This window comes from Kribbella sp. NPDC026611 (genome assembly GCF_040638345.1).
Lineage (GTDB): Bacteria > Actinomycetota > Actinomycetes > Propionibacteriales > Kribbellaceae > Kribbella.
On sequence record NZ_JBEZYC010000006.1, the window covers coordinates 399,790 to 452,496 of the forward strand.

Annotated in this window: 63 protein-coding genes and 1 pseudogene (1 of these 64 only partly in view); 35 read left to right on the forward strand and 29 right to left on the reverse strand. The window is 67.8% G+C overall.

The genetic code is table 11. The features are described 5' to 3' along the window. The coding region (locus AB0E69_RS26205; RefSeq protein ID WP_360151255.1) for a hemopexin repeat-containing protein at nucleotides 1-370 on the reverse strand (370 nt) is incomplete at its 3' end. A gap of 322 nt (nucleotides 371-692) precedes the next feature. On the opposite strand from AB0E69_RS26205, the gene AB0E69_RS26210 reads away from it, so the two are divergent. The 3 genes from AB0E69_RS26210 to AB0E69_RS26220 all read left to right on the forward strand — a co-directional run bounded on the left by AB0E69_RS26210 (nucleotide 693) and on the right by AB0E69_RS26220 (nucleotide 4,904). Beyond that, nucleotides 693-878 (forward strand): hypothetical protein, encoded by a 186-nt coding sequence (locus AB0E69_RS26210; RefSeq protein ID WP_360151258.1) that lies wholly within the window; start codon nucleotides 693-695, stop codon nucleotides 876-878. 163 nt (nucleotides 879-1,041) lie between these two features. Then, nucleotides 1,042-1,344, forward strand: coding sequence for a hypothetical protein (locus AB0E69_RS26215; RefSeq protein ID WP_360151261.1), 303 nt, complete (start codon nucleotides 1,042-1,044; stop codon nucleotides 1,342-1,344). Beyond that, entirely contained in the window at nucleotides 1,341-4,904 is a 3,564-nt protein-coding gene (locus AB0E69_RS26220) for a choice-of-anchor D domain-containing protein (RefSeq protein WP_360151264.1), read from the forward strand. Before AB0E69_RS26215 ends, AB0E69_RS26220 begins: the two co-directional genes overlap by 4 nt. Here the strand turns inward: AB0E69_RS26220 and AB0E69_RS26225 are convergent. Further along, nucleotides 4,825-5,469, reverse strand: coding sequence for a hypothetical protein (locus AB0E69_RS26225; protein ID WP_360151267.1), 645 nt, complete (start codon nucleotides 5,467-5,469; stop codon nucleotides 4,825-4,827). The genes AB0E69_RS26220 and AB0E69_RS26225 overlap by 80 nt on opposite strands. A gap of 81 nt (nucleotides 5,470-5,550) precedes the next feature. Between AB0E69_RS26225 and AB0E69_RS26230 the strand changes: the two genes are divergently transcribed. Continuing rightward, the gene (locus AB0E69_RS26230) at nucleotides 5,551-5,997 is read left to right on the forward strand and encodes an Lrp/AsnC family transcriptional regulator (protein ID WP_360151270.1); all 447 of its coding nucleotides are present in this window, start codon (nucleotides 5,551-5,553) and stop codon (nucleotides 5,995-5,997) included. Here AB0E69_RS26230 and AB0E69_RS26235 read toward each other — a convergent pair whose 3' ends face one another. Further along, on the reverse strand, nucleotides 5,998-6,357 hold the full coding sequence (locus tag AB0E69_RS26235; protein WP_360151273.1) for a cupin domain-containing protein: 360 nt from the start codon (nucleotides 6,355-6,357) through the stop codon (nucleotides 5,998-6,000). Between the two features lie 102 nt (nucleotides 6,358-6,459). On the opposite strand from AB0E69_RS26235, the gene AB0E69_RS26240 reads away from it, so the two are divergent. Beyond that, on the forward strand, nucleotides 6,460-7,341 hold the full coding sequence (locus AB0E69_RS26240) for an MBL fold metallo-hydrolase (protein ID WP_360151276.1): 882 nt from the start codon (nucleotides 6,460-6,462) through the stop codon (nucleotides 7,339-7,341). A 121-nt stretch (nucleotides 7,342-7,462) separates the two neighbouring features. Further along, on the forward strand, nucleotides 7,463-8,083 hold the full coding sequence (locus AB0E69_RS26245) for a LysE family translocator (RefSeq protein WP_360151278.1): 621 nt from the start codon (nucleotides 7,463-7,465) through the stop codon (nucleotides 8,081-8,083). On the opposite strand, the gene AB0E69_RS26250 is transcribed toward AB0E69_RS26245, so the two are convergent. Together AB0E69_RS26250 and AB0E69_RS26255 are read right to left on the reverse strand one after the other, a co-directional pair. After that, nucleotides 8,063-8,875: an alpha/beta hydrolase gene (locus AB0E69_RS26250; protein ID WP_360151281.1), complete on the reverse strand. Its 813-nt coding sequence runs from the start codon at nucleotides 8,873-8,875 to the stop codon at nucleotides 8,063-8,065. The genes AB0E69_RS26245 and AB0E69_RS26250 overlap by 21 nt on opposite strands. A gap of 127 nt (nucleotides 8,876-9,002) precedes the next feature. Beyond that, complete coding sequence (locus AB0E69_RS26255) at nucleotides 9,003-10,334, reverse strand: hypothetical protein (RefSeq protein ID WP_360151284.1); 1,332 nt, start codon at nucleotides 10,332-10,334, stop codon at nucleotides 9,003-9,005. 243 nt (nucleotides 10,335-10,577) lie between these two features. On the opposite strand from AB0E69_RS26255, the gene AB0E69_RS26260 reads away from it, so the two are divergent. Together AB0E69_RS26260 and AB0E69_RS26265 are read left to right on the forward strand one after the other, a co-directional pair. After that, nucleotides 10,578-11,072, forward strand: a complete 495-nt coding sequence (locus AB0E69_RS26260) for a SigE family RNA polymerase sigma factor (RefSeq protein WP_360151287.1) — start codon at nucleotides 10,578-10,580, stop codon at nucleotides 11,070-11,072. Next, nucleotides 11,069-11,947: a hypothetical protein gene (locus AB0E69_RS26265; RefSeq protein ID WP_360151290.1), complete on the forward strand. Its 879-nt coding sequence runs from the start codon at nucleotides 11,069-11,071 to the stop codon at nucleotides 11,945-11,947. The genes AB0E69_RS26260 and AB0E69_RS26265 overlap by 4 nt, the downstream gene beginning before the upstream one ends. A gap of 50 nt (nucleotides 11,948-11,997) precedes the next feature. Here AB0E69_RS26265 and AB0E69_RS26270 read toward each other — a convergent pair whose 3' ends face one another. Continuing rightward, nucleotides 11,998-12,513, reverse strand: a complete 516-nt coding sequence (locus tag AB0E69_RS26270) for an ATP-binding protein (protein WP_360151293.1) — start codon at nucleotides 12,511-12,513, stop codon at nucleotides 11,998-12,000. 71 nt (nucleotides 12,514-12,584) lie between these two features. Here AB0E69_RS26270 and AB0E69_RS26275 point away from each other — a divergent pair, with 71 nt between their 5' ends. Continuing rightward, nucleotides 12,585-13,166 (forward strand): helix-turn-helix domain-containing protein, encoded by a 582-nt coding sequence (locus tag AB0E69_RS26275; RefSeq protein WP_360151296.1) that lies wholly within the window; start codon nucleotides 12,585-12,587, stop codon nucleotides 13,164-13,166. Here the strand turns inward: AB0E69_RS26275 and AB0E69_RS26280 are convergent. Next, nucleotides 13,163-13,792 carry a flavin reductase family protein gene (locus tag AB0E69_RS26280; RefSeq protein WP_360151299.1) on the reverse strand — a complete coding sequence of 210 codons (630 nt, stop codon included), beginning with the start codon at nucleotides 13,790-13,792 and terminating at the stop codon, nucleotides 13,163-13,165. The genes AB0E69_RS26275 and AB0E69_RS26280 overlap by 4 nt on opposite strands. A 179-nt stretch (nucleotides 13,793-13,971) precedes the next feature. Here AB0E69_RS26280 and AB0E69_RS26285 point away from each other — a divergent pair, with 179 nt between their 5' ends. Continuing rightward, complete coding sequence (locus AB0E69_RS26285) at nucleotides 13,972-14,559, forward strand: hypothetical protein (RefSeq protein WP_360151302.1); 588 nt, start codon at nucleotides 13,972-13,974, stop codon at nucleotides 14,557-14,559. A gap of 51 nt (nucleotides 14,560-14,610) precedes the next feature. Here AB0E69_RS26285 and AB0E69_RS26290 read toward each other — a convergent pair whose 3' ends face one another. Continuing rightward, nucleotides 14,611-15,252, reverse strand: a complete 642-nt coding sequence (locus tag AB0E69_RS26290) for a helix-turn-helix domain-containing protein (protein WP_360151305.1) — start codon at nucleotides 15,250-15,252, stop codon at nucleotides 14,611-14,613. Nucleotides 15,253-15,363: 111 nt separating this feature from the next. Between AB0E69_RS26290 and AB0E69_RS26295 the strand changes: the two genes are divergently transcribed. The 6 genes from AB0E69_RS26295 (at nucleotide 15,364) to AB0E69_RS26320 (ending at nucleotide 20,981) form a co-directional block, all read left to right on the forward strand. Further along, nucleotides 15,364-16,809, forward strand: a complete 1,446-nt coding sequence (locus AB0E69_RS26295; protein ID WP_360151308.1) for an MDR family MFS transporter — start codon at nucleotides 15,364-15,366, stop codon at nucleotides 16,807-16,809. A gap of 52 nt (nucleotides 16,810-16,861) precedes the next feature. Further along, complete coding sequence (locus AB0E69_RS26300; protein WP_360151311.1) at nucleotides 16,862-17,737, forward strand: alpha/beta fold hydrolase; 876 nt, start codon at nucleotides 16,862-16,864, stop codon at nucleotides 17,735-17,737. Between the two features lie 120 nt (nucleotides 17,738-17,857). Beyond that, entirely contained in the window at nucleotides 17,858-18,358 is a 501-nt protein-coding gene (locus AB0E69_RS26305; RefSeq protein WP_360151314.1) for a hypothetical protein, read from the forward strand. Between the two features lie 17 nt (nucleotides 18,359-18,375). Then, nucleotides 18,376-19,179: an MBL fold metallo-hydrolase gene (locus AB0E69_RS26310; protein ID WP_360151317.1), complete on the forward strand. Its 804-nt coding sequence runs from the start codon at nucleotides 18,376-18,378 to the stop codon at nucleotides 19,177-19,179. A gap of 143 nt (nucleotides 19,180-19,322) precedes the next feature. After that, nucleotides 19,323-20,030: a helix-turn-helix transcriptional regulator gene (locus tag AB0E69_RS26315; RefSeq protein WP_360151320.1), complete on the forward strand. Its 708-nt coding sequence runs from the start codon at nucleotides 19,323-19,325 to the stop codon at nucleotides 20,028-20,030. A gap of 9 nt (nucleotides 20,031-20,039) precedes the next feature. Continuing rightward, on the forward strand, nucleotides 20,040-20,981 hold the full coding sequence (locus AB0E69_RS26320) for an MBL fold metallo-hydrolase (protein ID WP_360151323.1): 942 nt from the start codon (nucleotides 20,040-20,042) through the stop codon (nucleotides 20,979-20,981). A gap of 10 nt (nucleotides 20,982-20,991) precedes the next feature. Here the strand turns inward: AB0E69_RS26320 and AB0E69_RS26325 are convergent, their stop codons facing one another. After that, nucleotides 20,992-21,615, reverse strand: coding sequence for a helix-turn-helix domain-containing protein (locus AB0E69_RS26325; RefSeq protein WP_360151326.1), 624 nt, complete (start codon nucleotides 21,613-21,615; stop codon nucleotides 20,992-20,994). 81 nt (nucleotides 21,616-21,696) lie between these two features. Between AB0E69_RS26325 and AB0E69_RS26330 the strand changes: the two genes are divergently transcribed. Continuing rightward, nucleotides 21,697-22,152, forward strand: coding sequence for an SRPBCC domain-containing protein (locus AB0E69_RS26330; protein WP_360151329.1), 456 nt, complete (start codon nucleotides 21,697-21,699; stop codon nucleotides 22,150-22,152). Here the strand turns inward: AB0E69_RS26330 and AB0E69_RS26335 are convergent. Beyond that, nucleotides 22,149-22,922, reverse strand: coding sequence for an NTP transferase domain-containing protein (locus tag AB0E69_RS26335; protein WP_360151332.1), 774 nt, complete (start codon nucleotides 22,920-22,922; stop codon nucleotides 22,149-22,151). The genes AB0E69_RS26330 and AB0E69_RS26335 overlap by 4 nt on opposite strands. Next, nucleotides 22,919-24,298, reverse strand: a complete 1,380-nt coding sequence (locus AB0E69_RS26340; protein WP_360151335.1) for an MFS transporter — start codon at nucleotides 24,296-24,298, stop codon at nucleotides 22,919-22,921. Before AB0E69_RS26340 ends, AB0E69_RS26335 begins: the two co-directional genes overlap by 4 nt. A 44-nt stretch (nucleotides 24,299-24,342) precedes the next feature. Between AB0E69_RS26340 and AB0E69_RS26345 the strand changes: the two genes are divergently transcribed. The 4 genes and pseudogenes from AB0E69_RS26345 (at nucleotide 24,343) to AB0E69_RS26360 (ending at nucleotide 26,161) form a co-directional block, all read left to right on the forward strand. After that, nucleotides 24,343-24,930 (forward strand): CGNR zinc finger domain-containing protein, encoded by a 588-nt coding sequence (locus AB0E69_RS26345; RefSeq protein ID WP_360151338.1) that lies wholly within the window; start codon nucleotides 24,343-24,345, stop codon nucleotides 24,928-24,930. Nucleotides 24,931-25,032: 102 nt separating this feature from the next. Further along, nucleotides 25,033-25,767: a manganese catalase family protein gene (locus AB0E69_RS26350; protein WP_360151341.1), complete on the forward strand. Its 735-nt coding sequence runs from the start codon at nucleotides 25,033-25,035 to the stop codon at nucleotides 25,765-25,767. 19 nt (nucleotides 25,768-25,786) lie between these two features. Continuing rightward, nucleotides 25,787-25,942, forward strand: a pseudogene (locus AB0E69_RS26355) (hemerythrin domain-containing protein); the annotation flags it as partial. 15 nt (nucleotides 25,943-25,957) lie between these two features. Then, complete coding sequence (locus AB0E69_RS26360; RefSeq protein WP_360151344.1) at nucleotides 25,958-26,161, forward strand: hypothetical protein; 204 nt, start codon at nucleotides 25,958-25,960, stop codon at nucleotides 26,159-26,161. A 147-nt stretch (nucleotides 26,162-26,308) separates the two neighbouring features. Here the strand turns inward: AB0E69_RS26360 and AB0E69_RS26365 are convergent, their stop codons facing one another. The 6 genes from AB0E69_RS26365 to AB0E69_RS26390 form a co-directional block, all read right to left on the reverse strand. After that, entirely contained in the window at nucleotides 26,309-26,788 is a 480-nt protein-coding gene (locus AB0E69_RS26365; protein ID WP_360151347.1) for a DUF6328 family protein, read from the reverse strand. 9 nt (nucleotides 26,789-26,797) lie between these two features. Continuing rightward, a complete protein-coding gene (locus tag AB0E69_RS26370) occupies nucleotides 26,798-27,676 on the reverse strand; it encodes an SDR family oxidoreductase (RefSeq protein ID WP_360151350.1) in 879 nt (292 codons plus the stop codon). A gap of 74 nt (nucleotides 27,677-27,750) precedes the next feature. Further along, a complete protein-coding gene (locus AB0E69_RS26375) occupies nucleotides 27,751-27,996 on the reverse strand; it encodes a hypothetical protein (protein ID WP_360151353.1) in 246 nt (81 codons plus the stop codon). A gap of 104 nt (nucleotides 27,997-28,100) precedes the next feature. Next, entirely contained in the window at nucleotides 28,101-28,322 is a 222-nt protein-coding gene (locus tag AB0E69_RS26380) for a hypothetical protein (RefSeq protein WP_360151356.1), read from the reverse strand. Nucleotides 28,323-28,381: 59 nt separating this feature from the next. Then, a complete protein-coding gene (locus tag AB0E69_RS26385; RefSeq protein ID WP_360151359.1) occupies nucleotides 28,382-29,005 on the reverse strand; it encodes an NAD(P)-binding domain-containing protein in 624 nt (207 codons plus the stop codon). 31 nt (nucleotides 29,006-29,036) lie between these two features. After that, a complete protein-coding gene (locus AB0E69_RS26390; protein WP_360151362.1) occupies nucleotides 29,037-29,771 on the reverse strand; it encodes an SDR family oxidoreductase in 735 nt (244 codons plus the stop codon). Nucleotides 29,772-29,893: 122 nt separating this feature from the next. Here AB0E69_RS26390 and AB0E69_RS26395 point away from each other — a divergent pair, with 122 nt between their 5' ends. Beyond that, complete coding sequence (locus tag AB0E69_RS26395; RefSeq protein ID WP_360151365.1) at nucleotides 29,894-30,466, forward strand: helix-turn-helix domain-containing protein; 573 nt, start codon at nucleotides 29,894-29,896, stop codon at nucleotides 30,464-30,466. A 29-nt stretch (nucleotides 30,467-30,495) separates the two neighbouring features. On the opposite strand, the gene AB0E69_RS26400 is transcribed toward AB0E69_RS26395, so the two are convergent. The 3 genes from AB0E69_RS26400 to AB0E69_RS26410 form a co-directional block, all read right to left on the reverse strand. Continuing rightward, nucleotides 30,496-30,861: a DUF2255 family protein gene (locus AB0E69_RS26400; protein ID WP_360151368.1), complete on the reverse strand. Its 366-nt coding sequence runs from the start codon at nucleotides 30,859-30,861 to the stop codon at nucleotides 30,496-30,498. A gap of 34 nt (nucleotides 30,862-30,895) precedes the next feature. Beyond that, nucleotides 30,896-31,915 carry an aldo/keto reductase gene (locus AB0E69_RS26405; protein ID WP_360151371.1) on the reverse strand — a complete coding sequence of 340 codons (1,020 nt, stop codon included), beginning with the start codon at nucleotides 31,913-31,915 and terminating at the stop codon, nucleotides 30,896-30,898. 63 nt (nucleotides 31,916-31,978) lie between these two features. Then, a complete protein-coding gene (locus tag AB0E69_RS26410; protein ID WP_360151374.1) occupies nucleotides 31,979-32,824 on the reverse strand; it encodes a helix-turn-helix transcriptional regulator in 846 nt (281 codons plus the stop codon). Nucleotides 32,825-32,964: 140 nt separating this feature from the next. On the opposite strand from AB0E69_RS26410, the gene AB0E69_RS26415 reads away from it, so the two are divergent. From AB0E69_RS26415 to AB0E69_RS26430, 4 genes are all read left to right on the forward strand, one after another. Further along, on the forward strand, nucleotides 32,965-33,381 hold the full coding sequence (locus AB0E69_RS26415; RefSeq protein ID WP_360151377.1) for a cupin domain-containing protein: 417 nt from the start codon (nucleotides 32,965-32,967) through the stop codon (nucleotides 33,379-33,381). Continuing rightward, complete coding sequence (locus AB0E69_RS26420; protein ID WP_360151380.1) at nucleotides 33,378-33,713, forward strand: carboxymuconolactone decarboxylase family protein; 336 nt, start codon at nucleotides 33,378-33,380, stop codon at nucleotides 33,711-33,713. The genes AB0E69_RS26415 and AB0E69_RS26420 overlap by 4 nt, the downstream gene beginning before the upstream one ends. A 64-nt stretch (nucleotides 33,714-33,777) precedes the next feature. Beyond that, nucleotides 33,778-34,695, forward strand: a complete 918-nt coding sequence (locus tag AB0E69_RS26425; protein ID WP_360151383.1) for a hypothetical protein — start codon at nucleotides 33,778-33,780, stop codon at nucleotides 34,693-34,695. 143 nt (nucleotides 34,696-34,838) lie between these two features. Beyond that, a complete protein-coding gene (locus AB0E69_RS26430; RefSeq protein ID WP_360151386.1) occupies nucleotides 34,839-35,588 on the forward strand; it encodes a GAF and ANTAR domain-containing protein in 750 nt (249 codons plus the stop codon). A gap of 1 nt (nucleotide 35,589) precedes the next feature. Here the strand turns inward: AB0E69_RS26430 and AB0E69_RS26435 are convergent, their stop codons facing one another. The 3 genes from AB0E69_RS26435 to AB0E69_RS26445 all read right to left on the reverse strand — a co-directional run bounded on the left by AB0E69_RS26435 (nucleotide 35,590) and on the right by AB0E69_RS26445 (nucleotide 37,376). After that, nucleotides 35,590-36,330, reverse strand: a complete 741-nt coding sequence (locus AB0E69_RS26435) for a GAF and ANTAR domain-containing protein (RefSeq protein ID WP_360151389.1) — start codon at nucleotides 36,328-36,330, stop codon at nucleotides 35,590-35,592. Further along, nucleotides 36,327-37,028 carry a GAF and ANTAR domain-containing protein gene (locus tag AB0E69_RS26440; RefSeq protein ID WP_360151392.1) on the reverse strand — a complete coding sequence of 234 codons (702 nt, stop codon included), beginning with the start codon at nucleotides 37,026-37,028 and terminating at the stop codon, nucleotides 36,327-36,329. Before AB0E69_RS26440 ends, AB0E69_RS26435 begins: the two co-directional genes overlap by 4 nt. 135 nt (nucleotides 37,029-37,163) lie before the next feature. Beyond that, nucleotides 37,164-37,376 (reverse strand): ANTAR domain-containing protein, encoded by a 213-nt coding sequence (locus AB0E69_RS26445; protein WP_360151395.1) that lies wholly within the window; start codon nucleotides 37,374-37,376, stop codon nucleotides 37,164-37,166. A 241-nt stretch (nucleotides 37,377-37,617) separates the two neighbouring features. Between AB0E69_RS26445 and AB0E69_RS26450 the strand changes: the two genes are divergently transcribed. The 3 genes from AB0E69_RS26450 to AB0E69_RS26460 all read left to right on the forward strand — a co-directional run bounded on the left by AB0E69_RS26450 (nucleotide 37,618) and on the right by AB0E69_RS26460 (nucleotide 39,086). After that, a complete protein-coding gene (locus AB0E69_RS26450) occupies nucleotides 37,618-38,334 on the forward strand; it encodes a HemK2/MTQ2 family protein methyltransferase (RefSeq protein ID WP_360151398.1) in 717 nt (238 codons plus the stop codon). Nucleotides 38,335-38,336: 2 nt separating this feature from the next. Beyond that, entirely contained in the window at nucleotides 38,337-38,561 is a 225-nt protein-coding gene (locus AB0E69_RS26455; RefSeq protein WP_360151401.1) for a hypothetical protein, read from the forward strand. 108 nt (nucleotides 38,562-38,669) lie between these two features. Beyond that, entirely contained in the window at nucleotides 38,670-39,086 is a 417-nt protein-coding gene (locus AB0E69_RS26460; RefSeq protein WP_360151404.1) for a CBS domain-containing protein, read from the forward strand. 30 nt (nucleotides 39,087-39,116) lie between these two features. On the opposite strand, the gene AB0E69_RS26465 is transcribed toward AB0E69_RS26460, so the two are convergent. After that, on the reverse strand, nucleotides 39,117-40,412 hold the full coding sequence (locus AB0E69_RS26465) for a DUF1479 domain-containing protein (protein ID WP_360151407.1): 1,296 nt from the start codon (nucleotides 40,410-40,412) through the stop codon (nucleotides 39,117-39,119). 90 nt (nucleotides 40,413-40,502) lie between these two features. On the opposite strand from AB0E69_RS26465, the gene AB0E69_RS26470 reads away from it, so the two are divergent. The 3 genes from AB0E69_RS26470 to AB0E69_RS26480 all read left to right on the forward strand — a co-directional run bounded on the left by AB0E69_RS26470 (nucleotide 40,503) and on the right by AB0E69_RS26480 (nucleotide 43,263). Continuing rightward, on the forward strand, nucleotides 40,503-41,633 hold the full coding sequence (locus AB0E69_RS26470; protein ID WP_360151410.1) for an ROK family transcriptional regulator: 1,131 nt from the start codon (nucleotides 40,503-40,505) through the stop codon (nucleotides 41,631-41,633). A gap of 179 nt (nucleotides 41,634-41,812) precedes the next feature. Beyond that, nucleotides 41,813-42,379, forward strand: a complete 567-nt coding sequence (locus AB0E69_RS26475) for a sigma-70 family RNA polymerase sigma factor (protein WP_360151413.1) — start codon at nucleotides 41,813-41,815, stop codon at nucleotides 42,377-42,379. Between the two features lie 2 nt (nucleotides 42,380-42,381). Further along, on the forward strand, nucleotides 42,382-43,263 hold the full coding sequence (locus AB0E69_RS26480; RefSeq protein WP_360151416.1) for a hypothetical protein: 882 nt from the start codon (nucleotides 42,382-42,384) through the stop codon (nucleotides 43,261-43,263). A gap of 11 nt (nucleotides 43,264-43,274) precedes the next feature. Here the strand turns inward: AB0E69_RS26480 and AB0E69_RS26485 are convergent, their stop codons facing one another. Further along, entirely contained in the window at nucleotides 43,275-44,732 is a 1,458-nt protein-coding gene (locus AB0E69_RS26485) for an MFS transporter (RefSeq protein ID WP_360151419.1), read from the reverse strand. Next, nucleotides 44,729-45,295, reverse strand: coding sequence for a dihydrofolate reductase family protein (locus AB0E69_RS26490; protein WP_360151422.1), 567 nt, complete (start codon nucleotides 45,293-45,295; stop codon nucleotides 44,729-44,731). Before AB0E69_RS26490 ends, AB0E69_RS26485 begins: the two co-directional genes overlap by 4 nt. A gap of 49 nt (nucleotides 45,296-45,344) precedes the next feature. Here AB0E69_RS26490 and AB0E69_RS26495 point away from each other — a divergent pair, with 49 nt between their 5' ends. Then, nucleotides 45,345-45,629, forward strand: a complete 285-nt coding sequence (locus AB0E69_RS26495) for a hypothetical protein (protein WP_360151425.1) — start codon at nucleotides 45,345-45,347, stop codon at nucleotides 45,627-45,629. 11 nt (nucleotides 45,630-45,640) lie between these two features. Here AB0E69_RS26495 and AB0E69_RS26500 read toward each other — a convergent pair whose 3' ends face one another. Further along, entirely contained in the window at nucleotides 45,641-49,057 is a 3,417-nt protein-coding gene (locus AB0E69_RS26500) for a glycoside hydrolase domain-containing protein (protein WP_360151428.1), read from the reverse strand. Nucleotides 49,058-49,152: 95 nt separating this feature from the next. Next, nucleotides 49,153-49,710, reverse strand: coding sequence for a GNAT family N-acetyltransferase (locus AB0E69_RS26505; protein WP_360151431.1), 558 nt, complete (start codon nucleotides 49,708-49,710; stop codon nucleotides 49,153-49,155). A 109-nt stretch (nucleotides 49,711-49,819) separates the two neighbouring features. Between AB0E69_RS26505 and AB0E69_RS26510 the strand changes: the two genes are divergently transcribed. After that, nucleotides 49,820-51,229, forward strand: a complete 1,410-nt coding sequence (locus AB0E69_RS26510) for a M1 family metallopeptidase (RefSeq protein ID WP_360151434.1) — start codon at nucleotides 49,820-49,822, stop codon at nucleotides 51,227-51,229. Between the two features lie 55 nt (nucleotides 51,230-51,284). Here AB0E69_RS26510 and AB0E69_RS26515 read toward each other — a convergent pair whose 3' ends face one another. After that, nucleotides 51,285-52,241 carry a hypothetical protein gene (locus tag AB0E69_RS26515; RefSeq protein WP_360151437.1) on the reverse strand — a complete coding sequence of 319 codons (957 nt, stop codon included), beginning with the start codon at nucleotides 52,239-52,241 and terminating at the stop codon, nucleotides 51,285-51,287. A gap of 423 nt (nucleotides 52,242-52,664) precedes the next feature. On the opposite strand from AB0E69_RS26515, the gene AB0E69_RS26520 reads away from it, so the two are divergent. Beyond that, nucleotides 52,665-52,707: the 5' portion of a hypothetical protein gene (locus AB0E69_RS26520; RefSeq protein WP_360151440.1), read on the forward strand. 1,037 nt of this gene lie beyond the right edge of the window; only the first 43 of its 1,080 coding nucleotides appear in the window; it begins with the start codon at nucleotides 52,665-52,667; its stop codon lies beyond the right edge, outside the window.

Consider the following 52,707-nt stretch of genomic DNA (forward strand, 5'->3'; position numbering starts at 1 on the left):
CTTTGAAGAAGTAGCACTTCGTGTGTGAATAGAGCGCGGCGTCGATACCGTTGGCGCCGAATCCGGCGGGCCATCCCCAGTTGGAGATCGGGGCCGGGTATCCGGGGTCGACTGTTCCGGGACCGGTGTCGCCGCGGGTGACGCGGATGTATTCGTTGCCTTTGAAAAAGTAGCACTTCGTGTGTGAATAGAGCGCGGCGTCGATACCGTTCGCACCAAATCCGGCCGGCCAACCCCAATTGGAGATCGGTCCTGGGTATCCCGGATCCACTGTTCCGGGACCGGTGTCGCCACGTGTGACGCGGATATAGCGACTGCCTTTGAAGAAGTAACACCGGGTACGAGAGAACAACGCCGCGTCGATTGCCATACTGGTGCCCCCCACTCATTGGGGGCGGGAGTAGCGAGATCAGACGTTTGATGTCGGTTGCTTCCCTGCAGGCACACGTACGTGCCTCCCCCTGGGGGCAGTCTCTGCTCGCTAAATATGCCTGTCAATGCCTTATGGTGGTTATTTCAGAGGCGGCCACGAACAAGTTGCTGCTGTCAATCACGAAACGACTGACTCAATGCACGGAAAGCGCGTTGCCAGGGCATTGACTGGTGGGACGGCGCAGAGGATTCTGCAAAGAGGAGGGTGGGATCGGGGGTGGGTTGTGGGGCGGTTCTGGGGTGTGACGGTGCTCGGGGTGGTGAGTGCTGTTCTGGGCGGGATCACCTTGATCTGGCAGGAGTGGATCGAGTTCGTTTTCGGGGTGGATCCCGATCGGGGTGACGGGTCGCTGGAGTGGGTGATCGTGGCGGTGCTGGCCGTGGTGGCGGTTGGCTCTGGTCTGGTGGCGCGGTGGGAGTGGCGGCGTACTCAGGCTGCGTCCTGAACCGTGCGGTGTTTGCCGGTTGGTGGGGGAGGAGGCGGCTATGCCGCCGAGGAAGCGGACAGGTCCAGGGCAGGGTTCGGCCGGTCGCGGTGGTCGGCGTGGTCGCGGTTCCGGCGGAGAAGGCGGCGAGCCTGAGCTGACCCGCAATCCAGACGCTGATCCGGTGCAGGTGCATCGGGAGTATGTCGAGCGCAGGATCGGTGGTGGGGCGCCGCCGACGAGCGACGCGTACGCCGAGGCCTTGGCGGAGTTTCACGAGATTCCGGGGGCGATCCGGCTGCCTGCGTCCGAGGCGACCGCGGACACCGTACGTCGGCGTACCCAGCAACCGGGAGAGCCCGAGGAGACCGAGTCAGACCAGGCCGCAGCCGAGGAATCAGCCGCCGCTGACGAAACGGCCGCCGGTGCCGAGGAAGCCGTTGAGACTGAGGCCGATACCGGCGGAGTGTGGGAGTCGGAGCGATGACGCTCGTCGGCACAGTCTGGGCGCCCCGAGGTCCGAGCCCGATCTCCGAGGGAGCCCGCCGAGACAACGGCTTGACCTCCGCGATCGTGGTCCATCCCAACGACGAGCAGATCGTCTACCAGGGCACGGCCGGTGGCGGCGTCTGGCGCACGGTGGACGGTGGCACCCACTGGACGCCGCTCTTCGACCGCCAGCTGTCCTTGGGGATCGGTGAGCCGTACGGCATCGCGATCGACCCGAACGACAGCTCCACGATCTACGTCGGCACCAGCGGCCGCGTCACCCCGCAATCGGCGGCCGGGCTCTATAAGTCAGTGGACGGCGGTTCGACCGTGGTCCGGATGGGCTCGGGATTCCCGGCCGGGAACCTCGGCAACGCGGACCAGTTCTTCACCCAGTCGATCAACGTGATCATCGTCGACCCCGCGGACTCGCGGATCGTCTACCTCAGCAGCAGCTCGGGCGTCTTCCGCTCCACGGACGGCGGCCTCAACTGGACCCGCGGTACCGGTAGCAACGGCGACGCTCGCTCCCTCGTCCTCGACACCAGTTCTCCAACGGCAGCGCGGATCCTGTACGCCGGTGTCGCCGGCCGCGGCGTCTTCCAGTCGACCGACGGCGGCCTGAACTGGACGGCGATCCTCACCGGGACGACCCCAGTGGTCGCCGCCGCGATCGGCGCTGCTCCGCGAACCTTCGGCAAGGTGGTCGTCGACCTCGCACCGCCGACCTCACCGCCGGCAGCAGGCGGCGTTCAGGTGCTGTACGTCGCGCTGGCCGGACGAGGCGGTGCGCCGGATCCGGTCGGGTTGTTCATGAGCACGGATCAGGGCGCGACCTGGACCCAGCGCTCCGCGACCGGGATGCCGACCAATACCCAGGGCGGTTACAGCTTCCACTTCGCGGTCGACCCCGCGTCCCCGGGTGACGGCAGCGGAGACATCATCTACTTCGGCTGTGTCGGGCAGGCGCGATCCACCGATGCGGGCGCGACCTTCACGGGAATGGCCGGTCTGCACCCGGACACCCACGCCTGGGCGTTCTCGCGGCAGCCCGCCCCGGCGCCGTCGACCGTGTACTGCGGTAACGACGGCGGCATCTCGCGCTCCACCGACGGTGGCTCGACCTGGACGTCATTGACGTCCGGCGGCCTTCAGACCGGTCTGTTCTACAACCTCGACGTACGCCCGGACGCGACGGCGAGCGTCTCGGTCGGAGCGCTGCAGGACAACCAGATCGAGACGACCAGCGGCGGTACCGGTCTTGGCTGGGTCGGCACCAACGGCGGCGACGGTTGGGACGTCGTCTACGACGGGCAGATCGCCGGCCAGATGTACGCCACCAGCGGCTTCTGGTCGCCCCCTCCCTGCACCCGGGTCTGGCGCTCCACCGACGACGGCGTGAACTGGTCCGAGATCACTCCGTGGGGAACCACTACCGACGCCGGCTGCTACCTGTCCCCGCTCGCCACCGATCCGAGCAACGGCGGCGTCGTCTATGCCAGCGGCAACCAGAACCTGTGGCAAAGCCAGGACGGCGGCGGTACCTGGCGAATCGTCGGCTCGTTCCCCGGCGCCGGACAGGTCTCGGTCGCGCCGAGCGACGGCAACCGGGTCGTCGTCGCGGTCGGACTTCGCGTGTTCGTCTCGAGCGACGCGTTGGCGGCCGGTACGCCGACCTTCACCGACATCACCCGCAACCTGCCGAGCCGGTCCGTACTGCGCGCAGCCTTCGACCCGGCCGATCCGACCGTCGTGTACGCCGTACTCGGCGGCTTCGACGGCAGCGGACCTGGCCAACGCGGCCACGTCTTCCGAACCACCGTAGGCGGTACGGCGTGGGCCGACGTCTCACCTCCAGTCAACGTGCCCCACGGCGCACTCGCTCTCGACGGCACGGCGACCCCGACGACGATCTACGTCGGCACCGATCTCGGCGTACTGCGTTCCATCGACCGCGGGGTGTCGTGGAGCGTCCTCGACGACATCCACTTCCCGCGCGTGCCGGTCACCGATCTTGTCATCGGCGCAGCCAGCGGCACCCTGCATGCCGCGACGTACGGCCGTGGCGTCTTCACCTTGACCACGCCGGACCATCCGGCGATCGCGGTCAACCTCGAGGCCAATCTCGACTTCGGCACGGTCTGCGACGGGACCCGCTACCTGACCCTGCAGGTGTTCAACGTCGGCGGTGGGACGCTGCGCGTCGACAGCGTCCAGCGCAGCCTGGGCTCCGCCGGATTCCGGGTCCTGCCCGCACCCGGTACGCCGGTCACGATCCGCGCCGGCGAAGAGCTCGACTTCACGGTCGCCTTCACGCCGACCACACCAGGTACGGCGGAGGCCGCGACGATCCGGATCCGGAGCAACGACCCAGGCGCGCCCGTCGTCGACGTACTGGCGACCGGACTGGGCGGCGTGGCCGATCTGCAGGTCGTCATGCCCGACTGGGGTGACTTCGGTGCCGTCTGCCTCGGCGAGTTCGTCGACCGCGACCTCGTGCTGAACAACGCCGGCCCCTGCTCGTTGCGGATCAGCCGGATCACGTCGTCGGCGGCGGAGTTCGAGATTCCGAGTGTGACGACGTACCCGCTCGTCGTCGCGGCCGGCGCGTCGATCGACGTACCGATCCGGTTCCGGCCGTCCGCGCGCGGAACCGCGAGTGGACTGTTGCAGGTGTTCAGCAACGACCCGTCGAGTCCGGCCTCGGTCCGGCTGCGCGGGACCTCGCTGCCGCCGCGGCTGGTGTTGTCGATCGCGGACTCCGGAGACTTCGGGGCGACCTGTGTCGGCGACTTCCACGACGAGGCGCTCACGATCGCGAACAGCGGCGACTGCCTGCTCACCGTCACCGAGCTGAGCTCGTCGGATCCCGCGTTCATCGTGCCGGAGGTCGACGCGCTACCGCTGACAGTCCTGCCCGGCACCGCGGTCGAGCTCACCCTTCGCTTCCAGCCGGTGGTCTTCGGACCCGTCGGCGCGGTCATCACTGTCGTCAGCGACGATCCGGGTGGCCCGCGCACGATCGACGTACGTGGCGTCGCGCCCAGCGGGGTCATCGCGGTCACCGGAACCACCGACTTCGGCGGCGTCGAGCTCGGTACCCACGCCCGCCAGGCGATCGCGATCTGCAACGTCGGCGACTGCGACCTGCACGTCACGCACGTCGGCTTCGCACCACCCTGCCCGTGCGACGCGGTCCGTCACCACGGCTGCGGATGTGGGTGTGGCGGTGGCGAGCACGACCACCACGAGCCGGAAGAGTCCGAAGGCGGGAAACACCACCATCATGGGTCCGACCAACGATGTCTGAACTTCCGGATCCTGAGCAACCCGTTCCCCGCCGTCGTGCACCCGGGCTCGTGCCTCGAAGTACTCCTGGAGTACGTTCCCACCTGCGACAACTCGGCCTGCTGCGAGCTCGTCATCCACAGCGACGATCCCGTGCACCCGACCGTGACCCGCTTCGTCACCGGTCACCTCAAACGGACCCTGCGCTCCGCCCTGAAGTGCTGGGCCGCCCAAGAACTGAACACGATCCTGGAGGCCGGCCGCTCCTAGTCGTGCTCGATGAGGTTCGGGCCAGCATCAGGAGGCTGGCGATGACGCCGGTTGTGCCGAGGGTGATCAGGCGGACGTCGCTCTGCAGGAGGCCGAAGGTGAGCCAGCAGGTGAGTTCGCCGAGGACGAGGGCCCAGGTGCCTCTGGAGATGCCGGTGGGATGCTCGGTGCGGTACGCCGTCCAGAGTGACGGCACGACCTGCACGATCGCGGCGCCGGCCAGCAGGCCGCCGAGTCCGACGCGGCCACCGATCACAGCAGCGAGGACCAGTAGCCCGACCCAGCCGCCGATCCACGGGATGGAGCGCCGGCTCAACGCGCCACGGCGCACGAGCATCACGGACAGCGTTCCGGCGAGCAGCGAGGCGGCCGTGGACGGCGCGCCGGCAGTCCAGTATCCCGAGGCCATGAAGTAGCCGAACCAGGCCGCGTTGTTGATGCTCGTCAGCGTCGCCCACGCCCACGACACTCCAGCCGTGTCGCCGGTCCGCCGAAGCTTGAGGAGCTGAGGGAGGTACTGCGGGATGCCGAAGCAGGCGGCGACGATCGGGAGGAGATCCAGCATGACGCAATTTTACTGCTCAAACCGAGCAGGATGTTTGCCAATATGTGCTCATTCAGCGCCTCAGGTGAGTAGAATCGTGTCATGGATGCGATCGACCGCAAGATTCTTGCGGCCCTCCAGCTCGACGGCCGCCTGACCGTCACCGACCTGGCCCAGCACATCGGCCTGAGCGCGGCACCGTGCCACCGCCGCCTGCGCGAGCTGGAGCGTACGGGCGTCATCCGCGGCTACCGGGCCGTGATCGACGGCGCGGCGGTCGGCCACGGCTTCGAAGTACACCTGGCCATCACGATGGACGCGGAGGCATCGGTCGAGGCCTTCGAAGCCGGCCTGTCCGAGATCCCCGAGGTCGTCCACGCCGACCGCCTGTTCGGCGAACCCGACTACTTCGTCCGCGTGATGACCGCCGACATCGAGTCCTTCCAGCACCTCCGCGACAGCAAACTGTCCCGCCTGCCCGGCGTCCAGCGGCTGGTGTCGACGATCGTCATGAAGAAGGTCGTGGACAACCGGCCGCTACCTACCTAGCTACTCGCCGACGACCTCCCGGTCAGCGGTGGAGAACGCGATCATCAGCACGGCGGGTTCGGTACCGACGTTGCGGGCGTTGTGCACCGTGCCCGCCGGAATCGAGATCGTGTCGCCCGCGGACATCGGCAGCTGCTCGTCGCCGAGCCGGTGGTCGATCGTGCCGCTGATGACGTGCAGCACCTCGTCGCAGTTCGGGTGGAAGTGCGGCGGGTTCTGCCGGCCCGGCTCGATCGTGCAACGACCCACCGTCATGGTGTCGGAGTTGCCGATCGCCCCCGACACCATCCACTCGAGCCGGCCCCACTCCTGGGGGTCGACGACAACTTGGTCGGACGGGGTCAGTCCACCACGGCCCACGATGTGCTCCTGACGTCGGGTGTTTCGTTGGGAGCCATCTTGCACGGTGGGCCGGTCGCCGAACCTTCTGAGAGCTCGGCGTCCCGGTTCTAGGATGCGCGCATGATCGATTTCGGCGTGGGTGCGGCGGGGGCCGGGGATCTCGAGGTCGCGTGGCATCCGGGGTGGCCGTCGGCCAAGCACGATCCGGCGCCGGAGATCCAGGTGCACTTCTACGACCCGCACACGGTGATCCTGCGACAGAACAAGTCCGTGAGTCACGAGGCGCCGTTCCTGTTCCTGCTGTTCGGCAACTCGCGGGCCTTGCTCCTGGACACCGGCGCGACCGCGGACCCGGCGTACTTCCCGCTGCGCCGGACGATCGACCAGCTGATCACCGACTGGTTGGCCGCCAACCCTCGCACCGGCTACGGACTGACGATCGCCCACACCCACGGGCATGGCGACCACGTGGCCGGCGACGAGCAGTTCGCCGATCGGCCCGACACGGTTGTGGTCGGGACGTCCGTGGACGACGTCATCGCATTCTTCGGCCTGGACCAGTGGCCGGACGGCGCCGCGACCGTCGACCTCGGCGACCGAGTGGTCGACGTACTGCCGGGGCCCGGCCACCACAAGGCCGCCGTGATCTTCTACGACCGCTACACGCAACTGTTGTTCAGCGGGGACTCGGTCTACCCCGGCCGTCTGTACGTCGAGGACTGGCCAACGTTCACCACGACCATCGATCGCCTCGTCGACTTCTGCGCCACCCACCTCGTCAGCCACGTCCTCGGCTGCCACATCGAAATGACCACGACCCCCGGCCACGACACGATGATCGGCTCCACCTACCAGCCCGACGAACGTCCATTGCAACTGACGGTCGACCACCTGCACGCCCTGCAGTCCCTCCTCAAGCACTCCGAAACGACCCCAGGCACGCCACCCTTCGGAGAGATCACCACTTACCCCCACGACGACTTCATCGTCTGGCGCTTCTGAATCAGCGAATCATCAACCAAATCTATGAATCTGCTCGATAATTGACATTAGACCTATGGGTCAGCGCGGGCACATCCTTGATCCAGCAGCATCCGGCTGGAGACAGGGAAAGGACCCTGAAATGACCACTTTCGTCCTCGCGGCCCTGGTACTGATCATGATTCCGGGACCCGATCAAGCGTTGATCACCCGCAACTCCCTGGCCGGTGGGCGGCGAGGCGGTCTGCTAACGATGGTCGGGGGCGCGCTCGGTCTGACGGTCCACGCGAGCGCGGCGGCTCTGGGCTTGTCGGCGCTGCTGCTGGCGTCGGCCAGGGCGTTCGCCGTACTCAAGATCGTTGGAGCCATTTACCTGCTCTGGCTCGGAGTGCAGACGCTACGCACCGCGGCTCGCACCCGACGGGCCGCGCAGGAGGAGCAAACCCCCACGGCGCCACGGCGGCCGCGAGCCTATGTGCGGCAGGGTTTCCTCGCGAACGCCCTCAACCCCAAGGTCGCCCTCTTCTTCGTCACCTTCCTGCCGCAGTTCCTGACCGGCGACGCCGGCTCGACCAGGGCCGAGGCACTCGTCCTGTCGGCAATCTTCGCCGCCCTGTACCTGAGCTGGTTCAGCCTGTACGTCGCAGCCATCAGCCGCCTCGTCCGCTGGCTCCTACGCCCCGCCATCAAGTCCCGCATCGAACGCGTCACCGGAGCCGTCCTGCTCGCGGTAGCCGCCCGCCTAGCCCTGGCCACCCAGTGACGCAGACCGGTGGTGGTCGAGGAACGTGGTGAGTTCCGCGACGTACTGGGGGCGGTTGTCGCGGTGGATTGAGTGGCCGGCTCCGGGGATGTGTACTGCGTGGAAGTCGCCGGCCGCTGCTTCGGCGCAGCGGGCCGCGTAGTCGGGGGAGATCAGTGAACCGCGATCGGTGTCGCCGTGGATCAGTAGCACCGGGCACGTTGTCGCAGCCAGCAGGTCGGTCAGCGGCGCCGCCTCCTCGAACGGCAGGTCGAACAGGTGCGGGTTGACCTGCGCCTTCGACACGGCCCAGGGCTCGAGCTCGTCCTCGGGCCAGCCGGGATCCGCGGAGCGACCCCGCGCGATCCGTGCCGGCAGATCGAGGGCTCGCAGGTCCGCGAGCCATTGGGGCTCGGACCACGAACCTGCCGGTTGCTCGCGCCGGCCGCCGGGCGGCGGGTCCTCGAGCACAACTGCACGGACCAGCTCCGGCCTCGACGCGGCCAGATAGGCGGCCGCCATCGCGCCCATCGAATGACCGACCACGACGACACCGCCGTCCCGGGGCTGGCTCGACAGCACGAGAGCGGCGTCGTCGCGATGCCCGGCGTACCGGATCGGTTCGTCCGGAAGGCCGGACTCGCCGTGCCCGCGGGCATCGATCGCGAGCGCCCGGATCCCCGGCAGCTCGCCGAGCAGCGGCTCCCAGCACCGCGCCGAGTCCGAGAAACCGTGCAGGAACGCGACCTCGGCCGCCGCCTCGCCGGTCCGGTACCACGCCAGATGGGCCGTCTCGCCTCGCACACCGAACATGGTCCCGAAGATAACCGAGTTTTTTGCACAGAACGGTCATTGTCTCGAAATGCGAATGATTTCCTGGAAAAGGCCCGGAGGTTATTGGCGCGCGACCGCCACGGGGATGGCGGTCGCGCGCGGATTGTCAGCCCTGGAAGTACGCGCCGGGGAAGTCGACCTGCGATCCGGGGGCCGGCTGGATCTGGTCCTCGTCCGGTTCGGTGGCCAGGTAGCCGATGACCGGGCAGTCGATCAGAGCCTTGGCGCTGCCGAACGTGCTTCCCCCGGGCCCGGTCAGGAGGTCGGGCCGCTCAGCGGCCAGCTTGAGGATCTTGAACTCGTCGGTCTGGCGAGTGTCGAGGCCCTCCTTGATCGCCTTCGGCGTCCACTCGATGAACTGCGCCTCCCACAGCGGGCTGTACGCGGACCGGCGGTTGTTCTCGGTCAGGGTCGGGAAGTCGCCCTGGACGTTCAGCGCGTCGCCACCCGCACGCAACGCCTCGAGCAGCGCGGTGTTCTTCAGCGACGCATCCTCGGCGGCGTGACCGTCCAGGATGAGGTGGGCGAGGCCCTGCGCCTGCGGGTTGTTCGCTCCGGTCTGACCGTTCACGAACGGGAAAATGCGTTCGCGGACGCTGCCCAGGAAGTCGTCGCCGCCCGCGAAGGCAGTGGCGTTCAGGGCGGGCACGTACGTCGAACGCTCCAGTACGGCGGCCGCCTCGTCGCTGGCGTCGGTGGAGATGTAGAGAATCGGCTTGCCGGAGTCGAATCCACGGACCAGCAAGAGATCGACGGACGCGCCGTGGAACTCCGCAGGCTTGGTGTTCTTGGCCGCCGGGTGAACGGCGAGGACGCGGTCGGCGGTGTTCGTGTGGTGCTCGACATCGAACGGGCCGTTGCCGACGGCCACGATCGGCGCGTTGTAGACGGTCTGGGAGCCGGCGATCCGGATGAACGGGCTGTACTTCGCGTCGCCGACGGCCCCGGCCGCAACCTTCGCTGGCGGGAAACCGGTCGGGCCGGCCGTCAGGACCCGGGTCGGGCCGAAGTCCGGGATACCGGCGAAGTGAACCGTCGCTTCGCCGAAGACATTGTCCTTGCCGCCGCTCAGGGTGACGTCCTGGACACAGGTGGCGCAGCCGATCGACGCGTTGGCCAGCTTGGGGGCGTAGTTCAGCCCGAGGTCTTCCGCCGCACCTTGGTCCGACGCCTCGGTCAGCACGTACCACACGGTCTGGCCCTTGAAATCGCCCTTGTGCAGCGGCAGCCGTACGTACTCGTCGTGCAGGTCGACCTTGACCGCGCTCGGCAAGATCGTCTTGGCCCGCGGCAGGACCCCGGACGTGGTCGATGCGACCGCGGTGGTGGCAGAGGTGGAGGCCCGCGCCTGGACTGCGATCGCCGTGACGGCAGCCGACGCGGCCACCAGTCCGATGACGGAACGGCGAATCGCGCGGTGGCGACGATGGATCTGCATGAATGCTCCTTGTGCATCACAGGGGAAAAGAATCAGCATTCGCGAACCTAATCCCGCCGGATGCGCCGACCTATTAACCCGGTCTTACAACTCCGCCGCCGCGTTGCAATCTCCATTTGTTAAGGCAGAGGTAACCAGGCACCGGTCCTCCAACCCGACCAGGCAGCACCCGAGTCCGGGGGCATGCAACCAACTTCTGGGTCGTCGGCGTGTCTAACCCCGAGATCGAGGATCGGAGAGCAGATGACTGATCGGGACGCCGCGTTCGAGGCCTACTTTGCGGCGCGTTCCGATGCCATGCGCGGTACGGCGTACCTGCTGTGCGGCGACTGGCATCGTGCGGAGGACCTGGTCCAGCAGACGTTCACGAAGATCTACCTGGCGTGGCGTCGGATCCAGCGGCACGAGGCGATGGACAACTACACCAGGCAGACGCTCGTACGGACGTTCTTGTCCGAGCGGCGCCGGGGGTGGTTCCGCTTCGAGTCGGTGGGGTCTCCGCCGCCCGAGGGGGCGGTGTCGTCGGGCGGCCAGGCCGACCAACGGCTCGTACTGCTGGAGGCACTCGCGAAGGTGCCGCCGAGGCAACGCGCCGTACTGATCCTGCGGTACTGGGAGGACCAGTCCGTCGAGCAGACGGCCGCGCTGCTCGATTGCTCTACCGGAACTGTCAAGAGTCAGGCCGCGCGTGGGCTGACAACGCTGCGCGGTGTGCTGGAAGAGGAGAGGGTTCGATGAACGAAGAGGATCTCAACGAGGCATTGCACGACGTGATGGTGCGCAGCAGCCCGCCGTCGTCGATGGATCCTGCGCGCGCTCTCGAGCAGGGCCGCCGGGCGCAGAAACGGCGCAGGGCGGCCTGGGCGGGAGTCGCTGCCGTGACGTTGGCGGTTGGGGCCGCGACCGTTCCCACACTGATCGCGAACTACAGCGGCAGCCGGTCGGTGGGCCAGATGGTGGCCGGTACGTCGCAGCCAGTGGCGACGGGGAAGCCGTCCGCCAGTGTGCCGCCGGTGTCCTCCACCGTGGCTCCGACGACGCGGAAGTCCAATGACCCGTGGCCGGAGGGCCAGGTGGACCGTACGGCGACCGCGGGTCCGCGCGCCACTCGGGCGGTGACGCTGATGGGCGACCTGAGCTCGTCATTGCCGCCGGGGTTCAGCGCGCCGGACCTGAAGTACTCGGACGGTCGCCCGATGAGGTGGCCACAAAGCCAGTACGCGTCCAATGACGGGGAGCGGGACTACTGGGAGTACATGGCCACTATCCCAGTACAGAAGGACGACCAGGTCGGCCAGTTGCTGGTGCAGTCGACCACGCCCGACGGGAAAAAGGCGACGGACCCGTGCACGCTGGCGAAGAGGTTCTGGGGCGGGACCGGTGCTTGCACCATCACGAACGTCGGCGGCAAGAAGGTCGGCGTACTCACCACCAACGGGCGCGGCAGCTACGACCAGTGGGCCGCGTACCGCTACGACGACGGCACCGTCGTGTACGTCGCGCAAACCAAGAAGTCCGACAACCCGGAGCTGTCACCACTGACGCAACCGGTCTTCACGCCCCACCAACTGGCCGAACTGGCAACCTCACCAAAGTTCAAGATCAGCACGTGACCCACACGCCGCGGACACCGTCGCCGACGGTGTCCGCGGCGGCGCACATGTCAGCTCAATGCGGTGGTTAGTTCCTGATAGGACACGTCGACCGGGCGGGTGGTGTCGAGGACGAGGCGAGCGTCGGTGCGCGGTTCGTACTCAGTCATCGTTTGGTGCACCTGTGGCCACGAGGGATAGGTCCAGCCGGGAAGATCGCTGGCTCGGGTCTCCACGCGGTGGCGGTGCTCGGTGGTGTCTGGACAGACCGTTTCGATGACCACGTGGTCGGCGCCGACGGCCGTCGCCAGGTCTCGCCAGCCGTTGCGGGCCTCGGTGACCGGGTTGACGGCGTCCGCGATTACGGTCAGGCCGCGCCGGAGCTGATTCGCGGCGACGTCGTGGGCCACGCTGTACGCGGCGATGCCGGTCTGCTCGGGAGTCAGCCCGTTGCGGCGCATGGCACCTTCGATCTCGTCGATGCGCAGCCAGACCGCCTTGGTGTCAGCGGCAAGCCGGCGGGCGAGTGTCGACTTACCGGTACCGGGCAGGCCGCCGAACTCGAGCAGCAGTCCTCTGTGAGACATCCTCGACTCCTCCAGTCGCTTTACATCCTGTATAGTGAGTCGCTGTACACGGTGTCAAGGAGGATCAGTAGTTGAGTACAGCCGGCCGACGTGCCGCTGCGATCGCGGCAACCCGCCGCGGCATCATCGATGCCGCCCGGGAACTTCTGGCCACGCAACAGTGGCAGCGCTTCACCGTCGAGGCTGTCGCCAACCGGGCCGAGGTGACCCGCGTGACCGTCTACAACCAGTTCCACTCCAAGCGCGGGCTGCTCGACGGGGTGCTGGCCGACCTCACCGACCGTGCCGGCATGGACCAGCTCCTGACCGACACACAGGATCTGAGCGCCGGCGAGGCGTGCGCGCTGATCGTGCGGCGGACCTGCCTGTTCTGGCACTCGGAGCGCCAACTCCTCCGGCCCCTGTTCGGCCTGGCCGGCGCCGACCTCGAGGTCGCGTCCATCCTGACCCAACGCGAAGAATGGCGCGGCAATCAGCTGCGGCACCTCGTACGGCGCCTCACGACAGAACCACCCTTCGACCAGGCAGACGTACTCGCCGGCGTCATCGCCGTGACCTCGTTCCCCACCTACGACGCGCTGGGCCCGCTCGCCGACGACCCAGCCCGCGCCGCCCTACTCGTCAACCACCTGGTCCGCAGCCTCACCGGCTAGTGCGTGAGTGCCGGCATCCCCCAGCCCGCGGCGAGCGAGGACGGCCGCGCGTTCGTTCCGCCGGCGAAGTACTCGGTGAACTTCATGATCAGCGGGTCCCAGGCCAGCGGGTCGAAGTGGTGCTTGTGGCCGGGCAGGAGCAGCTTCTCGTCGACGTGCGTCGCCAGTACGGCGGCCTCCATGGCCCGCAGCCCGGCGTCGGCCGAGTCGATGGAGTGGATCGCGCGTACCTCGGCCTCCATCTGTACCGGGCTCTCGGCAACGGCCAGGGGTCCGTCCGGAGTGAGTTGTACGGGCGTGAGACCGGCGGCCGCGAACTTGTCCGGCTCGTACCGGTAGCTACGCGCCTTCTTGTACCCCGGAACGTCGCGTCGGCCCGTGAGCAGTGCGAGCCGATCGATGGCATCGACCATCGGGAGGTCTACCAGGTTCAGCACGCACAGCGGTCGCTCGGTGAGGTTGTGGACGGTCTGCGAGTTCACGCTCATCCCGAGCATGGCGGTCCGTCCGACCCACCACGCGGACGACATCGGTGCCGCGTTGGTGGTGCCGTCGTCGTTCAGCGAGCTGATCAGCACCACTGGCGTGCCGAAGTACAGCATTTTGGGTTCAATGGTGCGCATCATCAGTCTGGTCCTGTCTGGTGGTGGGCTTCACGGATAGAACGCGGTCCGGGCCGAAGGTGTGAGTGCGACCGCGGTTCTCGACAAACCGTCCACCGGGCGCGTAGCGTTCGAGGCACCGCGAGCACGAGGTCCAACATGTGGCCTTGCCTGGCTCGCGGATTTCTGGTTGGACCTCCGCCATGAGCACCACGCCTTACCGTCTCGACCATCTCCGTCGCGACGGACGCTTACTCACCCGATTCGCCCACCAGCTGACCGTCGCCTCCGGCGTACCCGTCGGTTCACGCTGGAACCCCAGCCACTCCGACCCGGCGAGAGCCTGGCAGATCGCCTGGTGGAACGGGCCGACCGTCGCGCTGATGCGCTTCCTCGCCGCCGACCTGGCCGGCAGCGTCGTCGGTGTCGCCATCGAGGATCTGCAGTGGAGCCGGACCATCACCCCTGATGCGTTCGCGCTCGCACTCATTACCAACGTCCGGGCCGGCCGGCCGCCCCTGGGCGCGCACGCCACCTGCGGGCAGTTGATGGCCGCGCTCGAGCAGATCGATCATCCGCAGCGAGGTACGTCGCGTGACGTGCAACTCGCGCGCCGGCTGGCCCGGCTCGGAGATCACCTCGAGCACGGCATGGTCGCGTTCCTCCAGCACTACGGGCTGGCCGGCCTCGGCGAAGGTCACCTGCCTGTCCAGGGCAACTTGTCCGTGCTGCGGGAGCTGCAAAACGACGACGGCCACAACCGGCTGCGCGGCGACTCCACTTCTGCATGACCTGCTGACGAAGACCTGGCCGCGAGTATCGGTCGGCCTGACTCGTGATGATCAGCGTCGTCGCGAAGCGGCCTTGTTGCCGATGGGGTGTGGGTCGGGGATCTGGGGGGTTGCTTCGCGGAGCCAGCGTTCGAGTGCGGTGCGGGCGGCGTCCTGGGGGAGTCCGTTGACCAGCTGCCGGGTCTCGGGGCAGGTGAGAGAGCGGACGATGCCGACCAGTTGGATGGCGTGCAGGCGGTGGGTGGGAGTGGGATCGGCGCCGTCGTACGCGGCCAGCGCTTTGGTGATCTTGTCCTCGTAGTCGACCCACATGCGCAGCAGACCGGACCGCAGGGCTTCGGACTCGCCGTACCCACGGTGAAAGCCCTCGATGCCGCGACCGTCGGTGTCATCTGCCAGGGCATCTTTGAGTACGCCGGTGACGGCCTCGGCCGCACTCGTCCCGGGCGCGCGCTCCGTCAGCGCGCTGAGCAGCGCGTCGATCAGCCAGGTGTCGGTGAAAACCAGGTCTTCCTTGGACCGGAAGTAGACGAACAGTGTCTTGACCGACACGTTCGCCGCATCGGCGATCTCCGCCACCGTGACGTTGTCGAACCCGCGCTCCTCGAACAACCGCTCGGCCGCGGCCACGATCGCGGCCCGGTTCAGCGCCTTCTTGCGCTCACGCAGCGGCAGCGCCGCCAGGTCACCCATCCGGCCATCCTACACTCGTTCACCTTTCGCGGTGCAAGGCTATCTCGCGCTTGACTATAAAAGGTAAGTGACTTACCTTCGAATGGAAGTTACCTATCTGGAGGTGAGTCGATGTCGTTGCCCGAAGTGACCCAACGCCGCGCGCCGGCAGCGCGCGGGCTGGTCGTGCTGATGGTCCCGTTGATGCTGGTGCTGTTCATCTCGAACCTGGACCAGACGATCGTCGCGACCGCGCTGCCGAGCATCGGCCGCGATCTCGGCGACCTGGCCGGCGCCTCGTGGATCGCGACGTCGTACCTGCTGACGAGCGCGGTGACCACGCTGATCTTCGGCAAGCTCGGCGACATGTACGGCCGGAAACGGATCTTCCAGTTCTCGATCGTGGTCTTCCTGGCCGGATCGGTGCTCTGCGGTACGGCGCACAGCTTGCTCTGGCTGGTGTTGTTCCGGGGACTGCAGGGCGTCGGTGGCGGTGGACTCAACTCGTTGGTGATGGCAATCATCGGCGACCTGATCCCGCCGCGGCAGCGGTCGAAGTACCAAGCCCTGCTGGGCATTGTCGCCACGCTCGCCCTGATTGCCGGGCCCTTCCTGGGCGGCCTGTTCTCCGACGAGCTGTCCTGGCGCTGGATCTTCTACCTCCACATCCCGATCGGTATCGTTGCTTTGGGCATCGTCGCCACCCGGCTGCACCTACCGCGATCGGCGCGGCCGACCGGCCGGGTCGACGTGTGGGGCGGCCTCCTGGCGACCGTCTTCACCACTGGCGTGATGCTGTTCACCACGTGGGGTGGGACGCGGCATGCGTGGAGCTCGCCGCTCATCCTGGGGCTGATCGGCGGCAGCGTCCTGACCCTGATCGCCTACCTGGTGGTCGAACATCGCGCGGCCGAACCGATCACTCCGCTGCACCTGTTCCGGAGCAGTGTTTTCAACATCGCCGCCGTACAGTTCCTGATCGCCACCCTCGTGCTGTTCGTGGCGATGCTGTACGTGCCGTTGTTCCTGCAGACCGTCCAGCACAAGACTGCCTTCACGGCAGGCCTGTACGTCATTCCGATGCTGCTCGGCCTGGTCGCGGCCACCGCGGTCGCCGGTCCGCTGATCGCGCGCAACGGGCGCTACAAGCCTTATCCGATCATCGGCGCCGTACTGACCGGAGGTGCGATGTGGGTGATCAGCCGGGTCGACGGACAGACTTCGGCGATCGCGCTCATCGTTCCGCTGGTGATCGCGGGTGCGGGCATCGGCCTGTTCGTCCAGGTATCGCTGCTCGCCGGGCAGAACGCCGCCGCTCACCGCGACCTGGGTGTCGCCACCGGAACACTCAACTTCTTCAAGTCCATCGGAGGAGCCTTCGGCGCAGCCCTCTTCGGCGCGATCCTGACTGCCCGGCTGACGACCACAACCCAGGTCGACGCCTTCCGGACCGTGTTCTGGTGGACCGTCCCCTTCATGGCGCTTTCCCTCGTCCTCGCTCTCGTCGTCCAGGAGAAGCCCCTCTCCGACGAAATGAAAGAAGTAGCCGAAGGCAAGACCGAGGTCCCGGAGTACTGAGCAGTTGGAAAATGTCGGCGCTCGGTGGTCGGTAGCCATTACAGTGCCCGGCATGGTGGGTGCTGACGAGCTATTCGTGGACTCCGGGCCGCTGCGGATCTGGACGGAACGAATCGGAGATCCGGCTCGGCCTGCGGTGCTGATGGTGATGGGGTCGGCTGCTCAGGGAGTCCTTTGTCCTGACGCGCTGGTCGATCGGCTGGTGCAGCGTGGGGTTCAGGTGATCCGGTTCGATCATCGAGACACCGGGCGGTCCAGCGTGGTCGACTTCGATGCGCACCCGTACACGATCCCGGACCTGGCTCGCGACTGTCTGGCTGTGCTGGACGGTTATGGACTGAGATCCGCCCATGTGGCCGGCACTTCCCTCGGCGGCATGATCGCGCAGTGGCTGGGGGTGCATGCGCCGGACCGGGTCCGGTCGTTGACGCTGATGTCCACCTCACCGATGGGTCATGATCCGAGTACGGCGTGGGCGCGGGCGCAGGCGGGGGAGCCCGCCGACCCGGATGATCTGCCCCCGCCGTCATCCGCGTTTCTCGCGCATCTGGCCGCCGGGCTGCCGCCGGGTGTGGAGACCGACCTGGCCTTGTTCAGGATCTTCAACGGGCCGGTTCGGCCGTTCGACGAGCCGGCGGCCAGGGCGATGCTGGAGCTGGCGCTCTCGCGGGCGACCGACCCGGCGGCCGCGGCCAACCACGGCCGAGCGGTGTGGATGGACGCCCCTGACCTGCGGGCCCCGCTGTCCTCGATCACCGCACCGACCTCGATCGTGCACGGAGACCAGGATCCGGTCTACCCACTCGCTCACGCGGAGGCCCTGGCGGCCGCGATTCCAGGCGCAGTACTCCACGTCGTCCCCGGAATGGGCCACATCACGACGTCCCCCGGCCTCCCCGAGCAGGTCGCCGACCTGATCCGCCTCTGACCCGCCTCGACTGTGGCCGGAACGGCGCGAGCCAGAACTGGTCCTGGCCGACGCCGGAAAACTGGACCTTCACCGGGACCAGAGTCGGATTCTAGCGTGACTTTATTGCAGCTACAACAGATGGAGTCGCGCACCATGAACAAGGCCCTACAACGTCTGGACGTCCTCGTCGGCACCTGGGACATGCATGCGTCCATCGGCGATCGCCCGATGGGTGAGTCGAGGGCGACTTTCGGTTGGCATCAGAGTCACGGCTACCTGACGATGCACGTCGACCCGCCGACCGACATCGCACCCGAGTGGCAGCAGAACTCGCCGCTGCCGATCGATGCCGCGATCGGGTATGACGAGCACAGCGGCTCGTTCACCATGCTGTACTCGGACGCCCGCGCAGTCTGCCGCGTCTACCAGATGGCTTTCGAGGGTGACCGCTGGACGATGCAAGGCCAAGCCGCTGACGGATTTCATCAGCGTTTCGTCGCGATCGTCGATGCAACCAGAGGTCGCATCGAAGCGCGTTGGGAGCACGCCGAGGACGGCGAGTCCTGGCGAAGCGACTTCGATGTCACCTACGTCAAGCAGGACACGACTTCCGTGAGCTCCGTGTCTGGGAGAGTTTGAGGGATAGCGGAGGTCTTATGCGGTTCAGGTCGGGTGGGCGGCTTCATGCTCGGTTCGAGTTCGGGGAGCTGCATGTGGTGTCGTTGCGGGATGGGTACGTCGACATGCCGCCGACGCGGCTGCGTGGCGAGAATGGGCGCGCGCTCGACGAAGTGCCCTCGGGGGTGCCACTTGCCGATGGCAACTTGCGGTTGTCGGTGAATGCGTTCTTTATCGGCGACGGGACGCGGTCGGTGCTTGTCGACACCGGTGCGTCCAACGCCTACCACGACACGATGGGATCGATCTACGACGCGTTCGACGAAGCCGGGCTCGATCGCGGTGAGGTCACCGATGTGGCCATTACCCACCGGCACGTGGACCACGTCGGCGGCCTGATCGCGCCGGACGGTTCAGAGGCGTTCCCCAGTCTCGAGCGGGTGTGGATCGGTGCGGGTGACGCCTCGGTGTTCACGGACCGGCTCGAGCCGCTCCGCGACCGCGTCGTACCGATCACTGGACCGGCTGCGATCACTGACTGGGTCACGGCCGTCCCCACGCCAGGTCATACGCCCGGTCACACCATCTATGACGTCCGGAGCAACGCCGGTCATCTTCTGGTCTGGGGTGACACAGTGCACGTTCCCTCGCTCCAGTTCGAGCAGCCGTGGGTGACCTGGGAGTTCGACGGCGACCAGTCGCAGGCGCGCCTCGCACGGGCTGCTCTCCTCGAGCAACTCGTGCAACCGGGATACTTCGTTGCCGGAGCGCACCTCGACTCGCCCGGCATCGCCCGCGTAACTCGAGCCGTGGCCGGCTACCAAGCACAACCAATCTCCTGAGCTCAAACAGCGAGGGTGAAGCGGCGGCGTACGCTGACTGCTATGCATGGCGGGGCTGGTGAGCTGGGGTCGTTTCTGCGGGCTCAGCGGGCTCGGGTGGAACCGGCGGTGGTCGGTCTGCCGGCCGGTGGTGTCGCCGGGTGATGGGTCTGCGTCGGGAAGAGGTCGCTGTTCTGGCGGTCGTGAGCGCGGACTACTACACGCGACTCGAGCAGGGTCGCGAACGGAACCCGTCGGCCTCGGTGCTGAACGGGATCGCGCACGCGTTGCGGCTGGACGCCGATGCGCGCGGTCACCTGTTCAGGCTCGCCGGTCTCGCGCCAACACCGCGACTGGGGTCGGCCCGCGACCAGGTGCACCCTGCTCTGCTCCAGCTCCTGGACAGCTTCCCGACGGCGGCGGCGTACGTGCTGAATCCGGCGTACGAGATCCTCGCCACGAACCGGGTCGCCCAAGGCCTGCTCGCGCCGTTCGGGATGACCAACATGCTGCGGATCATGTTCGAGCATCCGCAGGCCCGCGTGATCCTCGGCGACTGGGAGACCGTCGTCCGGCGGGCGGTGTACGCCGTACGCTTCAACGCGGCGTCCTATCCGGATGATCCCGAGATCGCGGTGCTGGTGGCGGACCTGGTCGCGAAGTCGCCGGAGTTCCGCGCACTGTGGGAGGACCAGACCGCGCGCGGATTGAGCCGGGCGTACAAGATCTTCAACCTCCCTGCGATCGGCCGCGTCGAGCTGACCTACCAGACCTTTGACGTCCGTGCCGCGCCCGGCCTGCAACTGCTCGTCGGTACGGCGGAACCGGGCAGTCCGGACGCCGAAGCGCTGGCCCGGCTCGCGTCGTCCTGATCTTCCTGGGTGCGGCGCACCCAGGAAGTCGCGGCCTTCCTCGCCGCACCGCAGAGCTCGACGCTGTCTGCGTGGCCACTCTGGCCACCCAGACTCTCCCAGGAGCTCGAGATGCTGAACTACTCGACGTACGTCGCGCCGTCCAAGCCGGCCGTTTCCGACGATCTCCCACCCGGCGAGTTACGGCGGATGTGGTCGCCGACGGCGGCGACGCTGATCTCCGGCGAACGCGACGCGGTCCTGGTCGACCCGCTGATGACCCAGGCCGAGGGCGCGGATCTGGCCGGCTGGGTCGCGGCGAGTGGCAAGAACCTGACCACGATCTTCGTCACGCACGGGCACGGCGATCACTGGTTCGGCGCCGGGCCGGTTCTCGACCGGTTCCCGGACGCCAAGCTGGTCGCGACCCCGGCGGTCGTCGACGGGATGCAGCTGAATGTCAGCCCGGCGTGGCTGGACGGATTCTGGCGCGAACGCTTCCCCGGGCAGTTGGCCGACCGGTTCGTGGTCGCCGAACCGCTGAAGGACGGCACGATCACGCTGGAAGGTGAGCAGTTGGTCGCGATCGACCTGGGCCACACCGACACCGATGGCACCACGGCGTTGCACGTCCCGTCGATCGGCCTGGTGGTCGCCGGTGACGCCGTCTACGACGAGGTCCACCTTTACATGTCGGAGTCGGTTGCCGGAGGCATCGACCATTGGCTGGCCGCGCTCGACGTACTCGACGGTTTGCAGCCGACCGCCGTCGTGTCCGGTCATCGCCAGGCCGGCGCCTCCGACGATCCCCGCTACATCGACGAAACCCGGCGTTACCTCCAAGCCTTCGCCGCCGCCGAATCCCGGACGAACACCGCTCTCGAGCTCTACAACGCAGTACTGGAGCAGTACCCGAACCGCCTCAACCGAGGCGTCCTCTGGAACTCCACGCGAGCCGTCAAACACGACTGACCACCGCCAGCTACCGCCGACGTCGGGTGGTGGTGTGGAGGGGCAAGAGTGCATCCAGGGTGGCGACGGCGTTTGCGCGGGCGGCGATGAGGATCTCCTCGTCGGTGAAAGATGTAGCAGCGGATGCGTGAACGGCGGCGTTGATGCTCAGTAGCGCCATCCGCAGCTGCAGTACGTTGGACGGGCTCTGGTCGGGCAGGAGGCCGGCCAGCACGTTCACGAGCCGCTCCAGGGTCGAGCCGATCCGATCGTTGGCGCCACCCTCCAACGAATGGGTGATCAGCGGGTTGGCGGCCAGGAAGCGGATGCCGCGGAGCTTCTCGGCGGAGAACGTCTCCACCCAGCGCAGCACGGCGGTCCTGACCAGCTCCGGGCGCTGCGGCTGCTCCTCGATCCACGCGAGCAACTCCTCGGCCTCGTCTCCGCGCTCGTCGAACAGCGCCTGCAGGATGTCCGCCTTGCCTTTGAAGTGGTAGTAGAGCGACGGCTTCTGGATGCCCAGCTCGTCGGCGATCTCCCGCAGGGTGGTTGCCTCATACCCCTTTCTGGTGAACAGCTCCAGGGCGACGCGCTGGATCGCGGCGCGGGTGCCCGGTCCGGAGCGGCGTACGTGGCCGGCGAGATCGACTTTCATGCGAGTAGCCTAACGCACGGTAGGCTGATCTACCTAACGTTAGGTAGGCTACGCTTCGAGTCAGTCGCACCTGGAGGAGAGATGAGTCAGTACACCGTCGTCCGCGAGTACCCGTATCCGATCGGAGAGGTCTGGACCGTCCTGACGGATCCGGAGTACGTCGCGCAGTGGACCACGACCGGGCAGGGGGGCCGGCCGGAAGGATTCGCAGCTGTTCCCGGGACCAAGTTCCAGTTCATCGGCAAGCCGACCATCGGCTGGGCCGGCATCGTGTACTGCGAGGTCGTCGCCGTCGACGCGCCCCGGTCGATGCGCTACACCTGGCGTGGCGACAAGGACAGCGACGACGTCACCGACGTGACGTACCTGCTCGAGGAGACCGCCGGCGGGACCAGGTTCACCTGGGAACACACCGGCTTCACCGGCGCCGGCGGATTCGCGATGTCCAAACTGCTGGGCAACGTCCGGCGCAAGATGATGACCGACGGCCTCCCACCGGTCCTGGCCGCCTACCACGCCAGCCGTTCCGAGCCCTAGGCATGGTCCGCGCTTCCGGAACACAGCGCGTTGGCGCGGGCCAGGTCGGACTCGAAGTCGACCTCGACCGCGGGGTACGCCGAGATGTCGAGCGGGAGCACCTCGAGCGCGGCGTGCTCGATCGCCGTCTCGATACCGCGCTCGAAGTAGTCGTCGTCCGCACACGCGGCCAGGTGCGCGATCAGCACCGGCTTGTCGGCTGCGGCGACGTAGTTGATGCCGATGGCTTCGCCGAGGCCGCCCTGAACGGTCTTGGACAGTTGAACGATGTGGCCGTCCGCGTCGACGGTGTACTTGATCTCCTCCTCGGCGACGGCGGCCGTGTTCACGCAGACGAAACTCCGGTCGGCCTGTACCGCGGGTACGACGAGGTCGAGCAGTCGTGGATGGAAGACCACGTCTCCGTTGAGCCAGAGCACGCCGCCAGGTGCCGAGGCGCGCAGTCCAAGGAGGAGGCTCTTCGCTGTGTTCGTCTGTCGGTACTCGGGGTTCTGGACGAACTTCGTGCCCGGAGCGGCCGGCATCACCAGGCCGGCCTGATGGCCGACCACCAGGGTGACGTCGACGTCGTCGCCGAATGCGTCGCGGAGGCAGTCCAACTGCCGTTGCAGGATCGTCCGCCCGTCCCGGAGACAAGTAAGCGGTTTCGGCAGAGATCTCCCGAGGCGGCTGCCCAGACCAGCCGCCAGGATCACGACCTGTACCGCGATCGCCCGAAGCTCGTCGTTCGGCACCACGACGTCGGTACCGGGACGGATTTCAGCAGTCATGGCGTTCCTCCTTCCTGCGCGCGCATCACCGCGGCCGTACGCGTCGAGCCGCTGACCTGCCGGCCACGACGCCCTTCGAGAGTACGGCGGTGGAGCCAGAGGCAGGCGATGCAGGTCAGGGCGGCCGTGGCGGCGACGGTGAGCCAGCCGGCGCGGTGGTTGAGGGGGTTGCCGGTTGCGGTGGCGACGCCGATCGCGGTGGCGACCATGATCGCCGTGCCCAGTTGGGCGGCGGTGTTGAGGAGGCCGGTGACGGTTCCTTGCTCTTCGGGCGGGACCGCCGTGCCGAGGGCGTAGGCGGCCACCGCGCCGACGCCGTTGCCGGCGCCGGCCATCACCAGGCTGACGACGACGAGGCTGGGCTGCCGTGCAGCGAGGAGGCCGGCCAGTCCGATCATGCCCAGGCCGGACAGCAGGATCGTCAGCGGCGTAGCGACTCTCAGCAGGCGAGTAGCGACTGCGGCCCCCACCACGACGGCAAAGCTGAAGGGCAGGATCATCAGCCCTGCGCCGGCCGGGCTGAATCCCTCGCTGTCCTGGAAGTACAGCGTCGTGAGGATGACCAGCGGGCTCGTCGTCGCCGTGACTCCGAACGAGCCGGCGACCCCGGCAAGGACCCCCGGTCGACGCCTGGTCCTCGTCGGCACGAGTTGGCTCGTGGTGCGGCGTTCGCGGATCAGGAGCGGCGGGACGAGGATTGCGACCACCGCGAGCAGTGCCGCGGTGATCCGCCACGAATGTGTCGTCGCGTTGGCGGCTGCGACGAGAGCGGCGACGGTGACGGTCTGGAGGCCGACGGACGGGAGGTTGAGGTGGTCGCGCTCGGTCGTTGGCTCTCCGTCAGCGGGTGTGACGCGGATGATGGCGAGCGCGAGTACGACGACCGCGGCGAGTCCGGCCCAGAAGATGACCCGCCACCCGAGACTCGACGTGACCAGGCCTCCGACGAGCAGTCCGGCCGCGCCTGCGAGTCCGCCGGTGGCGTTCCACGCACTGAGAGCACGTTCTCTGCGTGGAGCGGACGCGATCAGCAGCACAAGAGCGTTCGGTACCGATGCCGCCGCCCCAACGCCTTGCAGGAACCGACCGACGAGAAGTGCGGCAGGGGCTTGCGCTGACGCGCACAAGACGGAGCCAATGGCGTAGAGCGCGAGTCCGGCGAGCACGATGCGCCGCGGTCCGAGCCGGTCTCCCAGCCGGGCCGCGAGCAGGAGCAGCCCGCCGAAGCCGACGGCGTACGCCGGAACCAGGAGTCCCGCGTCCGTGGCCGAGCCGTGCACCGACGCGAGCATCCGGGGCAGCGCGGCGACCACGACGGTCACTCCCATCACGTCGACGAACTGCACGGCACACAGCGTCAGGGTTCGCAGCCTCATGACCTTCACGCTAACTAACGGTTTTTAGATAGGAAAGCGTTAGCGTGTCGGGGTACGATGACCTGGTGGCCGAGACGCCGTCGTGGGTCTGGCTCGAGGGTCACCCGGCGCTCGACTTCGCCAACACGGTGATTCGCCGGGGCTGGACCGAGCTCGAGCTGATCCACTCCTGCGCCGACCTGGAGTCCTGGCTCGACGCGGCCACGCTGCCGGCGCCGCGCCCCCGACGCGTGGTTCAGGCCGATGTCGAGGCGTTCCTCGCGCTGCGGGACCCCGCCTTACGGCTGCTCCGCGCCGCGACCGGGCACGGCCTCTGGAGCGCCGCGGATGCGGAGCTGGTCAACGAAGCCATTGCCTCGGTGCCGGTGATCGAAGCCCTCGGAGCAACTCGCGGTGTGATCGAGACCCGCACGCTCGGTTCGCCCAGTCCCTTCGCGCTGCTGCTGGCCCGCCTCGCCGGCGAAGTCCGCGATGCGTTGACGTCAGACGTCCTCGCCCTGTGCGACGCCCCGGGCTGCGGCCAACTCTTCTTCCGCCGCCGCCCGAACCAGGCCTGGTGCGGTCCTCCCTGCGGCACCCGAGCTCGCGTAGCCCGCCATCAGCAGAAGCGGCCGCGCGCTACTGACGCTTGATGCGAGACCTTTCCCATGGATATTCGCGGTCCCGGTGGGAACCGCGCCGGCCAGGCGTGCACGTCATTCGTCGGCGTGGCGCAGTGGACGAGGGAGCTGGGGATGTTTCGACACACCAAGCGGTTGCAGACCGAGGAGATCGGTCATATCGAGATGCTCGCGACGATGGTTGCCCGACTGCTGGAGGGTGCGCCGGCGACTGCCACCGCGGATGCTGTGGAGGATCCGGTGATGGCCGCAGTACTGGGTGGGATGGATCCGCAGCAGGCAATCATCGCCGGTGGTGGCGCGTTGCCCGCGAACTGTCAGGGCGTGCCGTGGAACGGCGGCTACATCGTTGCCAGTGGCAATCTGCTGGCCGACTTCCGGGCGAATGCGGCCGCGGAGGCGCAGGGGCGGCTGCAGACGGCGCGGCTCTACAACATGACCGATGACCCGGGCGTGAAGGCGATGCTGCAGTTCAACCTCGCCCGGGACACCGTGCACCAGAAGCAGTGGCTGAAGGCGATCGAGGAGCTGGAGGCGGACGGCCTGGAGACGCCGATCGTCCCGGACGCCTTCTTCGACGAGGAGGACCAGACCCACAACCGGACGATCTGGGGCTTGTCGGACGGGACCGACGGTCCGAAGGGCGGCTGGACCGAGGGCGACGACGCCCTGGAGTACCTGCTCGACCCCGAACCGCTGGGCGGACCCGGTACGGCGCCGGCGCCCGATCCCGAGCTGTTCGGCACCTACTCGACCGTGCAGGACCTCAAAGGCACGGTGAAGGCCAAGGCAAAGTCGACGGCGAAGAAGGTCAGCGCCAAGAAGTCGACTCGCTCCCGGAAGCGCTGACGGACGGCGCAGGTCGGGCGAGAATGAGGAGGTTTCGCACAGCCAGCAGGAGCACATCGAGGCCGACCAGCTGCTGGCGAAGCTTGCCGCGACCGATCCCGCCTCGCCGGACTTCGACACCGCTCTGCAGAACCTCATCGACGCCGTCTCGCACCACGTCGAGGAGGAGGAGACCAAGGTCCTCCCGGGCATGCGGTCGAACCTGTCCGACGAACGGCGTACCCAGCTTGGCGAGGCGTTCGCCGCGAGCCGCAAGCAGCACCTCGGCGAGCAGCCCGGCGACATGAGCCGCGAGCAGCTGGCGAAGCAGGCCGCCAACGCGGACATCTCCGGTACGTCGGGGCTGAGCAAGGACGAGCTCAAGAAGAAGGTCGAGAGCGAAGCCGACCGCTGATCCACCACGACGTCGCCTCACCCTCAGCGGGTGAGGCGCCGTCCGGTATCTGGTTTTGGTCAGGAACCTGTCTGGCACGGCGCCGGTCCGCCCGGGCTGACCGCTCGCCGAGGCCCCGCCGTTCAGCACCGAAGCGGCGGGGCCGACTCACGTCTCGGGATCGTGGCGGTAACGGTGGCGGATGGCCGCGGGGATGGCCAGCCAGAGGATCACGAACGAGGTGAGTACGACGGCGACGACGATGATGGAGAGGGTCCGGGAGAGGACGACATCCAAGGCGATCAGGACCCCGCCGCAGATGGCTGCGACGAGGAACACCAGGCCCCCGCGCGCCAGGCGGTCGCTGATTCGGATCAGTTGGTCGCGGAGGCCTTGCTGGTAGAGCATTCGGTGCACGGCGACCGGAGCGAGGAGCATCGCGACGGCCAGCGCGGACGCGATCAGCGTGACGGCGTACACGATGTGGGTGAAGTCGTCCGCCGAGTGGAACGCGTTCTGGAAGGCGATGCTGAGCAGGAACGCGAACAGGATCTGCGTACCGGTCTGGGCCAGCCGTAGCTCCTGGAGCAGTTCGGCCCAGTGCCGGTCGAGGCGCTCGCCGGAGTCCTCTTCGTCGCGTTTGTACATGGTCATCGGCTACGGGAGCGGCCGGCCGCCGGTGGCGCCGATGCGTTCGCCGGTGATGTAGGTGGAGTCGTCGGAGGCGAGGAAGACGTACGCCGGTGCGAGTTCGGCGGGCTGGCCGGCGCGGCCGAGCGGAGTGTCGGCGCCGAACTCGCCCACTTTGTCCGCGGGCATGGTGGCCGGGATCAGCGGCGTCCAGATGGGGCCGGGGGCAACGGCGTTCACGCGGATGCCTCGGGGGCCGAGCTCTTGGGCGAGGCCCTTGGTGAAGTTGAGAATCGCCGCCTTGCTGGTCGCATAGTCGAGCAGGTTGGGCGACGGCTCGTACGCCTGGATCGAGGTGGTGTTGATGATCGCCGAGCCGGGCTTCAGATGGGAGAGTGCGGCCTTGCACAACCAGAACATCGCGTAGACATTGGTCTTCAGGACCCGGTCGAACTGTTCGGTGGTGATGTCCGCGATCCCGTCCTGCGACATCTGGTACGCCGCGTTGTTGACCAGGATGTCCAGCCCGCCGAGCTCTTCCACGCACTGCTCAACGAGCTGCCGGCAGTGCTGCTCGTCCTGAATGTCGCCGGCCAGGGACGCAGCGGTCTGCCCGGCGTCCCGCACCAGGCGGCACGTCTCCCGCGCGTCGGTCTCTTCGGCTTCGAGGTGCGAGATCATCACGTCGGCGCCCTCGCGGGCGAACGCGAGCGCCACTGCCCGACCGATGCCGGAGTCCCCGCCGGTGATCAACGCTCGTTTCCCGGTCAGCTTCCCGCTCCCGCGGTATGACGTCTCGCCGTAGTCCGGCTCCGGATCCATCGCGCCGCTGTGGCCGGGGTGCTGCTGTTCCTGCGGCTTTTGCTGCTCGGGCTCGGCGTACCGCGTCCTCGGATCGCTGCTCATCGTCCTCCTCTCACTCGCCATCACGCCTGCAGTACCCACGCAGGATCGGTCCGCTTGCTGCGGGTCCGCCGCTGTTACTCGGCGCGATGCTTCGGCGACTTGGCTCGGGCCTCGGCGCCTGTGGTTCCGGTGTCGGGGTCGTCGCCGGACACCCGTCCGACGAATTCGTCACTGGCTCCGGTTCCGGTGGTGGTCGGCGTACCGTCGGCCGGATCGCCGCCGGTGACTCGTGTCATGGCCGTGCTGCTGTCCGCGGGGGCGTCGCGTTCGTTCACGGTGTGGCTCAGTCGCCAGCGCTTGACGCGCTCCCAGATGGACATGATGGCAACGACCTTTCCCGGCATCGGGTGCCGACTCTCTCGGTTCCCGATCCAAGCCCCTGAAAACGCAACCACCGGCGCTGATGGGGTGGGCTAGTGCTTCGTCATCCGTCGGCGGCCTTGGCGGCAGAGGCCTTCCTGCCTGCGCGGGCGGGCCTTTTCGCCCGCTCTGGTACTGACTCGCGAGCCGACTCCTGCTTCAATTCCGCAGGCTCTGCATGGATCGGCCCTCCACCGAGGCGCCGGAACTTCCATTGGTGCTCGTCATAGTCGTAATACGTATCCACGCCACCAACCGTGATCACGTCGCCCTCCTCGTCGTACACCCAACCCAAAGAGCGATCCCGCAGTACCCGGAACGCCGCCAATCCAAACGTCTGATTGCTCAGCCGGTGAATTCGTTGACGCCGAGGGCAAAGTCGCCATGGCCGACCCCGTTGCCGGCGAGACCGACCGTGACCACGCCCATTCCCTCCAGCCAGTGCGCCATTTTCAGGCCGCCGACATCCAGCGGGCGCAGCCCGAGGCTCTCGATGAACGCGCCCACGGCCGTCTTGGCCTGCGGGTCGTCGCCGGCGATGAAGACGTCGGGCCGGCCCTTCTCCAGGACATTGCGGAAGATGGTGTTGAAGGCCTTCACCACGCTGGCATCGGCCGGGGCCACCTTGGCGACTTCCTGCGCGATCGAGGTCTCCCCGCTGTGGGTGAGTCCGTCGAACGACGCGTTGAAGGGGTTGCTGATGTCGACGATCACCTTGCCCGCGAGGGCGTCTCCGTACGCGGCGACAACCGGAACGACACCGCCGTACAACAGGGCCGTGATGACGATGTCCCCGGTCGGTACGGCGCCCCACTTGCCTGTCGTCGCGCCGCCGCCGAGAGCCTTGGCCAGGTCATCGGCCTTGGACTGATCGCGTCCCATGACCTCGACGCTGTTGCCGCCCGCCACCGCGAGCTTGCCGATGGTACGGGCCATGTTCCCCGTGCCGATGATGGTGATGCTGCTCATGAGGTGTGCTCACTTCCTGAGGGTCGGTAGGTCAGATGGCCGTGGTGCCGCCGTCGGCGACCAGTTCCAGGCCGTTGACGTAACTGGAGTCGTCGGAGGCCAGGAACAGCGCGACGGTGGCGATTTCTTCCGGTCGGCCCATCGTTCCGCGCGGGATGAGGGACTCGAATGCGGCCTTGGTTGTCTCGTCGAACAGTTCCTCCTGCTTGGCGGTGGCGACCTGGCCGGGCGTCAGGACGTTGACCCGGATCTTGCGGTCACGCAGTTCATTCAGCCAGACGCGGGCCCACGCCTGCTGGACTGCTTTGCTTCCCGCGTACAGGCTCCAGCCGGGGAAGGCGCCGAGGGAGGCGTTGGATCCGGTCATGAGGATCGAGCCGTTGTCGTTGATCAGCGGCAGTGCCTTCTGCACGGTGAACAGCGTGCCCCGTGCGTTCAGCCAGAAGGCGCGGTGGAACTGTTCCTCGGTGATCTCGCCGAGGACGGCGGGCTCGCCCATCCCGGCGCTGGCCCACAGCACGTCGATCGAGCCCTTTTCCCGCTTGACCGTGTCGTACAAGCGGTCCAGGTCGTCCAGTTCTGCCGCGTCACCCTGCACGGCGGTGACGTTGCGGCCGATCTGCTTGACCGCATCGTCCAGTGCTTCCTGCCGCCGGGCCTGGATGAAGACGTGGGCTCCTTCCTCGACGAACAGTTGGGCGCCGGCCAGTGCCAGGCCGGTCGATCCGCCGGTGATTACCGCGACCTTGCCATCGAGCTTTCCCACGATCACTCCGTTGAATTGACGGGAATTATGTACACCGAGCTGTGTGCTTACCGTAGAGGAGGGTTGGCGGGGATGCAAGCTATGTACACCGATCGGTACCCGAGTGGGCTACGCTTGGACGCATGACGGAGTTGGAGAAGGGCCCGCAGGGCCGACGCCGCGGCCGGGGCGCACATGAGCGCATCCTCAGCGCGTCCCAGCAGTTGTTCCGCGATCAAGGCATCAACCGGACCGGCATGGATCAACTCTGCGCCGTGGCCCAGGTGTCCAAGCGCACGGCGTACCAGCACTTCACCAGCAAGGACGAACTCGTCGCCGAGTACCTGCGCCGATTCGATCCGGACGTCATGCCGGGGGTGTTCGACCGCACCGACCTGACCCCCCGCGAACGACTCCTCGCCGCTTTCGACATACCCGCGTCCACGCCCTTGTGTCCCTACATCGGGGCGGCCGTCGAGCTCCACGACCCCGACCACCCCGCATCGCAGTACGCACGCGACTACAAGAAAGCCATCGCCGCACGCCTGGCCACCACCGCCCGCGAAGCCGGCGCCACGGACCCCGAACAACTCGGCGAACAACTAGCCCTCCTCCTCGACGGCGCCGCAGCCCGCACCCGAGTCCTCAACACCGATTCCTTCCCCACCGCGTCCGCCATCGCCACCATCCTCATCAACAACGCCATCCCTGCTTAGGCAGGGACGTTCTGACGTAGGAGAGGGTGTTATCGGGGTTCGATGCGAAGGGTGGTGGCTTTGGCTGTGGGGTTGGTGATGGCTTGGGTGGGGGATCCGTTGCCGTACTTGGCGAAGTACGCGCTGTCGATCTGGGCGTCGGCGGTGGGGTCGGGGATGTAGGTGACGTTGCGGGTCTCGTCGGCGAAGGAGATTGCGCCTTCGTGGTGGCGTACGACGCCCTTGTACCAGCTGCCCTCGGTACCGCGTACCGAGCGCACATACAGGCTGTCGTTCACGACGACGTGCCACACGATGGTGAGGGTGCGCAGCGTGTGGTCCTCGCGGCGGCCGGCGACGCGGATCTCGCGGATCCGGTCGAGGCGGCGCAGTTCGTCTGCGGTCCAACTAGTCATCTGTTCCGGTTCCTTCCGTCGCGCAATGGAGAGGTTAGCGGCGGCGTCGGGTGGGGTGGAGGGTTTGGTCGCCGTAGCTGTTGTCGGCGGGGTTGACGGTGACACCGGGGGCGACGATCTCGTCGATGCGGTCGAGTACGTCGGGTGTGAGTACGACGTCGGCTGCGGGGAGGAACGCGTCGAGTTGTTCCATGGTGCGAGGGCCGATGATGGCGGCGGTGACGGCCGGGTGATTGATGACGAAGGCAACGGCCAGCTCGATCAGGGTCAGGCCGGACTGTTCCGCGAGTACCGCGAGCTCTTCGACCGCTTCGAGTTTGCGCTGGTTGGCCGGTGTGGACATGTCGAAGCGCGCCGGCGGACGCGCGGCCGAGGTCGGGGTGACGGCGGAGTCCTTGCGCCAACGGCCGGAGAGCCAGCCGCCGGCCAGCGGGCTGTAGGTGAGGGTGCCCATGCCGTGCCGGAGCACGGTCGGGAGGACGTCTTCCTCGATCCCACGCACGAGCAGTGAGTACGGCGGTTGCTCGGTGACGAACCGTTGCAGATTGCGTTCCCGAGCCGCCCATTGCGCTTCGACGATCTGCGAACCGGAGTACGACGACGAGCCGACGTACCGGACCTTGCCCTGATGGACGAGGTCCGACAATGCGCCCAGGGTCTCCTCGACGTCGGTGTCCGGGCTCGGGCGGTGAACCTGGTACAGATCGATGTAATCGGTCCCGAGCCGCCGCAGCGTGTCTTCGACCGCGCGGACAATCCAGCGCCGCGAACCGCCGCGCAGGTTCGGGTCGTCCTGGCTCATCGGCATGAAGAACTTGGTCGCGAGAAACACCTCGTCCCGCCGCGCCTTGAGAGCCTCACCGACGATCTCTTCGGAGACGCCGGCGGAATAGACGTCGGCGGTGTCGACGAAGTTGATCCCGGCGTCGAGGGCCCGGTGGATGATGCTGATCGCGTCGGTACGGTCGTCGTTGCCCCACGGGCCGAACATCATCGCGCCGAGGCACAGCGGGCTCACGCGGACGCCGGTACGGCCGAGCGGTCGAAACTCCATGTCAATCCTTCGTGTCGTGGTGCATTGCCCGCGCGTCTGCCGCGGTCCAGCTGCCGAGCAGTTTCAGCGCTTCCTCGGCGGGCGAGTCGGGAGGTGCGGTGTAGACGTTGATGCGCTGCCCGGGGTCACCAGCGAGTCGAGGGCCTCGAAGTCGAGTTCGAGGTCACCGACGAGCGGATGGTGGAGGCGTTTGCGGCCGCTGCGGTGGTACCGGACGTCGTGGGCGGCCCAGCGGCGGCGGAAGTCCTCGCTGCGGGTCGACAGTTCACCCACGAGATCCGAGAGATCCTTGTCGTAGGGGTCGCTGCCTGCCGCGGCGCGCAGGAACGCGACGCAGTCGTCGGCTGCCTTGTCGTAGTCGAGGAAGAACTCGGTGGCGCGCGGGTCGAGGAAGCAGAAGCGGGCGCTGTTGGGCGGCTGGCCCGGTGTGTGGGCCGCGGCCTGGTCGTACAGCGGACTGTAGAGCGCGCGACCGAGGTCGTTGGCGGCCAGTATGTCGAAGCGGCCGTTCCGCAGGTACGCCGGCATCGGCATCTGGTCGAGGATGCGCTGCACGACCGGGCGCACGCGCTTCTTCGCCGGAGTATGTCGTGGCGCCCGGTTGCTCGGTGTGCTCGCGGTGCGGATCAGGCGGTACAGATGATCGCGCTCCGCCTCGTCGAGTTGAAGGGCGTGGACGAGTCCGTCCAGAACGCCGTCCGAGACGGCACCGACGCTTCCGCGCTCCAGGCGTGTGTAGTACTCGACGCTGATGCCGGCCAGCAGGGCGACTTCCTCGCGGCGCAGGCCGGTAACGCGTCGGTTGGCACCGCCGTACACCGGCAGTCCAGCTTGCTCGGGGGTGATCTTGGCCTGGCGAGTGGTCAAGAACTCCCGGAGGTCCTTGCTGGAGTCGTTCTTCGCGGCCATAGCTTTACGCTACGTCGTCGCCGCGCGCCTGCCAGGCCCTGCCAGTACACCTCTCGACAGTGCCTGGTGCCGCTGCCGGGGCCGCGGTTGCCTGGTGCGCGTGGCCCAACGCCGATGACCGTGATTCCAAGGAGTTCCCTGTGCAGATAGATCCACGCCGACCGACCACCAAGAATCCGCTCGACAAGTTCACCGGAGATGTCTGGCTGGACCCGATCGCGTCGCCCCGTGACGAGGGTCAGCGGATGACGGTTGCGAGGGTCCGGTTCGCGCCTGGCGCCCGTACGGCGTGGCACTCGCACGCGCTCGGGCAGACGTTGCACGTCACCCAAGGAGTGGCGTGGATTCAGTCCCGCGGTGGCCGGAAGGTCGTCGCTTATCCGGGGCAGACGATCTACTGCCCGCCCGGCGAGGAACACTGGCACGGCGCTGCGCCCGACGCCTTCATGGAACACCTCGCGATGCTCGACAACGCCGACGATCCGGCCACCACAACAACCTGGCGCGAACACGTCAGCGACGACGAATACCACGCAGCCGATGAGGAGCCGTCATGACGAACGCAGAGAACCAAACGGGGGCGCAACGCCTGATCGGCGACTTCGCGCCGAAGCTGGTGGCGCTCACCGACGACGTACTGTTCGGCGACGTGTGGGCGCGGACAGAGCTCAGCCCACGCGACCGCAGCCTGATCACCTGCGCCGCACTGGTTGCCGGTGGCAACCCGGAACAACTGCGCAGCCACCTCGCGCGCGGTCTCGACAACGGGCTCACCGAGACCGAGCTCAAAGAAGCCATCATCCACCTCGCGTTCTACGCCGGATGGCCGCGCGCAATGTCCGCGATCACCGTCGCCAAGGACGTCTTCGCCGACACCAAAACCGAATGAGCTGAGAATCTCAGCAACTTTTGGGCGGCCGCTCGCATCGAGCTAAATGATGGGGGTGGCTTCTATGAAGCGAATGATGGGGGTGCTGGCCGCGGCCGTCCTGACCGCAGGCCTGCTACCCGGAACAGCGATCGGAAATGTGACAACGGCTTCGGCGCAGTGCCGGATTGCCCTGGGCTCGGTCTCGGCGACGGGTGATTCGCAGTGGCAGGACATCGTCGCGGCGACGCCGCCCACCAACGCGGGCGTCCAGGTCATCGGCCGTGATTTGTACCCGGACGGCGCAACGCGGCTCAGCACCGCGATGGTCTACGAACCTGTTGCCGGCGGGCCCAGGGTTTTCGGGTACGTCGTGATCGGATCGGCGCTGTACCGGACCCGGTACGACGCGTACTCCGGGGGAGCGGGAACCGTCGTACCCGGGTCTGTTGTCCTGCAGAGGATCGGCGGTGGCTGGGATTCGTTCGTCGCCTTGCAGGAGTCGCGCTACGCGCCGTACAGCGGAAGCTTCTCCCGGACGAACGAGTACGGGCTGCGCAACGACGGCACCTTGTTCCGCTGGACCCGCGACAACCAGGGGGTATGGCGGAACGCGACGTCCGCGCCGGGGTTCGCCGCGGTGAAGTCGATGGTCCTGATCAGCAAGACGCGGACCTACGACACCTTCCTCGCGAATACCAGGAGCGGAGCGCTCTACACCATCCACATCCCGACGACCGCGCCGATGAAGCCGGTGGTGACGAAGGTCCGCGGATCGACCTGGCAGGGCTTCGAGTCGCTGGTCGCCGAGAAGTGCGGATCGCAGGGCACGCTGCTGGTCGGCCTGGACAAGGACACCAAGACGGCCTACCTGTACGCCGTAGGCCACGCCAACGGTCCCGCCACCGTCATCCGTGCCCTCGGCAAACTCCCCGGCACCTTCGACGCCCCGCTCTACTTCCGCTGGGCAACCCTCGACTTCGACGACCTCTTCGGTGAGTAGCAGCCAACCCTGAGTTGTCTCTCCGCGACCGGTGCCGCGGTCTGCGTGATTGCCGTCGGTTTACGGTTCCGGATCCGGGCGGAGGGTGCAAACTGGGGGCGTGGCGGTGTGAACGAGTCGACCGGCGCGAGGAGGTGCTGGCGATGGAGATGCAGGAGCTCATCACCGTGGTCAACGAGGTGGCGGCGACGTTGCTGGTGCCGATCGACCTGCTGGTGACCCTCGGCCGGATCACCCGCAGTGCGGCCGAGACGATTCCTGGGATCGAATACGCCAGCATCTCGGTCACCTCCAAGGACGGCCGGATCGAGACTCTCGCACCGACCGACCTCGTTGCGGTCCAAGCCGATGAGCTGCAGTACGAGCTGTGCGAGGGACCGTGCTACGCGGCCGTGACCGGCGTACCGGTGGTTCAGGTCGACGATCTGGCATCGGACCTGCGGTGGCCGGAGTACGGTCCGAGGGCGGCGGCCGCGTTCGGACTGGGGTCCCAGCTGGCGTTCCAGTTCCATGCCGAACCGCACGCCCGGGGTGCGCTGAATCTCTATGCGACCCGCGCGCACGAGATCGACACGGACACCCGGCAGTTGGGCGCGATGTTCGCGCGGCTCGTCGCGGTCGCCCTGGGCTGGGCTCGCCACGACGAGAACCTGAGTGAAGCCCTGCACAGCCGTCAGGTGATCGGGCAGGCGGTCGGTATTGTGATGGAGCGCTACCGGCTCGACCCGGACCGTGCCTTCGCCTTCCTGGTGCGGGTCTCCCAGACTGCCAACGTCAAGCTCCGTGAGGTCGCGGCCGGAGTCATCGCCGACACCTTCGACCCGGTGAAATGCCGGCCGAACCGGACGGGCAATCTTCGGACGCCGGTACGCCCAACCGTCACCGGTGGGTAGGTCATTGCCCTTGGCGGTCGCCGTTAGCGGCGGCGTGGACGACTGCGGCCGCCATTGCGGTCAGGGGGATTGCCTGGATGCGGGCGCGCGTCACCAGTTGGTCGAAGGCGGCGTCCATGGACAGGCCCTCGGCGTACGCGAGAACGCCTTTGGCTCGTTCGATCACGGTTCGCTCTTCCAGCGCGGCCCTGGTGCGGGCGGCGAGCTCCGCAGGTGACAGGGCGGTCGTCTGGGCGATCACCAACGCAGCGATGTCGGCGAATGCCTGCGCGATCAGTTCCGCATCGTCGGCGAGTCCGCCCTCGGCGAAGAACAGGTTGACCGCACCGAGCATGCTGCCCTGCCAGATCATCGGCGCGGCGTGGACGCCACTGAAACCGGCCGCACGGAACGCCTCCAGCAGCGTCGGCCAACGGGCCCCGATCGCCTCGGTGCCGACAACGGTGACCGACTGCCCGGTGGCCACGCAGTCCACGCCGGGGCCGTTGTCGATCTGAACCTGGTACACCTCGAGGTGCTGCGCCCGATGGTCGGTGGCAGCCAGGAACTCCAGCCCTTCCCGGCCGGGCTGGACCACCACGATCCCGGCCGCGGTCGCCTGGACGCACTCGGCGCAACCGGCCAGCAGGTTGATGGTCGTTCCGATCACGTCGTGCTCACGGACCAGAGCGGCAGTCGCCGCGGCCAGCTCACGCACCGCGCGTTCGGGCAGCGCCGAAGGGGCGGTGTGGTAGCTGGTCATGAATCTCCTCGGAAATCGAGCTGTCGGGTGACGACCTGGTGGGCGATCTCGCCCAGCGTCGCGTCGTGCGCGTACGCATGTGCTCGCAGCAGAGCCAGCGCGTCCGCGGGCGGAACGTGCAACTGGACGATCACCATGCCGGTGGCCTGGTGTACTTCGGCGCGCGCCGACCACATGCCGCCGTCGAGCCCGCGCTCCAGCTTCGGGATGGGGTCCTTGAGCAACGCGGCGGCGATCGTGTCGGCGAGGAACTGTGCCGTCTCGAAAGATTCCGCGGTCCAGGTGTTGCCCGGGCGCAGATAGAGGCCGAGCACACCGAACGCCTGGTTGTCCGGTCGCATCGGGTGCGCATGGACGGTGAGCTCCCCGACGCGCTCCAAGGCTGCGCGGGTGAATTCGGGCCACCGGTTGTCGAACCTGTCCGCGACGACCGTGGTCAACGGTGCTGCCTCGCGGAGGGCGGTCAGGCACGGGCCTTCACCCAGGAGGTCCTGCAGCTCCTCCAGTGCGCTGGCTGTCTCGTCGGTCGCGCTGAGACGGAGCTGGCCCGCTCCGGGCTCGTGAACCGTGAGCCACGCGCCGTCTGCCTGGAGGATCAGTCGAGCGGCCTCACACAGCCGGTCGGCGAGATGCCGACTGTCCGCATTCGCGGCCGCCAACCGTGCCAGCTTGGCAAGGACCGCCGATCGGTCGGTCACTGCCAACACCTCTCCATCGGCCCCCACCAGCCGCAGGGTTGCATCCATCAACCCTACTCCCGGCCCACGATTACCGTCGGCAGCGCGCCAGTTCGTCGCTGGAGCCGGCGCTTGCCGAAGGCACGTTGTGAACAGTCAAGGCAGGGTGCCTGCGGTCAGCAACCAGCGGGCGGCCTCGACGAGTGGAATTCCCGCGTGCTGTGCCCGTCGGTCGAGTACGGCGAGGGCGCCGTCGAAGGTCAAGTCGTAGCGCTCGGCGAGTACGCCCTGAGCCTGTGCGACGGAGAGAACAGCCGCGTCTTGCACGGCTCTGGACAGGGATGCCTTGGCGTCGTGGTTCGTGCTCATGAGCGCAACCACCCTCCGCGGCCGCCGCCTCATGCACAACAGACCGGGATTGTCTGGAACCGCGGACGACAGGCCTTGAGCAGCGCTGTCGAAAAGCCAACGGCACTGTCAGCTTACGCCTTGCCGGCAGGTGCGGTTTTGACCTGTCCGCAGCGGGTAACCGGTGGCTCAGTTCGAAAGCGAAGCCTCAGGTCCGCCGGGACGCCCACAGCGCTCGGCCTACCGGCAGGAGGCTGTCGCGATGTCCACCCCCGAACCAATGAAGCTGGTGACTCTTCCGGGCGTCTTCGCTCCGATCTCGGACTCGTGGATGCTGGCCGATGCCGTCCGCCAGGAAGTCGTGCCGGGCCGGACGGCGCTCGACGTCTGCACCGGGAGTGGTGTCGTCGCGCTCTCCGCGGCGGAGCGCGGCGCGGTCACGACCGCTGTCGACGTCTCCCGACGAGCGCTGCTCGCGGTCCGGCTCAACGCGCTCCGGTCCGGTCTCCGCATCCGGACGCTCCGGGGCAGGATGTTCGCGCCTGTGGCAGGGGAGCGCTTCGACGTGATCGCGAGCAACCCGCCGTACGTGCCGTCGCCGCGGCCCGACGTACCCCGTCGCGGCGCGAGCCGGGCGTGGGAGGCGGGCCCCGACGGCCGTCTCGTCGTCGACGCCCTGTGCGACGCCGCGCCTGCCCACCTGCGACCGGGCGGGGTGCTGCTGCTCGTCCACTCGTCCCTCATCGGGATCGAGGCGACCTTGGACCGGTTGCGGCAGGCCGGTCTCGTGGACGTCGAGGTGCGAAGCTGCGTGCGCGGCCCGCTGGGCCCGCTGATGCGAGCGCAACAAGCCGCAGGGACGATCCCAGCCGACGTCGACGAGGAGGACGTTGTGGTCATCCGGGCCTGCGCCCCGCTTTCGCATCCAGCCTCGGGATTTGGGGTACCGGGACGGCGAGTTGACCGTGGATGGAGGTAGTTATGCCTGGCAAGTCGTCGAACGTGAAGAACGAGAAGCAGTACGAGGCGCTCAAGGACAAGGGGATGTCCAAGGAGCGGGCTGCCAAGATCGCCAACTCACCGAAGTCCAGCGAGCACGGTGGCAAGCAGAGCGGCAAGGGCGGCAGCAGCAGCCAGGGCGGTACCACCGCACAGAAGAAGAAGGCAGGCCGCAAGGGCGGCAAGGCAGCAGCATCGAAGAAGTGACGAAGTGCGTCACGTCGGCTCCCTGGCATGCCAGGGAGCCGGGGCGTTTCTACGCGGTCGGGGTGGGCACCGCGTAGCCCCGAATGTAGTCAGGAAGGGGATGACGCCATGACCAGCGCACGTGAGTTGATGACACCCGGCGTGGAGTGTGTCGGGGAGAACGAGAGTCTGGTCGACGCTGCTCGCAAGCTGCGGGACCTCGACGTCGGCGCGTTACCGATCTGCGGGGAGGACAACCGGCTGAAGGGTGTGCTGACCGATCGCGACATCGTGGTGAAATGCATCGCCGACGGAGGCGACCCGGCGCAAACGACAGCGGGCTCGCTCGGCGAGGGCAAGCCGGTCACAATCGGCGCCGATGACAGTATCGAGGAGGCGCTGCGCACGATGGAGCAGCACCAGGTACGGCGCCTTCCGGTGATCGATGGCCACGAACTCGTCGGGATGCTCGCCCAGGCGGACGTCGTCAAGGCGCTACCCCAACAGGCGGCCGAAACCGTCAGCGAGATCTCCGAACCGTCGTAAGCCACGACCGATCGACCGAGTCACCGGGTTCTACTCGAGGCCGAGGCCTTGGCGGGCGGTGTGGTTGAGGTTGTCCGGGGTGAAGCGGTTGGGCCAGTTGCGTTCGTAGTTTTCGTCGGGGAAGTCGCTGGGGCTGGAGCCGGTGCGGAAGGCTTCGCGGACCTCGGCGGCGTACCGCTCGTTGCGGGGGCACCATGGGGCGGCGGGGATGTACATGACGTTGCCCCAGCCTTTCTGGTTCTGCACCGGGGCGACGCCGTGGATCAGGTCGCAGTGCCACCAGACCGAGTCGCCGGCCTTGACGTCGGGGATGCCGCTGACGGCGCGCAGCAGCAACGGGTGCCAGGTTTCGTTGGCGGGAAACACCTGGTTCACGGTCACGCCGCACATGTCGTCGTCCGGTACGTCGGCCAGCAGCGGACGCAGCATCAAGTACGCCATCGCCTCGGGGATCGGCACCGTCTGCAGCACACCCTGGTCGTGGTCCATGTCCGACAACGCAGTCCAGCCCTGGAAGGTGCGGAACGCCGAGCACATGGTGCTGCCGGGGTACTGCGAACCGTCGGTGCGGTGAGCGGCGCTCCACGGGTCGTACTCCTCGACCGTGCCGTCGAAGAGGTGCCGGAACGCGTTCTGGCTCGACTCGGTCATCCACAGGTCCAGCGTGCCGGGGTCCAGATGGGTGCCCAGGCCACCGGAGTCGATCCCCGGTGGGCGCCGCCGGATCCGGTCCGGGTACAGCGAATCGCGGTCCGGGTCGAACCACTGCACGCCATCCGACTCATGAGTCCACTGCGCGTTCAGAAACGCTTGTACGCGGGCCATCCGGTCGCTCTGCCGGGCCTGCATCTGCGCCGGCGACCAGTAGATCGGGTAGATCTCCGGCTTGGACCCGACGCTGCCGAAGAAGTCGTCGCCCGGACCGCGGTAGTTCTCGAAGAAGCGGTTGCTCTCGACGTAGTCCACGATGCCCTGGTCCCAAGCGAGGGCCTGCTCGCGGGGAAAGTGGCCGCGGACCACCAGACAACCCCGGCTGCGCAGCAGCTCGACCGCTTGGGCGGACACGGTCCCGTTCTCGATGTCGGTGTAGTCGATGACCGGCCACACCGTCTCTCCAGCCCGCTTGGCCGCCTCGATCTCCTCGACCCGGCCGGCGATCCGCTGCTCGACGACGGCGAAGACTTCCTCGACCGTTCGCCCCGACGCCGCGATCCGGGCGCGCAGGGCGGCCTTGATCTCCCGGATCGCGGCCTTCAGGTCGGTCGGCACTTCCTCCCAGTGCGGCAGCGGTGGCAGCCCCGTAGTACTCAGCGGAGTGGTGGTCATGGCTCACACCTTTCTAGGAAGCAGCGCTAACTAAATCCAGGTTAGGGCGCCTTAAGCGATTTAGGCAACACTCCTGACTAGACTTCGGCCATGACGCCGGCCAAGCCCTCGCTGGACCTGCTCCGCTCGTTGACCGACGAGCACGTGCTCCGTGCGCTGATGGCCGAGCGTCGGCTGACCCGGGCCGAGATCGCCGTACGGACCGGTCTGTCCAAGCCAGCGGTCTCCGACAGCGTGCAGCGGCTGACCGAGGCCGGCCTGCTGCGGGATACCGGGGAGCGCACCACCGGTCGCGGGCGCGTCGGCACTTACTTTGCTTTCGGCAACGACCTCGGCGCGGCGCTCGTGCTGAGCGTCGCTCCCGAAGGCGTCGTCGCCGAGGCCGTCGACGTGTACGGCGAAACGGTCGCGCGGGAGACGGCGCCGGTACGCCGACCCGCGCGGCCCCGCGAGGTCGGTCAGGTGATGCGAACCGTCGCAACCCGGGTATCCGAACATTGCTCCGGGCGGCTACGTCTCGCCGTCGTCAGTGCCGCCGATCCGGTCGATCGCTCGACCGGCCGCCTCGTACATCTTCCGGGAGCACCGTTCCTGCTCGGCGAGCTGTCACCGGTGGAGTTGCTGGGTCCGCTCGTCTCCGGCGCCGTGACTGTCGACAACGACGTCCATTGGGCCGCCCGCGCCGAGCTCGCCGCCGCCGGCGGCGATCATCCAGCGGATTTCGTCTATCTCTACCTCGGCGAGGGCCTCGGCGCCGCCGTCGTTGCGGACGGCGAGGTACGGCGTGGGCACACCGGCATCGCGGGCGAGATCGCGTACGTGGTGACCCGAGGACCACGCGGCCGCGCCATCACCTACACCGAGGTGTTCGCCGAACTCGATCTGCGCCAGCCGGATTCGACGGCGATCGACAGTCTCGCGTTGGCCCGCGTCATCGAGGTTCCGCGGGCAAAAGCCCGTCGCGTCCTGGCGGTCCTGGCCGACGCGACCGCGGGAGTCATTGCCGCCGTCACGGCGCTCACCGACCCCGCGCTCGTCGTACTCGGCGGCCCCTGGGGCACTCATCCCGCGCTCGTCGACGCCGTAGCGCGCCGCGTCGGCGAGGTCACTCCGCGAGAGATCCCCGTTCGCGTCGCCCAGCTCACCCACGAGCCGGCCCTGACCGGTGCCAGGCACCACGCGCTCGACGACCTCCGCTCTCTGGTCCTGGCCCACGCCTGACGGCTCCAGCAGCCGACGCGAGGGTGATGCGGCGGAGCAACCCAGGGTGGAACCTTTCCCGTTTTCCAGACACAAGCCGGGCACAAGTCAGTCGGTCGGACGATGGGAGCGCTGATGCACGGCAGGATGACGGGAGTCGGCCGTTGATAGCCCTTCAGGCGGGGCGCGACGAGGCGGCGATGGCGAAGAGCAGCGACCGGATGCTGTGGGAGCGGGTCGCCGGGGGAGATTCGGCGGCGTTCGCTCAGCTGTACGACCGGTACTCCGGGGCGATCTACAACTTCTTGTACCGCCGTACCGGTTCGTGGAGCGACGCCGAGGACCTGACCTCGACGGTCTTCCTGCACGCCTGGCGGCGGCGTACCGAGGTGGTCCTGGACCGCGACTCGGTGCTGCCCTGGCTGTACCGGGTGGCCGAGTACACAGCGCGCAACGAGTGGCGCTCGAAGGCCCGTTACCGCCGCGCCCTCGCGGCCGCCAACCTACGGGTCGAACACGTCCGCGACCATGCCGACGACGTGGCGCGCCGGCTCGAGTACGACGAACAGATCCAGGCGGCGCGCGAGTCGCTGAAACGGCTGCCCAAGCAGCAGCGCGAGATCGTCGAGCTCTGCATCTGGGCCGGCCTCGACCAGCAGGCGGCCGCGGTCGCGCTGGACATCCCGATCGGCACGGTCAAATCCCGCTTGTCCCGCGCTCGCAAGCAGCTGCGCGCGCTCGACCCCGGTTCTTCCCTGGAGGATTGATGATGAACACCCAGCTCACCCCGCCACCCGAGCACGAGCTGCGCCCGGCCACCCGCGAGCGGCAGCGCGACGAGTTGATCGGCATCGTCGACCACGAGTCCGCCCAGGCCGCACCACGCCGCCGGTTCATCCCGCTCGCCGCGGCCGCGGCGGTCGTTGCCGTCGCCGCGGGCCTCACGATCGGCGTACCCGCTCTCCGCGGCCACGATGCGCAGCCATCGGTGTCCGGGGCGGCGGGCGCCGATGCGGCCAAGCCGGCCATCGAGCCGCTGACCGCGACCGAGAAGCGGAAGTACGTCAAGGAGTGTGACCACCCAATGAGCACGTTTTCGGATCCGGCCGGTAGCCCGGCCGTGGCCGACGAGTTCAAGTGGGTGAAGCCGCCGGCGGATACCCACGCAGTCGCCTGGGTCGTGCTCTCGTACTACGGCGGCCGCAGAAACATCGCCTGCGGCTTCGACGCCAAGGGCCATCAGACGGGGTGGACCCCGGCGCGCAGGGGCGAGACCCAGTCCGCTGTCGTCCAGAAGACCGGTGCGGGCAACGGGACCTACGCAAGGGACGTAGCGCGTATCACGATCGCGATCGGCACCGGACCGGCTACGGAAGCCATACTCCGGAACGGGTTCTTCTTCGCGCCGATGAAGTTCATCGACACCCTGACCCGCCCGGCCCCGGACTCGGCACCGAAATACACCGTCCGTGGGTACGACGCCAACGGCAAGCTGATCTACTCGAGCCCCAAGACGTACCGGGAAGAGCAGGCCCTGCTCGACGGCTGCTTCACCAACCCCGAAGGCACGAAGGTCGTCTTTGTCGGCGGCGGACGGAAAGACACACCCCCCGTGAGCCAGTGCAGGCGGGGCGTCGCCTGGAACTGGTAGCTCTGGGCCGTTTACTGGGCTGAAGGTCGCCGGCGTACCACGTAGAGAAGCAGCACGGCCGCCATCGTGGCGACGCCGGTGACGCCGACTGCGTGGTACCCGGCGACGAACGCGTCCCGGACGTGGTGGAGGGCACCTGGGTCGGTGGCCGAGCGGAAACCGTCGACCCAGGATCCGTCCGCCTGGCCGGCGTGGGAGCGGTAGACGACCGTGCCCAGGCTGCCGAGGATCACGAGCCCGGTGGCGATCCCGATCTCGTTCGCGGTCTGGGCGAGTGACGCTGCCGAGCCGCCGAGCTCCTGCGGTGCGTGCGAGATGATGTCGTTCATCAGGAACGGGAACGCGGCGCCGATGCCGGCGGTCGCGAGGGCGCCACCGACGACGATGGCAGCGATCCCGGAGCGGTCCGCAGGGATGAAGACGTACGGCACGAAGCCGGCGGTCATCACGAGCAGACTGCCCAGCACGATCCGCGCCGGAGCTATCCGGTGGCCGAGCCACGGCCCGAGGTTCGAGGCGACGATCATCGCGAGCATCGACGGGATCTGCCACAGCGCCGCGACCAGCGGCGACAGGCCCAGGACGGACTGCAGGTAGAACGTCGCGAACAGCGAGGTCCCGCCCATCAGCAGCGCTGTCAGGAACAGGACGGTCAGCGCGCGGCCGACTCCTGGCCGCCTGAGCAGCGAGAGATCGACCAGCGGGTGCTCCAGCCGGCGCTGTCGACGTACGAACACCAGGCCCAGCAGTAGGCCGGCCAGCCCGAGAGCCGTCGCTTCCCAAGGGTGCGCTCCGTTGACGGACCACTTGAGGGTTGCGACCAGGGTGAGGATGGCGGCGAGACAGAGGACAGTACTGCGTACATCCAGCGGCGCACTCACTGTCGTCTGCGACTCCGGCAACAGCCGTGGAGCGGCCAGCACGGTCAGCAGCATCACCGGTACGCCGAGCAGGAACACCGAGCCCCACCACCAGTACTCGACCATCACGCCGCCGAGCAGCGGCGCGACGGACATGCCGGTGAGGAAGCAGGTCATGTAGGCGCCCATCGCGGACACCCGGCGCTTGGGGTCCGGGAAGAGCTCGCCGATCAGCGCCATCGACGCGGGCATGATCGCGGCGCCCGCAATGCCCATCACGGCGCGGGTCAGGATGATCATCCAGGGCGCCGACGCGAACGCCGCGACCGCCGAGGCGATCGCGAAGACGGCCGAGCAAGCCACGATCAGCCGGCGGCGGCCGATCCGGTCGCCGAGGGCACCCATCGTGATCATCGTGCCGCCGACCATGAACCCGTAGATGTCGTTCATCCACAGCAGCTCGGTGGGGGAGGGCCGCAGGTCGGCCGCCATCCGTGGCAGTGCGACGCTGAGCACGCTGATGTCGATCGCGATCAGCAACGAAGGCAGCGACAGCAGTGCGAGCGCGAGCCGTGGGCTTCGTGCTTTGGTCTCGCTGAGGACGGTCATCGCTGCGCCGCCTCGTACTGGGACACCACGACTCGGCCGTCGACGATCCTCGAGCCGACGAGCTGCAGGCTCTGGCGTTGTTCCGGCTGTGCGAAGAGCCGACGCCCACCGCCGAGTGCGACGGGGTGTACGGCGACGTGGTACTCGTCGATCAGTCCCAGCTTGGTCAGCTCACCGGCCAGCGCGGCGCCGCCGGTCAGCAGCAGGTCCTTGCCCGGCTGGGCCTTGAGCTCGTTGACCTGGCCGGCCAGGTCGCCGCTGATGACGCGGCTGGTCCAGTCGTCACCCTGATAGCTCCGCGAGAACACGATCTTCGGGGTGGCCCGCCAGAACGGCGCGAACGCGAGCACGTGCGGGTCGTCGGTCATCGACTCGGCCGCCGGCCAGAACCCGACCATCATCTCCCACACCGGCCGCCCGAACAGCAGCGTGTCGACCCGCCCGTCGAGCGCCTCGGAGTACGCCGACAGCTCCGGTCCCATCTGCGCCCAGTCGAACTCTCCACCCGGCCCGTCGACGAACCCGTCGACCGAGACGTGCACCCAATAGATCAGCTTGCGCATCATTCCTCCTCTGTACGGTCACGAGAAGGTCGGAGCCGGCCGGCCGTCCTTGACATCCCATCCTGAGAATTTTCTGATTCGGGTCGTCCGGGAGGGGCAGCGACCCACGATCGTCGGCCGCGCGGCGCCCGTCGTCCGCCCGAAGCAGGTGGAGATCCCGCGCGGCGGTACGCACCGGGCCGATATCGCGCTCGCGGTGACGAGCTGCGGCCCGGGGCGGCTGGCTCCGGGCTCCTACCTCGTCTACATCCCCCTCTCTCCGGACTCGAAGCCGGCCGGTCTGGCTCAGTACCTCCAGGACCTCGAACCGGTGGGCAGGCTTCGACTGAAATAGGGTGCGCTCGGTCATTGCCGGGCGTGGACCGTGAGTTCGTCGACGAACAGCCAGTCGGCGTTCGCGGCGGACGTCTTGGTCAGGGTGAGTTTGACGAAGCGCGCGCTGACCGGCGCGAAGGCCAGCTCGTACCATCGCCCGACGGCCGTCGAGGAGCGGGCCCGCTCGGTGTACGCCGTACCGTCGGTGCTGGTCGCGACGACGACCTCGGACGGCGCGTAGTCGTGCTCGTCGTCGGCGTACTCGCGCACCTTGACCAAGGACACGGACTGGACCGTGCCGAGGTCCAGCACGATCGAGACCGAGCGCTGACCGGACACCGGATAGCCGTAGGACAGGCCGTCCGCGTAGCCGGCGGCAAGGATGCCGTCTGACGACTCGGAGCCGCTGTCCGGGTAGCCGCCGGCCGGCGCCTGGTACGACCTGACGAGGTCGGGACCGAGATCGCCCTGCACGATGATCTCGCCGACGAACAGGTAGTCCGCGAAGCGTCCCTCGGTCTTCGTCATCCGCACGACGACGCCGTCGTGCGTGACCGTCGGGAAGCTCAGGTCGTACCAGCCGCCCGCCGGGACCGTCGCCTCGGCCACAACGTTGCCCGCGACCACGATCTGGACCCGGTCCGGCGCGTAGTCGTGCTCGCCGTCGTCGTACGCCGCGACCCGGACGTGGTTGAACGGCTTCGCGGCGCCGAGGTCCACCTCAACGTCGACGGTCTTCGTCTCGCCCGCGCCGAGCGGGTAGCCGTAACTCAGACCGTCGTCGTACCTGCCGCCGCCCACGCCGTCCGTCGACTCCTGGCCTGAGTCCGGGTAGGCGGCCGACGGTTCGGCATTCCGGTAGACCGGACGGCCCCAGGCGAGATCGGCCGGCGTACCGGGTGCAGCGGCGTACACCTCGACGTCGTCCAGGAACATCGAGTCGCCGTCCGCTGTCCCGGTCTTGGTGAACTCGAACCGGACGTACCGCGCCTGCACCGCGCCGAAGGTGAGGTCGTACCAGATCCCGGCCGTGCCGCGCGGCGTCGACTGCGCCGCCCGGGACGTGAACCGCGTCCCGTCGACACTCGTCAGCACGCGGACCTCGTCGGGCCGGTACGGCGGAAACTCTTCGTACGCGTGCGTCCGGGCGTGGTCGATCGACTGGACCGCGCCGAGATCCAGGTCGAGCGACACCGTCCGCCGGGCGCCGACGTCGCCGTACTCGAATCCGACGCTCAGCCTGTCGTCCGACGATCCGGCCGGTACGCCGTCGGTCGCCTCCCGCCCGGTGACGACATCGCGCGGAGTCTCCGACCAGGTGTACGCGCGACCGCCGGCCAGATTCGGAGCGGCCAGTGCAGCGCCGGCGACCTCGATGGCGGAGAGCGCTGAGCTGGTCTGCACCCGGAGGTAGCGGGCCTTGCTGTCCGGTGTGGTGACTCCGGTGCTGGATCGGAGCGTTGCCCAGTGCGAGCCGTCGTACGACTGACTCAGCTGCACGCTCGCCGGTACGGCGCCGGACCAGCGCAGCCGGATCGCGTCGAGCTGGACCTGCTTGCCGAAGTCGAGCTGGAGCCAGCCGGAGCCGCTCGGCTGCCAGGCGGTTGCCGGATCGCCGTCGATCGCGGCTTGAGCGTTGCCGCTGGACGCCGTCGCCACGGCGGCGCGAGCAACGTCGGTCGCCGGCCGGCCCGCGGCGAGATCGAGCATCAGGCGCCGGACCCGGATCATCGACGACGTGTCCGGGGTGTAGGTCTCGGCATCGGTGACCAGGCCGGCGGCGAGGTCGTGGGCGGCGACCGGATCGGTCTTGCCGAGCAGGTTCAGGACCTCGTAGTCCTCGATCCCGTCCCGCAGCGATTCGTACCGCACGGTCGACCGGATCGTCTGGTGCTCGCGGTCGGGCAGGACGATGTACCCGTCGCCCTTCTGCTCCTGAAAGTCCTGGCCATCCCCGTCGTCGTCGTTCAGCGGGTACCACCACTTGTCCATCGCCCAGTGCAGGTAGCCGGTCGCGCCGCGGGAGTAGGCGAGCCACAGGGTCTGCCGCTGGTCCCACTGCGGCTGGTCGATGAAGCGGTTGAGGAAGTTCCCGGTCGGGATGCTGCAGTTGTAGAACCACAACTCCTTGCCGCCGGCCCGCAGTTTGTCGTACGGCACCGGGTTCGCGGTGTAGTTGCGCAGGTTCGGCTCGACGATGTCGGCCTGGGCGGCGACCTGCGCGGCCCACGGTTCGGCGTACACGGCGTCCCCGAGCTTGATCGCGGGCCAGGCGGCGCGCATCCGCTTCGCGATTCCGGTCCAGCTGTCCACGGCGACCTGGTCCGACGGCTCGTCGCCGACGTGCGTCCAGAACCGGGATGCCCAGCCCTTGGCCTCGAGGTGCGCGCGCAGCGCGGCCGTGTACTGGTCGAGCCAGCGTCCGGCCTTCGCGGTGTTCCAGGACTCCCAGGCCGGCTGGTTGGTGGCCGGGTCGATCAGCTCGATCGACCAGTGGTCCGGGTCGTCGTGCGGACCGCTGACGAGGAAGCCTTCGATCCGTTTGACGCCGCCGCGGGCCAGGAAGAAGTCGACGATGTCGTCGAAGTGCTGCCAGTTGAAGACGTACCGCCCGGTGCCGGCGTCCCAGTGGCTGCCGCCGTCCATCAGCATCCGCATCACCGGGATCGTCAGGTTGTTGGTCCGATGTGCCTTCCACTCCTTGGCCAGGTTGCCCATCAGCGCCCACCAGCCGGGGCTGTACTTCTGCTGCCCGAACGCGTCCTCGACCGGTTCGCGGCCGCCGAGGTCCCCGGTGTCCAGGACGCCGAACATCAGCGACCAGAGCGTGTTCGTGAACGCGCCGTCGCTTGCCTCGGGCAACGTCACCGGCCGGACGTCGACCTGCACCGGTACGGCCTGGTCGCCGGCCGTGGTGCGGACGGTTGCCGTACCGTTGTAGAGGCCACCCGGGGTGGTTGCGGGAACGTAGACGCGGATCCAGATCGGCTGGGTGGTGCGGGCCGGTACCGAGCGGGTGGCGTCGTTGGACAAACCGTCGGGGAAGTCGGCCGGCGCCTGCCGCGTGACCGGGGTGACGGGGTTGCCGCCCTCGGTGGTGTTGGCGTCCAGGTACGTGTTCTCGACGAACTTGTACTCCAGGTTCGCCGCGGCGATCCGGTTCGCGCCGCTGACGAGGTCGGTGAACGCCACCTGGTCGATCCGGAACGCGTCCGGGCGCCGTACGACGAGCTGTCCGGCCTCGTACTCGTTGCGCGCGGTGTCCAGGCGGAGGGTCTGCCCGGCGTCGGCGGTCGGGAGCGAATCCGAGAACACACTGGTATAGGCCGATTCGGTCCAGGCCCACGAAGAGCCGACCGCGGCGGCCGGCGACGCGGGTGCGCCGTACGCCGGAAGCGCCAGGGTGAGGATCGTGATCAGGCCTGCGACGCAACGGAAAAGACGCATGGATGGCTCCTCACCTGACAGCTGGGGCGGACCCTCAGCTTCCGGGCGCGCCTCGGTGACGGCAAGAAATTGCCGTAGACCACTGCCTTCCGCCCTCAGCCCGAGAGCAGCTCGCCGGGCCGGATCGAGGCCACCCACTCGTCGCGCCGCTCGCCGTGCAGGCACGCGGTGTCGGGTACGGTCGTGAACCGCCGGAACCCGGCCTTCCGCGCCACCGCACGCGAGGCCTCGTTGCCCGCGACGGCACGCCAGATGACCACCCGCCACGCCAGCTCGTCGAATGCATACCCGACGACGAGGCGCAGCGCGCGCGTCATCAGCCCGCGGCCGCGCGCCCACGGCGCCAGCCCGAACCCGACATCACCACCACCTGCCCGCACACTCCCCAGATCGATGTTGCCGGCGAACCGCCCCTCCGACTCGATCGCCCAGCCGTACACCTCGCCGCTGACCCAGCCGCCCGGGATGAGCTCGGTGACGAAGTGCTCGGCGTGCGAGCGCAGGTAGGGCACCGGCTTGTCCGTCCATTGCCGATAGCCCGGATCCACGCACATCGCGGTGAAGTCGTCGATGTCGCCGGGCGCGTGCGGACGCAGTACCAGTCCCGGCAGCCCGTCGGTCAGGATCGGCACACAGTCAGGAAAGTCAGCCACAACTCACCCTCCCAAGGCGCGCTGCCGGCCCACAACGTGCCCGCGTGGACCAGTCGGTCCGCGGCAGCATAATCTGGCGGGCGGGATCACCATCTGCGCAGGAGGAACTGTGAGTCGCTGTGCTTACCTGTTGACCGTCTGCGCGCTGGCCCTTGGGCTGGTGGCCGGGACGAACCTGACCGCGAGTGCCACGCCACGAGTGCCGGTGTTCTCGCCCGGCGCGCCCGGGGCCGGGGATCCGTACTTCCCCGACATGGGCAACGGCGGGTACGACGTCAGCCACTACGACATCCGGCTGGCGTTCGACCCCAAGACCAAGGCGATCAGCGCGACCACGACGATCCTGGCTCGGGCCACGCAGAATCTCTCCCGGTTCAACCTGGATTTCCAGGGACCGCTGAAGATCAGCAAGCTCTCGGTCAACGGGCGCGACGCGTCGTACGCCCGCAGCGGTGCGCAGGAGCTGGTGATCACTCCGCGGCACGGCCTGTGGCGCGGAAGCCTGTTCCGCGTCTCGGTGACCTACGCGGGCGTCCCGCGGAAGATCGACGACCCGGCGCTGGGCCTCTCCGGCTGGGTCGCCACCAAGGACGGCGCGGTCGCACTCAACCAGCCCATCGGCGCAGCGACGTACTACCCGGTGAACGACACGCCCGACGACAAGGCGACGTACACCCAGACCATCACCGTGCCGACCGGACTCACCGTGCTGGCCAACGGCGAACCGGGTCTCACCACCCACCACGGCGGCCGGACCACCTTCCGCTGGAACATGCGCCGGCCGATGGCCAGCGAGCTGGCGATGCTGGCGATCGGGAGCTACAACGTCACCCGCGGCGTGACGGCGGGCGGTCTCCCGAACATCACCGCGATCGGCAAGTCGATCGACACCGTGGCCGGTCAGGGCAAGGTGTTCAACCAGACCACCGCGCGAGTCATCCAGTGGGAGTCGTCGGTGTACGGGCGATACCCGTTCGACTCGACAGGTGGGATCCTCGCGGACGTCGGCGTCCACTACGCCCTGGAGACGCAAAGCCGACCGGTGTACGACCAGCGCAACAGCCACGTCGACGGTGACCTGCTCGCGCACGAGCTCGGCCACCAGTGGTTCGGCGACAGCCTGACGCCGGTGCACTGGTCGGACATCTGGCTGAACGAAGGCTTCGCGACGTACTCGGAGTGGCTCTACCAGGAGAAGTTCAACGGCGTCCCGGTGGCAAAGACCTTCGCCGACACCTACGCCCACGAGGACAACTGGACCGGCAAGGTAGCCGACCCCGGCCGCGACGCCATCTTCGACGACCTCGTCTACAACCGCGGCGCCATGACCCTCCAAGCCCTCCGCCAGAAAATCGGCGACCGAGCCTTCTTCCAGGTCCTCCGCGACTGGCCGACAACACACCGCTACGGCAACGTCTCAACCCAAACTTTCATCCGTTTCGTCGAACACCTCACCCACCGCAACCTCACCCCCTTCTTCCAAACCTGGCTCTACAAACCAGGCAAACCAACCCTCTGACCACCCACCGGCCGAGGACCAAGGAGGTGGTCAGCGAGCGGTCGGTCGGCTGGGATCAGAGGCCACGGATGGAGAAGGGCTTGCTGGTGCCTGCCTGGTAGCGGTCGCAGGCCGGGAAGTAGGCGCGGTACGGGATCAGGCCTTTGTAGGGCGGCTGTGCGGTCAGGGTGAAGCGGCCGCTCGTTCGGACCACGCCGGTGTTGACTGCGCGCCACTGGGTTGCGCCGTACAAGCGCTGCAGTACTACCTTGCAGGACGACGGTGCGCCGAGGACGTTGCCGGTGACCGGGACGAGTGTGCCGACCGGGGCGCTGGTCTTCGACGGTACGGCCGAGAGGATCCCGGGGCGGGCGACGAAGAGTTTCAGACTGGCGATGTCCCAGATGCGGCCGTGGATCCGCAGGCAGACAAGGGCGTTCGCGGCAGCCGCCGGATAGGCCTTGGTGACAGTCCCACTCGTACTGGTGAGCGGCGTGTCTCCACCTTGGTTCTGGTCGCATTGGTTGCCGATGCCGAGCAGTACCCGGATCCGGGTCCCGTAGGGCTTGCCTGTCGACGAGTCGGTCAGCGCCCAGGTGATCGTGAAGCTGGATCCGAACGGCACGATCGACGGAGTTACCTTGGCGGTGACCTTGGGAAGGTGAGTGCCGGCCACCGTCAGGTCCGGCCCGGCGACCGGCGTCGGATCGGGCGGCATCGGGCCGGACTCGTAGACGGTCAACGGTCCGGTCGTCACACCGAACACGGTGAATACCCCGTTGGCCGTGGACGGAACATAGACCGGACCCGCCCAGGTGCCGTTCTGTGTGGTGCCCGACACCCGCGGCAGATCGGTCGACACCAGCAAGGTCCGCGGGCCGCTGCCGGACGTCCGTTTGAGCCAGATATTCAGCGGCATGTTCGCCAGGCCAGGCTCGTCGGATGCGTAGCCGCCGGTGACCCGAATTTGCACGGCCACTGTTGCGAGGCCGGAGACTGCGACCGAGGCGCGGTCCAGGGTCACCTGAGTCACGTGGAGTTTGGGATCCGGAGCCGCCTGAGCGGACGGCGTTGCCGCGAGCAACAGCCCGACCAGTGGCGCTGTGAGGAGTGCCGCCAGTACGCGCCGGAACGCCCGGCTTCGGCTGGTTCTGGATGAAGAACGAAACATCTCAGTTGCCTTTCGTGTCAGCCTCGCGGGAGCCCCAGAACTCGCCTGTCGTGGGCCGCGACATCGGCTGGGTCGGCAGTGCGCCGGACCTACTTCGCCGTCATGGCATCCCCTTGCTCAGCTAGATGCCGCGAACTGAAGGTTTGTTCTCCACCAGGCGGCTACCCCCCGATTCAAACGTTTGGCGGTCAGAAGGTTCCGGGGGCGAGAGATGGCTGTGGTGGGCGATCGGTGCGAGTGTGAGGGGTACCCGTTGCGGCCAAGCCCGCGGGGATGGGGGATGTCATGCAACCAACGCGGCTCGTCAGTGTGTTCGTGCTTGTCGGCG

What these genes read in the sequence shown, in the direction of transcription:
- AB0E69_RS26425 (WP_360151383.1), top strand. Translation starts at nt 33,778, where the DNA reads ATGAAGCGAATGATGGGGGTGCTGGCCGCGGCCGTCCTGACCGCAGGC.
- AB0E69_RS26330 (WP_360151329.1), top strand. Translation starts at nt 21,697, where the DNA reads ATGAGTCAGTACACCGTCGTCCGCGAGTACCCGTATCCGATCGGAGAG.
- AB0E69_RS26240 (WP_360151276.1), top strand. Translation starts at nt 6,460, where the DNA reads ATGATCGATTTCGGCGTGGGTGCGGCGGGGGCCGGGGATCTCGAGGTC.
- AB0E69_RS26385 (WP_360151359.1), bottom strand. Translation starts at nt 29,005, where the DNA reads ATGAGCAGCATCACCATCATCGGCACGGGGAACATGGCCCGTACCATC.
- AB0E69_RS26420 (WP_360151380.1), top strand. Translation starts at nt 33,378, where the DNA reads ATGACGAACGCAGAGAACCAAACGGGGGCGCAACGCCTGATCGGCGAC.
- AB0E69_RS26225 (WP_360151267.1), bottom strand. Translation starts at nt 5,469, where the DNA reads ATGCTGGATCTCCTCCCGATCGTCGCCGCCTGCTTCGGCATCCCGCAG.
- AB0E69_RS26445 (WP_360151395.1), bottom strand. Translation starts at nt 37,376, where the DNA reads ATGAGCACGAACCACGACGCCAAGGCATCCCTGTCCAGAGCCGTGCAA.
- AB0E69_RS26255 (WP_360151284.1), bottom strand. Translation starts at nt 10,334, where the DNA reads ATGCAGATCCATCGTCGCCACCGCGCGATTCGCCGTTCCGTCATCGGA.
- AB0E69_RS26400 (WP_360151368.1), bottom strand. Translation starts at nt 30,861, where the DNA reads ATGACTAGTTGGACCGCAGACGAACTGCGCCGCCTCGACCGGATCCGC.
- AB0E69_RS26405 (WP_360151371.1), bottom strand. Translation starts at nt 31,915, where the DNA reads ATGGAGTTTCGACCGCTCGGCCGTACCGGCGTCCGCGTGAGCCCGCTG.
- AB0E69_RS26290 (WP_360151305.1), bottom strand. Translation starts at nt 15,252, where the DNA reads ATGGGTGACCTGGCGGCGCTGCCGCTGCGTGAGCGCAAGAAGGCGCTG.
- AB0E69_RS26300 (WP_360151311.1), top strand. Translation starts at nt 16,862, where the DNA reads ATGGTGGGTGCTGACGAGCTATTCGTGGACTCCGGGCCGCTGCGGATC.
- AB0E69_RS26370 (WP_360151350.1), bottom strand. Translation starts at nt 27,676, where the DNA reads ATGAGCAGCGATCCGAGGACGCGGTACGCCGAGCCCGAGCAGCAAAAG.
- AB0E69_RS26480 (WP_360151416.1), top strand. Translation starts at nt 42,382, where the DNA reads ATGAACACCCAGCTCACCCCGCCACCCGAGCACGAGCTGCGCCCGGCC.
- AB0E69_RS26295 (WP_360151308.1), top strand. Translation starts at nt 15,364, where the DNA reads ATGTCGTTGCCCGAAGTGACCCAACGCCGCGCGCCGGCAGCGCGCGGG.
- AB0E69_RS26310 (WP_360151317.1), top strand. Translation starts at nt 18,376, where the DNA reads ATGCGGTTCAGGTCGGGTGGGCGGCTTCATGCTCGGTTCGAGTTCGGG.
- AB0E69_RS26280 (WP_360151299.1), bottom strand. Translation starts at nt 13,792, where the DNA reads ATGATGCGCACCATTGAACCCAAAATGCTGTACTTCGGCACGCCAGTG.
- AB0E69_RS26395 (WP_360151365.1), top strand. Translation starts at nt 29,894, where the DNA reads ATGACGGAGTTGGAGAAGGGCCCGCAGGGCCGACGCCGCGGCCGGGGC.
- AB0E69_RS26335 (WP_360151332.1), bottom strand. Translation starts at nt 22,922, where the DNA reads ATGACTGCTGAAATCCGTCCCGGTACCGACGTCGTGGTGCCGAACGAC.
- AB0E69_RS26260 (WP_360151287.1), top strand. Translation starts at nt 10,578, where the DNA reads ATGACTGATCGGGACGCCGCGTTCGAGGCCTACTTTGCGGCGCGTTCC.
- AB0E69_RS26365 (WP_360151347.1), bottom strand. Translation starts at nt 26,788, where the DNA reads ATGTACAAACGCGACGAAGAGGACTCCGGCGAGCGCCTCGACCGGCAC.
- AB0E69_RS26220 (WP_360151264.1), top strand. Translation starts at nt 1,341, where the DNA reads ATGACGCTCGTCGGCACAGTCTGGGCGCCCCGAGGTCCGAGCCCGATC.
- AB0E69_RS26250 (WP_360151281.1), bottom strand. Translation starts at nt 8,875, where the DNA reads ATGTTCGGTGTGCGAGGCGAGACGGCCCATCTGGCGTGGTACCGGACC.
- AB0E69_RS26350 (WP_360151341.1), top strand. Translation starts at nt 25,033, where the DNA reads ATGTTTCGACACACCAAGCGGTTGCAGACCGAGGAGATCGGTCATATC.
- AB0E69_RS26265 (WP_360151290.1), top strand. Translation starts at nt 11,069, where the DNA reads ATGAACGAAGAGGATCTCAACGAGGCATTGCACGACGTGATGGTGCGC.
- AB0E69_RS26430 (WP_360151386.1), top strand. Translation starts at nt 34,839, where the DNA reads ATGGAGATGCAGGAGCTCATCACCGTGGTCAACGAGGTGGCGGCGACG.
- AB0E69_RS26470 (WP_360151410.1), top strand. Translation starts at nt 40,503, where the DNA reads ATGACGCCGGCCAAGCCCTCGCTGGACCTGCTCCGCTCGTTGACCGAC.
- AB0E69_RS26285 (WP_360151302.1), top strand. Translation starts at nt 13,972, where the DNA reads ATGAGCACCACGCCTTACCGTCTCGACCATCTCCGTCGCGACGGACGC.
- AB0E69_RS26435 (WP_360151389.1), bottom strand. Translation starts at nt 36,330, where the DNA reads ATGACCAGCTACCACACCGCCCCTTCGGCGCTGCCCGAACGCGCGGTG.
- AB0E69_RS26245 (WP_360151278.1), top strand. Translation starts at nt 7,463, where the DNA reads ATGACCACTTTCGTCCTCGCGGCCCTGGTACTGATCATGATTCCGGGA.
- AB0E69_RS26340 (WP_360151335.1), bottom strand. Translation starts at nt 24,298, where the DNA reads ATGAGGCTGCGAACCCTGACGCTGTGTGCCGTGCAGTTCGTCGACGTG.
- AB0E69_RS26360 (WP_360151344.1), top strand. Translation starts at nt 25,958, where the DNA reads ATGCGGTCGAACCTGTCCGACGAACGGCGTACCCAGCTTGGCGAGGCG.
- AB0E69_RS26305 (WP_360151314.1), top strand. Translation starts at nt 17,858, where the DNA reads ATGGAGTCGCGCACCATGAACAAGGCCCTACAACGTCTGGACGTCCTC.
- AB0E69_RS26465 (WP_360151407.1), bottom strand. Translation starts at nt 40,412, where the DNA reads ATGACCACCACTCCGCTGAGTACTACGGGGCTGCCACCGCTGCCGCAC.
- AB0E69_RS26460 (WP_360151404.1), top strand. Translation starts at nt 38,670, where the DNA reads ATGACCAGCGCACGTGAGTTGATGACACCCGGCGTGGAGTGTGTCGGG.
- AB0E69_RS26230 (WP_360151270.1), top strand. Translation starts at nt 5,551, where the DNA reads ATGGATGCGATCGACCGCAAGATTCTTGCGGCCCTCCAGCTCGACGGC.
- AB0E69_RS26450 (WP_360151398.1), top strand. Translation starts at nt 37,618, where the DNA reads ATGTCCACCCCCGAACCAATGAAGCTGGTGACTCTTCCGGGCGTCTTC.
- AB0E69_RS26270 (WP_360151293.1), bottom strand. Translation starts at nt 12,513, where the DNA reads ATGTCTCACAGAGGACTGCTGCTCGAGTTCGGCGGCCTGCCCGGTACC.
- AB0E69_RS26315 (WP_360151320.1), top strand. Translation starts at nt 19,323, where the DNA reads ATGGGTCTGCGTCGGGAAGAGGTCGCTGTTCTGGCGGTCGTGAGCGCG.
- AB0E69_RS26410 (WP_360151374.1), bottom strand. Translation starts at nt 32,824, where the DNA reads ATGGCCGCGAAGAACGACTCCAGCAAGGACCTCCGGGAGTTCTTGACC.
- AB0E69_RS26490 (WP_360151422.1), bottom strand. Translation starts at nt 45,295, where the DNA reads ATGCGCAAGCTGATCTATTGGGTGCACGTCTCGGTCGACGGGTTCGTC.
- AB0E69_RS26485 (WP_360151419.1), bottom strand. Translation starts at nt 44,732, where the DNA reads ATGACCGTCCTCAGCGAGACCAAAGCACGAAGCCCACGGCTCGCGCTC.
- AB0E69_RS26475 (WP_360151413.1), top strand. Translation starts at nt 41,813, where the DNA reads ATGGCGAAGAGCAGCGACCGGATGCTGTGGGAGCGGGTCGCCGGGGGA.
- AB0E69_RS26375 (WP_360151353.1), bottom strand. Translation starts at nt 27,996, where the DNA reads ATGTCCATCTGGGAGCGCGTCAAGCGCTGGCGACTGAGCCACACCGTG.
- AB0E69_RS26325 (WP_360151326.1), bottom strand. Translation starts at nt 21,615, where the DNA reads ATGAAAGTCGATCTCGCCGGCCACGTACGCCGCTCCGGACCGGGCACC.
- AB0E69_RS26500 (WP_360151428.1), bottom strand. Translation starts at nt 49,057, where the DNA reads ATGCGTCTTTTCCGTTGCGTCGCAGGCCTGATCACGATCCTCACCCTG.
- AB0E69_RS26455 (WP_360151401.1), top strand. Translation starts at nt 38,337, where the DNA reads ATGCCTGGCAAGTCGTCGAACGTGAAGAACGAGAAGCAGTACGAGGCG.